This is a genomic window from Streptomyces sp. NPDC008001 (genome assembly GCF_042958085.1).
Lineage (GTDB): Bacteria > Actinomycetota > Actinomycetes > Streptomycetales > Streptomycetaceae > Streptomyces.
Map to the genome: position 1 here is coordinate 115344 of NZ_JBIBIZ010000007.1, position 55754 is coordinate 171097.

The following is a 55754-nucleotide window of genomic DNA, read 5'->3' on the forward strand; positions in this document are numbered from 1 at the left end:
CGCCGGCCGACCGCATCCTGTGGGACACCGGCCACCAGTCGTACGTCCACAAGCTGCTCACCGGCCGCCAGGACTTCTCCAAGCTGCGCGGCAAGGGCGGCCTGTCCGGCTACCCCTCGCGCGAGGAGTCCGAGCACGACGTCATCGAGAACAGCCACGCCTCCACCGTCCTCGGCTGGGCCGACGGCCTCGCCAAGGCCAACCAGGTCCTCGGCCGCTGGAACCGGCACGTCGTCGCCGTCATCGGCGACGGAGCCCTCACCGGCGGCATGGCCTGGGAGGCGCTCAACAACATAGCCGCCGCCAAGGACCGGCAGCTGATCATCGTCGTCAACGACAACGAGCGCAGCTACGCCCCCACCATCGGCGGCCTCGCCGACCACCTCGCCACGCTCCGCACGACCGACGGCTACGAACGCGCCCTGTCCTGGGGCAAGGACGCCGTCCAGGGCCTGCCCCTGATCGGCAAGCCGCTGTACGAGTCCCTGCACGGCGCCAAGAAGGGGTTCAAGGACGCCTTCGCCCCGCAGGGCATGTTCGAGGACCTGGGCCTGAAGTACCTCGGCCCGATAGACGGCCACGACGTCGCCGCCGTCGAGTCCGCGCTGCGCCGGGCCAAACGCTTCCACGGCCCCGTCCTCGTGCACTGCCGTACGGAGAAGGGCCGCGGCTACCAGCCCGCCCTGGAGGACGAGGCGGACCGCTTCCACACCGTCGGCGTGATCGACCCGCTCACGTCCCGGCCGCTGGCCCCCTCGGCCGGCCGGTCCTGGACGTCGGTCTTCGGCGACGAGATGCTGCGCATCGGCGCCGAGCGGCCCGACGTGGTCGCCATCACGGCCGCCATGCTGCACCCGGTGGGCCTGACGAAGTTCGCCGAGGCCTTCCCCGGTCGCGTCTGGGACGTCGGCATCGCCGAGCAGCACGCGGCCACGTCCGCGGCCGGGCTCGCCACCGGCGGCCTGCACCCGGTCTTCGCCGTCTACGCCACGTTCCTCAACCGCGCCTTCGACCAGGTGCTGATGGACGTCGCCCTGCACAAGTGCGGCGTGACCTTCGTCCTCGACCGGGCCGGCGTCACCGGCACCGACGGACCCAGCCACAACGGCATGTGGGACATGTCGATCCTGCAGGTCGTGCCCGGCCTGCGGATCGCCGCACCGCGCGACGCCGACCAGCTGCGCGCCCAGCTCCGTGAGGCCGTCGACGTCAAGGACGCCCCGACGGTGATCCGCTTCCCGAAGGAGAACGCCGGCGAGCCCCTCCCGGCCCTGGACCGCATCGGCGGCATGGACGTGATCGGCCGCCCGGAGCCGGCGGACGGCGAGGCGCAGGTCCTGCTCGTCGCCGTCGGCGCCATGGCCGGGGTGTGCCTGGAGACCGCCGCGCTCCTTGCCGCCCGCGGCACCCCCTGCACCGTCGTCGACCCGCGCTGGGTCAAGCCCGTCGACCCGGCGCTGCCGCCGCTCGCCGCGCGCCACCGCCTCGTCGCGGTCGTCGAGGACAACAGCCGCACCGGCGGCGTCGGCTGGGCCGTCGGGCAAGCGCTGCGCGACGCCGGCACGGACGTGCCGCTGCGCACCTTCGGCATCCCCGAGCAGTTCCTGCCGCACGCCAAGCGCAGCGAGGTGCTGGCGGACCTCGGGCTCACCCCCGTCGAGATCGCCGGCCGGATCAGTGCCGCTCTGGCCCGCAAGGAAGCCGCGGGCGCCCCCGCGGCCGGCAAGGAGAACGACGCATGACAGCCGACACGACCGGCACGGCCGCCAAGGCCTTCGACCTGACCCGGCTCCTCGCGGAGCGCGGCGCCGAGCGGTACGACCTGCACGCCCGCCACCTCAACCACCAGCTGCCGCGCATGCTGCACACCATCGGCTTCGACAAGGTCTACGAGCGGGCCGAGGGCGCCTACTTCTGGGACGCCGACGGGCAGGACTACCTCGACATGCTCGCGGGCTTCGGGGTGATGGGCGTCGGCCGGCACCACCCCGTCGTCCGCAAGGCGCTGCACGACGTCCTCGACGCCTCGCTCGCCGACCTCACCCGCTTCGACTGCCAGCCCCTGCCCGGTCTCCTCGCCGAGAAGCTGCTGTCGTACGCGCCGCACCTGGACCGGGTGTTCTTCGGCAACAGCGGCACGGAGGCGGTGGAGACCGCGCTGAAGTTCGCCCGCTACGCGACGGGCAGACCGAGGGTCCTCTACTGCTCCCACGCCTTCCACGGGCTGACCACCGGCTCGCTCTCCGTCAACGGCGAGTCCGGCTTCCGGGACGGCTTCGCGCCGCTGCTGCCCGACACCGCCGTCCCGCTCGGCGACCTCGCGGCCCTGGAGCGGGAGCTGGCCCGCGGCGACGTCGCGGCGTTCGTCGTCGAGCCCATCCAGGGCAAGGGCGTCCACGAGGCGCCCCCGGGCTACCTGCGCGCCGCCCAGGAGCTGCTGCACCGCCACAAGGCGCTGCTCATCGCGGACGAGGTGCAGACCGGCATCGGGCGCACCGGCGACTTCTTCGCCTACCAGCACGAGGGGGGCGTCGAGCCGGACCTGGTGTGCGTGGCCAAGGCCCTCTCGGGCGGCTACGTGCCCGTGGGCGCCACCCTCGGCAAGGACTGGATCTTCAAGAAGGTCTACTCCTCCATGGACCGCGTCCTCGTGCACTCGGCGAGCTTCGGCTCCAACGCGCAGGCGATGGCGGCCGGCCTCGCGGTGCTCTCGGTGCTGGAGGACGAGCAGGTCGTCGCGAACGCCCGGCGCACGGGCGACCTGCTGCGCACCCGGCTCGCGGCGCTCGTGGGGAAGTACGAGCTGCTGCACGACGTCCGCGGCCGGGGCCTGATGATCGGCATCGAGTTCGGCAAGCCGTCCTCGCTGGGCCTGCGCAGCCGCTGGGCGATGCTCCAGGCGGCGCGCAAGGGCCTCTTCGCGCAGATGGTCGTGGTGCCGCTGCTGCAGAAGCACCGCATCCTCACCCAGGTCTCCGGCGACCACCTGGAGGTGATCAAGCTGATCCCGCCGCTGATCATCGGCGAGCGCGAGGTGGACCGCTTCGTGGACGCCTTCACGGCCGTCATGGACGACGCCCACGGCGGGGGCGGGCTGCTCTGGGACTTCGGGCGGACGCTGGTGAAGCAGGCGGTGGCGAACCGCTGATCACAGGGGGCGGTCCGTGAGCAGTCGCTCCCGCAACCGCTCGCGGGCCGCCGGGGCGAACCCCAGCCCGTCGGTCAGATAGCGGTCGGCCGAGCCCCACGTGGCGTCGATCTCGTCGAAGGCCGCCCGGAGGTACTCCGCGCGCGCCTCGAACATCGGCGAGAGCAGCTGCGCGATCTCCCGGTCCTCGGGGCCGGTCGTCTCCGGCGCGCGCCGCATGCGGTAACGCCGGTGCAGGGCGTTCGACTCCAGGTAGTCGGCCTCGATGACGTCGCGCTCGGTGCCGAGGGCGAGCAGGGTGACCGCCACGGACAGCCCGGCGCGGTCCTTCCCGGCCGCACAGTGCATGAGCGCCGGCACGCTGTCCTCGGCGAGGGCGTGCAGGACGTGGCCGAGCTCGGCCTTCCGGCCCCTGACGACCTCCCGGTACGTCTCGGCCATCCGGTCCGCCGCCTTGCCGTCGGCCAGCACGGTCCGCAGCTGCGTGAGGTTGCGGGCGCGCACCATGTCCCAGAACTCCGCGCCGTGGGCGGGGTCGTTGAGCGGCAGGTTCACGTTGCGCACGCCGGTGAGCACCACGTCCGGGCCGTCGAGCGCGATGTCGGCGTCGTTGCGGAAGTCGAAGACCGTGTGCAGGCCGAGCGAGCCGAGGAAGCGGGCGTCCTCCTCGGTGGCGTGGGCCAGGTGCCCGCTGCGGAAGAGGACGCCGTGCCGCACCCGCCGCCCGTCCGCCGCGGGCAGGCCGCCCAGATCACGGAAGTTGCGCACTCCCGCCAGCTCGGGCTCGGTGGACGGCACATGGGGCGTCTGCGTCACGGGCACTCCCTGGGTCTCGGCCGCCGGTACGGGGCGCCGGCGAGGCGGCTGAACGACGTGCGGTTGAACGACTTTACGACACCGGTTGTACGGGCAATCCGCCCCGTGCGGTAGCCGCGCCGCCGTATTCCGCTTGCGGGGACTTCGTCGGGGTGGGATACATCACGGCTCGTCAACCCCTGGTTACGGTGGCGTAGGTCACTCCCGGGGAGGAAAGATGTGCTGACGTGGCAGACGATTCGAATTCATTCAGCAAGAGCGCGATCGGGTCGTACGCAGCCGTCGGGGACAGCTTCACCGAAGGCGTCGGCGACCCAGGGCCGGACGACACCTTCATCGGCTGGGCCGACCGACTGGCCGTACTCCTCTCCGACCAGCGCGCCGAGCACGACTTCCGCTACGCCAACCTCGCCGTGCGCGGCCGGCTCCTGGACCAGATCGTCGCGGAGCAGGTGCCCCGGGCGATGGAGCTCGGCCCCGACCTCGTGACGTTCTGCGCGGGCGGCAACGACATCCTGCGCCCGGGCAGCGACCCGGACGACGTGGCCGAGCGCTACGAGAGGGCCGTCGCCGAGCTGGCCTCCTCCGTCGGCACCGTCCTGCTGTGCACCGGCTTCGACACGCGCGGCATGCCCGTCCTGCGGCATCTGCGCGGGAAGATCGCGACGTACACCGCCCATGTCCGCGCCATCGCGGACCGTCACGGATGCCCGGTCCTGGACCTGTGGTCGCTGCGCTCGGTGCAGGACCGCAGGGCCTGGAGCGACGACCGGCTCCACCTCTCGCCGGACGGGCACACCCGGGTCGCCCTGCGGGCCGCCCAGGTGCTCGGCCTGGAGGTGCCGGCCGACCCGGACCAGGCCTGGCCGGACGAGGGCCTCCGCTCGCCCGCCGAGGTGCGGCGCGACAACATCCACTGGGCGCGCGAGCACCTCGTGCCGTGGATCGGCCGCCGGCTGCGCGGCGAGTCCTCCGGCGACCACGTCGAACCCAAGCGGCCGGACCTGCTGCCGCTGTAGCCCCAGCTCCAGCCCCGGCCCCAGCCGTAACCGCGTCCCCCGGGCACCCGGCGGACGCGGTTACGGCTGCGGACGGACGTCCGGCGGACGCGGCCGGACGCCCCGTCAGACGCAGGGAAGTCCCGGCCCGGCGGCGGTGCCGGACCTCGGGAGGTCGGCCCAGACGACACGGCCCCGGCCGCTGTCGTCGGGCCGGACCCCCCAGGCCTGGGACAGCGCGCCCACGAGCAGCAGCCCGCGGCCGCTCTCCTCGTCCGCCCCGCTGCACCGCGCCCGCGGCTCCGTCGACGTCCGGCCGTGGTCGGCCACCTCTATGCGCAGATGCGCGCCGAGCACCCTCAGCTGACAGCTGACGTTCGCGCTGTCCGTGTGCCGGACGGCGTTGGTGAAGAGCTCGGACACCACCAACTGGGCGTCGTCGCACGCCACTTCGTCGATGCCCCACTCCCGCAGCTGTGCGAGAACCCGTTTTCGCGCGGCGGCCACGGAGGTGCCGCTGGCCGGAAAGTGGAAGGCGTCCTGGAGACGCGCGGCCATGGAACTGCCGAAGCGCCCGAGCGAAGGTGCGTCATGGGAGGGGACCACGCCGTAACTATGTGCGATACGGCTGACGTGTGGCAAGGTTCAATCTGTAAATTACAGAATCATCAGAACAGTCTGTCGGCTCCGGGGGCGTGCGTGACAGACTGCGGGCATATGACAACCGGCGGGCACGGAGGGGGAGAACAGTGGCGGAAGCGCGTCCGGCCGGCGCACCGACCGTTCTGCGGGTCGTCCTCGGCAAGCGGCTGCACGACCTCCGGGAGAAGGCCGGCCTCAGCTACGAGGAGGCGGGCCGCGCCCTCGACGTCACCCACGCCACCATCCGCAGGATGGAGAAGGCCGAAGTCGGCCTGAAGCTCCCCTACGTGGAGAAGCTGCTGCGCGTCTACGGCGTCACCGGGGCCGCCGAGGTCGAGGGCTTCCTCAACCTCGCCCGCGAGGCGAACCGCCCCGGCTGGTGGCACCGCTTCCGGGACGTCCTGCCCGAGTGGTTCAGCGCGTTCGTCAGCCTGGAGGGCGAAGCCAACCTCATCCGGGCCTACGAACCGCACTACGTCCCCGGCCTGCTGCAGACCGAGCGCTACGCGCGCGCCGTGCTCCGCGCCGGCATGCCGCACGCCCCGGAGGCCGACATCGAGCGCGCGGTCGCCGTCCGCCGGGAGCGCCAGACGCTGCTCACCCGCGAGGGCGCGCCGCTGCTGTGGGTGGTGATGGACGAGACCGTCCTGCGCCGCCCCATCGGCGGCCCGGACATCATGCGCGAGCAGATCGCCCGGCTCGCCGAGGCCACCGCCATGCCCAACGTCCGGCTGCAGGTCATGCCGTTCGCCGCCGGACCGCACCCGGCGATGTACGGACCGTTCCACATCTTCCGGTTCCCGCTGCCGGAGCTCCCGGACATCGCGTACGCCGAAAACCTCGTCGGCGCCTCGTACTTCGACCAGCGCGACGACGTCTCGGCCTTCCTGGAGGCGCTGGACCGGATGTGCGCGCAGGCCGCGCCGGCCCAGACCACCGAGGCCGTCCTGGGTGGGATTCGTAAGGAGATCTGAACCATGGACCGCATCTACAACGGCATGCCCGCCACCGACCTCGGCACCGAGGGGTGGAGCAAGCCGTGGAGCGGCGGCAACGGAGGCTCCTGCGTCGAGGCCCTGCGGCTGGGAGACGGCCGGATCGCCCTGCGCCAGTCCACCGACCCCGAGGGCCCCGCCCTGATCTACACGCGTCACGAGATGGAGAGCTTCATCAACGGCGCCAAGGCGGGAGCGGCGGACTTCCTGCTCGCCGGCTCCTGCGCCACCTGCGACTGAGGCGGCGGGGGCGGCCCCGGGGCCGCCCCCGGGCCTTCCCCTACCGCGCAACCAACGGATCGGAGCACGGCATGAGCCAGCAGGGCTTCGCCGCAGAGGACATCGACACCAGCCGGCCGCACCCGGCCCGGATGTACGACTACTACCTCGGCGGCTGGGACAACTACGAGGTCGACCGGCAGGCCGCCGAGCACGTCATACGCGCCCACCCGCAGGTCCGGCTCTCCGCCCGGGCCAACCGGGCCTTCCTGCGGCGGGCGGTGCGCGAGGTCGTCCGCGGCGGCATCCGGCAGCTCATCGACATCGGCACGGGCATCCCCACCTCGCCCAACACCCACGAGGTGGCGCGGGAGATCGCCCCGGACGTCCGGGTGGCCTACGTCGACAACGACCCCATCGTCGCCACCCACGCGGGCGCGAAGCTCACCGGCACCGGGCAGGAGGGCTTCGTCCTCGGCGACGTCCGCGACCCGGAGGCGATCCTGGCCCGGCCCGAGGTGCGCGAGCTGATCGACTTCGACGAACCGGTGGCCCTGCTCCTCGTCGCCGTCCTCCACTTCGTCACCGACGAGGAGGACCCGGCGGGCATCGTCGCGGCCTTCGCCGACGCCCTCCCCGCCGGCAGCCACCTCGTGCTCTCCCACGCCACGGCCGAGCCCTACGAGGGCTACGCGGACGGCCGCACCGACGCCGAGGCCCGCGACAGCGTCGTCGGCACGTACAAGAACGCCACCGCGGGCCTCAACCTGCGCGACCGCGCCGCCGTCGAGCCGCTCTTCGGCGACTTCCGGCTCCTGGACCCGGGCCTGGTCCGGGTGCCGCTCTGGCGGCCGGACGGCCCCGTCCCGGGCCCCGAGGAGCTCAACGACACGGTCTTCTACGGGGGAGTGGGGCGCAAGGACTAGCGGCGCCGCGCGGGCCGGCGGCTCAGCCGGCCGCAGGCCGGGCCTCCTGCGGGCGGCCCGGGCCCCGGGCCGGGATGTCGCAGCTGTCCTTGAAGCCCTGGCTGTGCAGCCCGAGCGCCGCGTTGGTGCGCGAGCGGAGGTTCTCCACCGCGATCATCGACGTCAGCTCGACGAACGCGGCGTCGCCCAGGCGCTGCCGCAGCCGCTCCGCCAGCTCGTCCTCCACGGCCGGCGGGGTGGCCGTCATCGCCTCCGCGTACGCCATCACGTCCCGCTCCAGCGGGGCGTAGACCCGGCTCTCGCGCCACACCGGGACGTCCTGCAGCTTCTCGTGCGACAGCCCGTGCCCGCGGCTCAGCCAGTAGCCGAAGTCCATGCACCACGAGCAGCCGATGGCCGACGCCGACGCCATCTCGGCCAGCGCCTTGAGCTGCGGGTCGAGCTTGTTCCACCGGGCCAGCGACATCTCGAAGCGGGAGGTGGTGAACAGCACCCGCCGGTTGTGGGCGACGGCCATCAGCGGCTCCAGCACCTTGCCGTAGGCGCGCTTGCTGTACCACTGCACCAGACGGATCAAGGGGGTGCGGTCCGGGGTGAGTGAGATCCTGGCCATGGCTTGTTCCTCCATCGGAGTGACTGTCGGAGCGACTGTCGAGGTGGCTGTCACCGGCTGTCACCGGCTTCTGCCTGCTTCTGCCCGTACGACGGACCGGGCCGGTGGATCTGTGACATCCGTGCGAAAGAATCCGGCCCATGGACGACGAGCTCTTCCCCCGGCCCCGGGCCGAGATCGCCCCCGGAGCCGTCCACGTCCCCGGCTGGCTGGACCTCCCGGCCCAGCAGCGCCTGCTCGCCGCCTGCCGCACCTGGGCACGGCCGCCCGCCGGCCTGCGGACGGTGCGCATGCCGAGCGGCGGGCAGATGTCCGTCCGCACCGTCTGCCTCGGCTGGCACTGGTACCCCTACGGCTACGCCCGCACGGTCGTCGACGGCGACGGCGCGCCGGTCAAACCCTTCCCGGAGTGGCTGGGGCGGCTGGCCGCGGAGGCCGTCGCCGACGCCTACGGCACGGATCCCGGGTGCGGTACGGATCCCGGGCCGTCCGCGTACGACATCGCCCTGGTCAACTTCTACGACCGCGGCGCGACGATGGGCATGCACCGCGACAGCGACGAGAAGTCCCCGGCTCCCGTCGTCTCCCTCAGCCTCGGCGACGCCTGCGTCTTCCGCTTCGGCAACACCGGCAGCCGCAACCGCCCTTGGACCGACGTCGAGCTGCGCAGCGGCGACCTGTTCGTCTTCGGCGGGCCCTCGCGCCTCGTCTTCCACGGCGTGCCCCGCACCCGCCCCGGCACCGGGCCCGCCGGACTCGGGCTCACCGGCCGGCTGAACGTCACCCTCCGCGTGAGCGGGCTGTGAGCGGATCTCCCCGGATCCGCAGCAAGGGAAAATGCACGTGAAAATTCACGTGCATCCGGCGCCGGAACCCTGCAGAGTGGATCCCCGGCAGTGTGCCGGCCGCGCGTCCGGGCTCATATCACGGGGGTGAGCCCGGACGGTGCAGCCGCGTGCTGCACCGGCGCACCCCCGACCAGCCGCGGAGCCGGCCGGCAGAGCCGCCCGCGGGCCCGCGCGCAAGGGGCGGAGAGCAGGGGCGGATAATGGCACGACCTCGCCGAACCGCACTGGAGGTGCCGTGACCGGCTTCCGCCCGACCAGCTCACCGCTCGACGCCCTGCGCCCCTCCGCGTTCGGCGCGGATCCGACGGGCGAGCGGATGGCGCGCATCCGGAGGTCGCCGCACTACGCCGACGGCGTGTTCACCAACCCCGCCGGCACCGTACGCACGCCGTCCGCCGCGATGCTGAAGTTCCTGCCCACGTACTTCCGCGCCGAGGAGCGCGCCCGCCGGGCGCCCCGCGGCACCGTCCCCGTCCACCCCACCACCGTCGCCGACCTCGCCGTCCCCGCGGCGTCGGGGCTGCGGCTGACCTGGATGGGCCACTCCAGCGTGCTCGCCGAGATCGACGGCGGCCGGGTGCTCTTCGACCCGGTCTGGTCGCAGCGCTGCTCGCCCTTCGCCTTCGCGGGCCCCAAGCGGCTGCACCCCGTGCCCGTGCCGCTGCGCGAGACAGGGCCCCTCGACGCCGTGGTCATCTCCCACGACCACTACGACCACCTGGACATGCCGACCGTCCGCGCCGTCGCCCGCGGCACCGGCGCGCGCTTCGTCGTACCGCTCGGCGTCGGCGCCCACCTCGAACACTGGGGCGTGGCCCCGGACCGGATCACCGAGCTCGACTGGCACGAGTCGGCCCGCGTCGCCGGCCTCACCTTCACCGCGACCCCCGCCCGCCACTTCTGCGGACGGGCGCTGCGCAACACCCAGCACACGCTCTGGGCCTCCTGGGTGGTGGCCGGCCCCGAGCACCGCATCTTCCACAGCGGCGACACCGGCTACTTCCCCGGTTTCCGGGACATCGGCGCCCGGTACGGGCCCTTCGACGCCACGATGATGCAGGTCGGTGCGTACTCCGAGTTCTGGCCCGACATCCACATGACGCCCGAGGAGGGGCTGCGGGCCCACGCCGACCTGCAGGGCGGCGGCGTGCACGGCGTGCTGCTGCCCATCCACTGGGGCACGTTCAACCTCGCCCCGCACCCCTGGGAGGAGCCCGCGGAGGGCTCCCTCGCCGCGGCCGTCCGGTACGGGGCGCGGGTCGTGACCCCGCGGCCCGGGCAGCCCTTCGAGCCGGCGGAGGGCCTCCCGGCCGACCCGTGGTGGCGAGCGGTCGCCGTACGACCCGCGCAGGAAGCACCCGAACCGGCCACGGAGCCCACGGCGGCACCGGAGGTGGCCTTGCGGGTGTGAGCGCCGGTGGCGTCGCTGCCGGGCGGTGCCGTACCGGGGCCGAGCCCGGGGCACCGAGGGCCGTCCGGGCCCTCGGTCAGCCGTGTCTGGACCCCCGGTCAGAGGTGGAGCTCCATGTCGCAGCAGGAGTCCCGGCGGAGCTGCCGGCTCACGGCGAGCCACGCGTCGGCCCCCCGCACCCCGGGCGGCGCGGACGTGCCCGTACCCGTGCCGCCGCCGTACGCCCCGACCAGCCCCGCCTGCTCGAACGGCACCCCGCCGCGCAGCACCGACACCGTCCGCACCAGCGCGTCGAAGTCCGTGAACGGATCGCCGTCCACCACCGTCACGTCCGCGAACTTGCCGGGCTCCAGCGTGCCCAGGTCGCGGTCCGCGCCGAAGACCCGCGCGGGCAGTACCGTCGCGGTCCGCAGGGCCTGGGCGGCGGACAGCCCGTAGCGGTGCAGGGCGCGCAGCCCCATGTGCAGGGAGAGGCCCACGGGCACCAGGGGCGCGTCGGTCCCCAGGGCGACCTTGCCGCCGCCCGCCAGCACCCGGCGGTAGACCCCGATCTCGCGCTCCAGGGCCGTCAGCTGGGCGTCGGTCGGCCGGGCGGCCGCGGTCCGGCGGACCAGCTCCACGTCCCACGGCGGCATCATCCGCGTCACCCTCGGGTCCTGCGCCAGCGCAGGTGCCTCGCCGAGCAGCGGCACGGAGGTGAAGATCGTGGCGACGAGGTGGAAGTCCCCGCGGGTGTAGATCTCCTCCACGTCCTGGTAGGAGCGCCCCGTCGCGGTCGTCGCATGGCCGAACTCCAGCCGCTGCGTGGCCTGCAGATGCGTCGTCAGGTCCTGGCCGAGCTGCACGCCGGGCGAGAGCAGATGGCTGCCGGAGCGGACCCCGAGCCGGTCGTGCGCGAAGCGGGCCGCCTCCTCCATCAGCCAGCCGGGCGCGCGGACGTACGTCTTGACGAAGTCCCAGTCGAGGGCCTGGGCACGGGACAGCGAACGGCGCAGCCCCTCGCGGGTGCGGTGCGCCCGGCCCATGCTGTACGCGACGCGCGAGCCGTCGAGCAGCTCCCCGGTGGTCAGCAGCCGCGGCCCGGCGAGCTCGCCCGCGGCCACCGCCTCGCGGATGCGGGCCTGCTCGTGGGCGCCGCCGCCGAACGAGACCGCGGTGGTGATCCCGTAGGCCAGCTGCAGCGCCGTCTGCCGGCCGCCGTAGGTGTTCTGGTACGGGTGGGTGTGGGCGTCCCAGAGCCCCGGGATGACCGTGCCGGAGGAGGCGTCGACGGTGCGGACGGCCGCGCGCCGGGCCCGGTGCGGCTCGACGGCGGCGATCCGGCCGTCGCGGACCACCAGGTCGACGTCCTCGCGCACCCGGTCGCCGGTGGCGTCCGAGCCGTCCCAGAACCGGCCGGCGTGCACGACCGTGTCGGCGGGCACCGGGCGCCGGTAGTCGAGGGACACGCGGACCGTACGGGCCGGGCCGCCGTGGACGTCCAGCAGCCGCAGGCGGCCCGCGGAGAGGTAGAGGAGCGTGCGGGAGTCCGCCGCCCAGGACGGGTCCTCGGCCGCCTCGTCCGTCAGCCGACGGGGCTCGCCGTCCGGGGTGCCGTCGGGCCGCACGGGCAGCAGCCACAGGGCTGACTCGGCGATCACCGCCATGTGCCGGCCGTCGGGCGACCAGACGGGCCCGGAGCCGTAGCGGTCGGAGAGCGACACGTGCGGCGCGAGCGCGTACAGCCGGGAGCTGCCGTCCGCCGCGCCGACCACGCGGATGAGGTTGTAGCCCTCGCGGAACCGCTGGTTCAGCCGGTTGCGGTCGCAGAGGGCGACGTAACGGCCGTCCGGCGACCAGCTCGGCCGGCCCGGCAGCCCCCCGCCGCCCAGGGGCGCCGCCAGGACCCGGTCCGTACCGGCGGCCAGGTCGCGCACCACGAGATTGCCGGCCAGGTCCAGGGCGGCCAGCTTGCTGCCGTCGGGCGACAGGACGGGGTAGGCGCGCCCGCCCCCGGCCAGCACGGTGTCCGCGCCGGAGGCGAGGTCGTGCCGGCGCGCGGCGAGCAGGCCGTCACCGCCCTCACCGCCGGCGTCGCCCGCGTAGATCAGGGAGCGCCCGTCGGCGCTCCAGACGGGCCCGTACGGGTAGCGGGCGGGGTCGGCTTTGACGACCCGGCGCGGCGGGCGGCGGCCTGTGACGTCGGTCACCCAGAGCGCGTTGAGCGCGGCGAAGGCGATCCGCCGGCCGTCGGGCGACAGGGCGGGGAAGTGCAGGGAGCGGACGGTATGCACGCCGCCGCTGTCGATGTCGTACCGCTTGGTGCGGTAGCGGGGCCGGGAGACGGGCAGCCGGCCGGCGAAGGGGACCACCTCGGCGTCGCGCGGTGCCTTCGGGCGGACGACCTGGAACTTCCCTCCGACGGTGAGCAGCAGCTCCCCGGACCCGGTCCAGCGCGGCGGCACCGGCTCGACGTCGCCCTCGACCGCCACGGGCTCGCCGTCCACGACGAGCGTGCACGTGGCCTCGGGGGCGGGGGTGGTGCGCAGGTAGGCCAGCCGGCCGTCCGGGGCGACCGCGGGCGCCATGACCTGCGCGGCCGCCGCCTCGGTGTGCTCGGCCCGCACCGGCCCGCGCCCGCCGGCCGGGACCGAGGCGATCGTACGGGCCTCCAGCGCGGCCCCGGCCACACGCGCGCGGACGAACAGCAGCCGGGCCCCGTCCGGCGACCAGACCGGGTCGAAGTCCTCCCAGGCCCCGTCCTGCAGCGGCCCGTCCTGGTCCTTCACCCCGGTGACCTGCGTGAGCGCCCCCGTCCGCACGTCCACCACCCACACCCGGTACGGGCTGCCCGCCACCGGGTCACCGCCGCGCTCGGAGGCGAAGGCGATCCGCGTGCCGTCGGGCGACCAGGCCGGCCCGCGGTCGTCCCACGGCCCGTCCGTGACCTGCCGCAGCCCGCTGCCGTCGGGCCGCAGCGTCCAGATGTGGAAGCCGCCGCCCCGGTAGGCGCAGACGGCGAGCAGCCGGCCGTCGGGCGAGTGCACCGGCCGGGTCGGCTCAAGATCCGCCGGGGTGATCGGCACAGCCTCCCCGCCCTTGCGGGGCATGGACCACAGCACGTTCTGCACCTCGGCGACCAGCCGGTCCCCGCCGGGCGCCAGGCTGGCGGCCCCGTTGGTGGCCGCCGTGAACGACAGCACCCCACCACCCGCCGGCGCCGCCACGGCCACCCCGGCGGGCAGCAGCCCGGCGACCCCGGCGACTCCCGCCGCAGCCGCGGTACCGGCCGCGGCCGCGGCCGTGGAGGCCTGCAGGAATCTGCGCCGGGAGAGGGGGAAACGCGAGGGCGGGGTGTCCGAGGCAGTCAACTTTCCTCCTGCGGCGGGAGAGTTGCACGCGTCGCGAGCGACGTCCGGGAGCCCGATGCTCCCATGGGGAGCAGGAGGGCGGTCAACACCGCGTGGGGCAGGAAAGGGGCTCCCGGAAGGCGTGCGCGATCACCCGCTGAAGTGCGGTATTGTTCTCGTGCGCGGTCGGCAAGGGCGAGAGCCCGCGCCGGACAAGCACCGGGACGTGGCGCAGTTTGGTAGCGCACTTGACTGGGGGTCAAGGGGTCGTGGGTTCAAATCCCGCCGTCCCGACACGGTGAAAGAAGCCTCTGATTTGCGGGAAACCGCAGGTCAGAGGCTCTTTTCGTATCGATCAACGGACGAGTCGCAGGTGCCGCACGGGCGCGGTCTCTGGGACCAGTTTGGGACCAACGGGCTCTTGGCGGCCTTCGGTGAGGTAGCGGCTGAGGGCGGCGCCGGCCAGGTGGATCGAGCGGCGGTCGGGGTGGAGGTACCGCTGGGTGGTGGTGATCGAGCCGTGTCCGGCGATCATGCGGAGGACGTGGACGGGGATGCCGGCGTCCGCCATCCATGTCAGTCCGGTGTGGCGGAGGTCGTGGCGGCGCAGGTGTTCGTAGCCGAGGCGGACGACGACTTCGTCCCAGTGGGTGGCGTCGCGCAGGATGGCTGTGGTGATCCGCCCGCCGCGTGGCCCGGTGAAGAGCCGGGCCATGGGGTCGTGTCCCACGGCGTCGAGGCGGGCGCCGACCATGGGCCGGATTTCGGGGATGAGGGGGACCGAGCGGCGCCGCTTGCCCTTGGTGCCCTTGTCGATGAGGCCGCCCGGGCCGGGGGTGGTCTGGCGGCAGCACTCCCAGGTCCAGGTGCGGCGGTCGATGTCCTGGGCGCGGACACCGGAGACCTCGCCGATGCGGGCGGCGGTGCAGGCGGAGAACCGGACGACATCACCCCAGCCCAGGTACTGGTCGTGGGAACGCTCGACGAGGGCGTTGGCCAGGTCGTCGAGGGCGTCCCAGTCGCGCAGGGCCAGGGAGCGGGGGTCGTCGAGTTCGTCCTCGACCTGCTGGTACGTCCTCTGCCAGCCGGTGATCTTGGCGGGATTGACGTCAATTATGCCGTCGCGGACGGCCTGCTCCATGACCCGGTTCAGCGGGGCGATGGAGTTCTTGACCGTCGAGCGACCGTGACCGTCGGCGATCCAGCCGTAGACGGTGCGATCGACAACACCGTTGGTGATGACAGGGACTTCAAGGTGCCCAATAGCCGGTACGACTCGCAGCCGCCAGCCTGCCCCGTAGGGGTCCATGGTCTTGGGCTCCAGGCCGCGCATGGCCAGGTCCCATTCCAACTCGCCGTATTCGGCAAGCGACATCGTCGCCACGGCGGGGCTCACGCCGCGCTGCGCGATGCGCTCCATCCGGTCAACCCAGGACTGGGCTTCGTCGTCTGTGGGCAGCATCCGCGAGCGGGAGAGGCGCTGGCCGGATTCGGGGTCGAACCATCTGACGCGGGCGCGATGGGGATTGGGGAATCCCTCACGGTATTCCACGTCCACCGACAGCTTGACGCCGATCGGCGGCATCTGCTTCTGCATCAGGCGGCCTGCGCCGGGTCAATTCGGCGGCTGTCGAGCCACTGCTGAAGGTCGAGCGCGCTGTACATCACAGCGCGCCGCGACAGCTGTACGAAAGGCGGCCCCTGCGGCGGGCGCGCGGTGCGCCACCGGCGGAGAGTGGAGGGATCGCGCTTGAGGAGCTGGGCAACTTCTTCCGTGGTGTACCAACTGGTGGTCAGGGAGTCGACCGAAGCCTCTGTGCTGGAGGCAGCGGATATGTGCGGTGTAGCGCGGTCGGGCATGGTCTTCCTGCGCTTGAACGAGGATCTGTGCAAGGCGAATTCCGCGAGAGCTTCCGATCGCTGATCGGCTGGTTCCGGCGAGACACAACACTGGGTCGACCTCGCGGAAGAGTCCACTCAAGCGGGGGCGCATTCTCTGACGGAGAACACACGCACAGGACCAGTTTCTTGACCGCAGTCGGTTGGGATAACCGGCGAATATCTGCTATAAAGCGCGCCCTGCTCCTTGGGGTGGTGACGGGTCAGCAGCAGGAGGCTTGACTGCTCTGCGCCGCTGGCTGGCGGCCTGCAGGGTGCGTGCATGGTGAGCTCGTCTGGCCACCGCCACGGCAATCAGATTGCAGGGTCGGCGTGTGCCGGGAAACAATCTTGCCTCCATCGGCCGTTAAGGCAGGCGGAGGCAAGAAGGGGTGGACGTGTCAGGTCTGAAGTTGTTCAACGTCGGGGCGGGCGGCGCGCAGGAGATTCCTGCGCGACAGGTAGAGCGCGAGCGATGCCTGCAGGAGCTGGTCGAGCAGCACATGAAGACCTTCCTCTGCGTGCGCTTCCTGGCCAGCGAGTACAGCACGGGCCCGCGACACGGCGGCCGGATCGATTCCCTCGGGCTCGACGAGAATGGCGCGCCCGTGATCATCGAGTACAAGCGCGGCCAGGACGCAGGTGTGATCAATCAGGGGCTCTTCTACCTGTCGTGGTTGATTGACCACAAGGCCGAGTTTCAGCACCTGGTCCGCGAACGCCTCGGCGCGGCCGCTGCGGCCCAGGTGCTGTGGAACGATCCCAGGCTGATTTGCATTGCCGAGGACTTCACCCGCTACGACGCCCATGCCATCGGGGAGATTCCGCGCACGGTCGACCTGGTCCGCTACCGGTACTTCGGCAAGGACCTGCTCGCGCTCGAGCCGGTCGCCTCCGTCACCGGACGGAACCGCCGGGCGCGTCCGCGCCGGGCTGTTGGTCGTTCGGGTCGGCACTCCAACGGCATGGCAGAAGAACTGAGGTCGGCCGTCGACGAGGTCTTGGCCTCTCTCGGTGATGACGTGACCCAGGTGGACCGCAAGCAATATCGGGCCTACCGGAGACTGCGGAATTTCGCTTGTGTCAGCCGTATGCACAAGCAGCACGTTCTGATCTACTTGAATACTGATCCGGGAAAGGTTGACCTTATCCCTGGATTCACTCGTGATGTGACGAATATCGGGCATCACGGTACGGGCCCCTTGAAGGTGCGTCTTCGCGCGGAGAAGGATCTCGAACGGGCTATCCCTCTTTTCCAGCTGGGATATGCTCACGCCTGATTTCTGCTAGTACCTGCGCTGGGCAGGTCGGCCAACCGTGATCAACAGCACGACCAAGCTTCCGGTAAATAGTGTGCACTACGTATGGGCGCGTAGGTGCTTCCGCAAGCTGCCCAGGTCAAGGAGGGTTCCGAAAACATCGGCTCCCTAAGGCTGTTCGGGATTGATTGGGTACGTGCCCGAAGCCCGAGCCGCGTCCCTGCTAGAGGATGTCTGGCCCTCCTGGACCCTTGAGTGCTTCGTGAACCACAGCTGATACGGACTTGCTAGTGGCGGGATCTTGCTGTGCCCACTCTATGAGTGCCCTTTTGACGTTTGGTTGACGTTCCGCCAAGATCTTGAGGATTATCTGTACAGTCCCGACGTCTTGTTCATGATCTGCCAAAATCAGTATTTTGCGTAGTTCTTCGGTTGAAAGGGATTCGTAGTCGTCGCCGGTCATCGGTGGATCACTTCCAGCATTCCATTTAATGAATGGCGGTAGGCGCCCCGCTTAGAGAAGGAAAATGGCTTCCCCGAACGCGGCACGGGCAGTTTCGCTGGCGCGCTTCTCGTATGCTTCTGCTTTCTCCGCCCAGCCCTCGCTCCCGGTTCCGGCGAGGTAGTGCGCATACGAGGCTGCTGAGTCTGCGGCTTTGGTGGCCTCGACGTACGGAGCGGGGTTCCCCTTGGCTTCGGCGATGATTCGCGTGGCTTCTTCGGCTGCTGTGGCTGCGGCGGCCGCCTCTTCAGCAATGTGGACCCATGGTCCGCCGCCGGGTAGCGTGCCGGCGCGTACAAGAGCATTAGCTGCATCCGTGGCCATTGCCGCCTCGGTTGCAGCTTGGGCGGCTCGCCTGGCCGCGTCGGCCACCGGACCGCCAGGGGGTCGCTCGATTGCGGCCGCTGCGCGGGCGCGTTGCGCCGCGCTTCGGGAACGCCTGGTCAGGGCCTCCACATTTTTGGGGTGGACCATATTGATCACCTGGCCATGGAGGAGGAGCCCGTTACCTTCATTTCGAGCGTACCGCTGAAGCAATTGACGCACCCCCGCCAGGTTTTGTGACGCTTCAACTACAACCGCAGGTAGAGCAGGAGATGCCAGCGCTTTGGTCAATTCTATTTGTGAAAACCTTTCTGCTGGCGTCAGCGTATATGCGCTGTCGGGGCGGAAACCGGGGCCGGAAGGTGTGGAGATGAGGGGCTGGGGCCTGATGGGGTGTGGTGTCGGGAGGCCCCCGGCGTGGGGTGAGTTGAAGAGTGCCGTGCGGAGGGCCGGGAAGGGCGTGCAGGTGGAGTCGGTGGTCCGTGGTGTGCCTGATGTCGACGCAGCCGTATGGCCGTGATGTCGCCGAGGGCACGGCGGGAGATCGTGATGAGCCGGTGGGGTGTGATGGTCGAGTCGGCGGCGGCGTGTTCGATGTGCTGTGCCGAGGTCGCTGCTGTGCTGATGAGTGCGTGGTCCAGGAGCTGCGCGGCCCAGTAGGCGGGGTCGTTGCCGGAGCGGGCGCATGTGGTCAGGACGGTTTCGGGCGTGGCATCGGCGAGGACTCCGCGGTGCTGGGCTTCCCAAACCACGGTGACAGGATCGATGGGCTCGCCGCGGTGATGCAGGGCGCTCAGGCAGCGGTAGAGCTGTTGGTGGAGAGGGCTGGCAAAGTCCTCCGGGGTGAGGTAGGCGCGGATGTCCCTCAGCTCGTGCGGTCGAGTCGTGACTGCGGAAAGGAAGGCTTGTTCATCGGCGTGCCGTTGGGCGTTCGGGGGAAGCTTGCGAAGCGGGGGAGGCGAGCCCCCGCGATTCGTGGCTCCTGGGTGGGCGTGCCAGTGCTCGGCCAGTTCGTCGAGGGCGCTGGCGAGAGTGTCTGCCTGCGCGCTGACCGTAGCTGCTTGGAGCCTTGAGCCTCTGGTCGAGCGCGTTGTGTCGGCGAGACGTTGGGCGTGTTCAGCGATGGACCGGCGGGTGTGGCCGGCCAGGACCATACGGCCGTAGGCGGCGGCGTGATCCGGTTGAGGGCAGATATTGACCAGAGTGTGTGCGTGTGACGGAGTGAGCCCCGGGGCTTGTTGCGTTGCGAGGGCGGTGGCCCGCTTCAGCCAGTCGAGGCCCTGATCGCTCGAGTGCCTGTCCGCCAGTGCGGGATGTCCATCGGCGGCGAGTTTGCGCATCGTCGAGTAGAGGGCGGCATGGTGGGGGAGGTAGAAGTGCCTGGCCTCCAGCCAGTTGACGGTCACGACGAGGTGGCGCGGTCGTAGGAGCAGGGCACCGAGGAGGGCCTGCTCTGCGAGCACCGTCGCTTCCATACCCGGCAGCCCTTCGAAGCCCGGGCTCATGCCGCCTTCCCGAAGTTACCCTGCTGCGGGGAGGACTTGGCGATGGCGCGGGTGGTGATGGCCTTGGAGGCGCGGGCCGAGGCCGCGGACAGATCGTCGGCGCCGGGCTCCTTGTACCAGGGACGCAGGGTGAGCATGGCGGCGCGCATGCCGGTGGCCAGGCAGATGGCGGTGCCCTTGGCGAGGGCGCGGATGGCGTCCGCGGGCAGGATCCGTTCCTGCCGCAGGGAGACCGACTTGGAGGTGCCGGAGTCGGAGGTGGAGGTGGAGACGGTTTCCACGTCGTGGTCACCGATCATTCGCGAGAGCTTGTCGGCGAAGTCCGGGTCGTCGATGCCGCTGCCGATGACCTTGATCGTGGAGGCGCTCCACATCGCGTCCATGCCCGCGTCGCCCCAGACCTTCTGGCCCTGGCGGTAGGACTGCAGGATCGTGATCGGGATGATGCCGCGCGAACCCAAGTGGCTGTACAGGTCGGGGAGATCGCTGATCTTGCAAACGTTGGCGGCCTCATCGAGGATCGCGAGGAGCGGCGGGTCGAGGCGACCGCCGGAGCGTTCGGCGTGCGCGGTGGCGGTGCGCATGACCGCGTCGGCGCAGGCGGCGATCAGTGCCGAGGCGCCGCCTCCGCCGTCCTTGGAGAGCAGGTACAGCGTGTCGCGGCCCTTGACGAAGTCGCCGGGCTGGAACTCGGGCACGTCCGGCTGGGGGGTGACCCAGGCGGCGATGTCGGCTGAGAGCAGGCAGGCGGCGTACTGGCGTGCGGTCTCGTAGATGCCGTCGCGCGTCTCGGGCGGGCCTTCGACGGTGCCCTTGAGCTGGGCGGCGACGGCGTCGAAGCGGTAGTCACGCAGCACGTCGAGCGGGGTGCGGTCGGCGGGGAAAGCCATGGCTCCCACGCGCTCAGGGCAAGCAGCTTGCGCACAAGGCGACCGACGAGTCGGCGCACCGGAACGTGCTGCACGTGCAGCCATGAGGCCCCACCCGGCGTCAAAGCCCGCTGGCCGCTGTGCGCCTCCAGCTCGGCCATCACGGCCTGGACGTGGGAGTCCAACTCCTTCCGATCGATGGGCACATCGTCGAGATCCGTCGTGGTGATCCACGCCGCCGTCCTCTGGTCCGGCAGGGCGTCTTCTGTGACGAGTGCCCACCAGCACGCCCCGTCCGCCCCCACCCGGGCGAGCGAGAGCGGGCCTACGCCGACCGGGTTCACAGCAGGCTCCCTTCGAGGAAGGGCCCGGAGTGCCGGCTCTCACCGAGGAAGTGGAGGAGGTCCTTCGGAGTGCGCGCGATCGGAGGGACCGGGGCACCGGGAGATCCATAGCCCCATTCCGCGTGGACGTAGGCGATTCCAGCCCGGCGCGCGGCTTCGTGGTCGACCGCCATGTCGCCGACGAAGGTGGCTTGCGCCGGATCAGCACAGAGATCGACGAGCGCGAGCAGCAGGGGATCGGGGGCCGGCTTGCCGCGGCCAGGGCCACCGGCTGCGCGAACCGAGCCGAACGGGCACCCGAGCTGCGCCAGCAGCGGGGCCGCACGATCCAGCGGCTTGGACGTGACGACACCGAGCAGCCACCCGCGGGCGACGAGGGCGTGGAGTACTTCCTCCACGCCGTCGAACGGCCGAGCCAGATGGGCGACGGCCTTCGACGCTTCCGAGTACGTCCGATGCACCGCCTCGGCGTCGGTCACGGCCAGGCGCCTCATGATGTCGTTGAACGGGCGGCCCAAGTGCTGCTCGTACTGTTCGAATGGCACATCGATGCGGTGGCGCTGCTGGACCGCGCGCCACGCCTTCTGCATCACCGGTCGTGTGTCGAGCAGGACTCCATCGAGGTCGAGGAGCAGCGAGCGCTGTCCGCTGCGGCGGGCCGGATCCGTGTGAGGACTCTCTATCGCGGGGCGGGGTGTCGAGGCCATGTTCTTCTCCCTGGAGACCGGGGTGGAAGTGCCGTGGTTCGAAAGGGCGTGGCGAGCCTTCGGATGTCGGCGAAGCGATGCGTGGGCGATCACTCCTCGTCCGGCAGGTCGGGCACGCTGGCCGGCCGTGGGCTCGGGAGGGCGCTGTGGTGGTGTTCGAGCCGGACGAGCTGCCCGAGCAGCCCCAGCGTGGCGACGACGCCGACCCCGTACGTCCACTTGCACACGGTGCCGACGGGGTCGTACCAGACGAGGCGGCGTCGAGGCTGTGCGCGGCCCCTCATGACGCGGTCGCCGGGTAGGGCCGCTCGAAGCCTGGCTCGGCGAGCGCGAGAGCCAGGAGGCCGCGACAGATATGGGCGAGCTCTTGGGCGTACACGCAGCGCACGACCGCGGGCCCGGTCTTCGGTTCGTTGTTCAGCCTGTCTCGCACGGCCGCGGTCATGAAGCGGATCTGGTCCTCCTGGCCGTACCGGGCCCAGCCCTTCGCCTCGATCTCGGGCAGGAGCAGCTGGATGTGGCCGCGCAGGCGCAGCAGCAGGTGGTCGACGGTGGCGGCCAGCGGCAGCCTGCCGAGGGTGGCGCGGGACCGTGCTCATGATGTCGTCGACATCGATGGGGCAATCCGCCACCTTCCTGGCCGGGGGAGCGCCCCGGCGGGTAGCGCGCAGTCGGCGACCGGCGGCTGTCTTGAGGGTTCTCATGACACGACCACCCGGCCGGACGCGGTCGGCCTCGCGGCGGATCGCGAGGCGGGCGCGAAGCCGCGGAGGAGGCGGAAACGGGGTTCGCCTAGGGCGCGCCAGCACAGGCGGCTGCCGGTGAAGGATTCGCGAGCGTGGAGCCAGCGTTGGTTGTCGATCAGGTAGCCCTGGCCGGCGTCCAGCGGGAGCCGGACCTGGTAGGTGGTGAGCGCGCTTCGGAGATCCGGCAGGTAGCTCTGCACGGTGGGGCTGAAGCGGGCGAGGCCGTCGAGCCTGAGCCGCACGGACACACGGCCATCGGGATGCTCGGTGAACACCTGCGTCGCGTGGCCGTCTCCGCCGCCGAAGAACGCCGTGCGCTCCTTGCTCAGCGCGACGATGGCTTCCCGGCGGCGTGCCGCGATGTCCGTGTAGACCGCGCGGCCGTCGGTGAGCAGACAGTCGCCGCCGTAGTGGGCGGGCGTGCCGCAGACCAGCAGCATGAGCCGGGGCGGCTTGGGGACGCCGGAGCGCTCGGTGTGCGGGGTGAGTTCGCCGTTGCTGAAACCCCCGTATCCGGCAAGGTGCGTGTGGCGGCGGGTGTCGCGGAGGGTGGTGAGCCCGTCGGGATCGCTGTCGCGGTGAGGGGTGATGTCCATGATCCGGGAGGCGAACTCGCGGACAATGGTGCGGGAGGTGAAGCCGCTGACTGTGATCATCCCGATGTCGCGTAACCGCTCGCGGACCATCTCTTCGGCCCGCGACGACTGAATGTCGACGTAGTGGGCCGTGTACGGCTTCGCCTCGCGCATCAGTGCGCTCCTCTCCTCGGGGACGGTGCGGCCAGGGTCGACTCGGACCGGCGGCGTGGTACAGCGACGGATTGTCGACTCGGACAATTCGCTTATAGCGGTGGCCTGTTGCTTGACCCGTGCTATGTTCCGCACGCCCCGAGGAACGGCGACGCACGAAGGACAGCGATGACCTATACGCCCCCGGCCTGGCCCGTCTCTGTCAAGGCCGTTGCCCTCGACATCCACCAGCGCGTGCTGCTGCTCAAGAACGAACGCGCGGAGTGGGAACTGCCCGGTGGTCGCCTCGAGCACGACGACGACAGCCCGGAGACGACGGTCGAGCGGGAGCTGCTGGAAGAGACCGGCTGGGAGGTGAAGACCGGGCCGATCATCGACGGCGGCGTGTGGATCTACGAGCCGATCCCCGGCCGACGTGTGCTGATCGTGACGTACGGCTGCACGGTGCTCACCCCGGATCGCGCGCCGGTTATCAGCCATGAGCACAAGAGCATCGGGCTCTTCACTGCCGACGAGGTTCCAGGGCTGAACATGCCCGATGGCTACAAGCGCGCCATCGCCACCTGGTACGGGCAGCGGCAGCGCTGACCGGCCGCCGGGAGGTGCGACGTGATGCCGCCGGCGCCCCGCCCCGCCGCCCGCCATGTGCTCTGGCACTGGGCGACCCCGCAGGCCGAGGCCGTCCTCGCCAGCCGCGACCTGGGGACGATCCTGCGGTTCCACCGGGCCGTGCACCGACTCACCCAGACCGAGCTCGGCGAGGCCCTGGGCTACGACAAGACGTACGTCTCGGCCCTGGAGCTCGGCAAACGCCCGCTGGAAGACGTCGGCTCCCGCCGCCGTATCGCGGAACGGCTCGGCCTGCCGCCGCACGTCCTCGGCGTGACCGACGTCGCCGACACCGACCACCGGGCCATGGTGCAGTTCGGTGAGTCGACCGTCCGGCTCGCCGAGATCGCCCGCCAGTCCGGCCACGCCTCCGAAGCCGTCGCCGAACTCTGGCCGCTCGTCGCACGCCTGGAAGCCCGCGTCGAAGACGGGCACAGCGAACGTGACGTCGTACGGCTCCTCGCCCGCGCCCGCGTCGGCCTCGGAGTCGCCCTCGGCAACGTGCTCCCCGAAGAGCGCCTGGCCACTGCGGCGCGCTGGACCGCCCGCAGCCTGGAAGCGGCCCGCCACCTCGGCGACGACCCGGCGCTGCTCTCCGGCATCCTGCGCATGCATGGCAACGAACTGCGCAAGGCCCGTCTCACCGGCGCCGCTGTCGAACGCCTGCGCCACGCAGCCGCCATCGCGCCCACTTCCGACGACCGCGCTGCCGTCCTGCCGCTCCTGGCCCGTGCCGCCGGCGCTCTCGGCGACCAGGAGCTGTTCGACACGGTGATGCGCGAGACCGACAGCCTTCTCGACGGGGCTGCGCACACCTCGTTGTTCAATCCCTACTCGCTCCACGAGATCCGCCTGCGCGGGCTCCTGGCCACGGGCCGTGCACCGGCAGCGATACGGCTTGTCGAGGAACGGCCGGCGCTCACGACCAGGGTGGCGCCGCAGTGGCGGGTGATCGAGCTGGTCACCGTCGCCCAGGTCCGTCTCATCGGCGGGGACCGGGCGGGGGCGGCCGAGGCCCTGGACGTGGCGCTGGGCGAAGCGGTGGTCCAGCGGCTGCCGCACCAGTTGCAGCGCATGATGCGCGCCGCCGGTCAGCGGCTGCCGGACATCCGGGCCGCCGCGGGTGAGGCGCTGGACCGGATGCGACAGGAGATGGCCGCGTAGGACCGCGGCCGCGAGCCCGCTCACTGGGTCTGCCCGGGGCCGAGATCGGGGAACGGGACCGCGCGGGCGAGGTCGTAGTAGACCTCGAAGTCGTGGGCGGGCCAGGTCGTCGCATCGCCGTGCGCTTTCCGGTAACGGGCCCCGACGGGGGATTCGGCGGGGATCTCGAGCTTCTGGTCCGGGTGGGCGGCGGGTCCGGACATGGCCGTGCCAGGAAAAACGGGCATGGGGAGGCTCCAGCCTGAGCGGTCTGCGCGTTGTGTACGGGGGATGGAAAGCGTTGCCCAAAACCGGGGAGAATCATGGTCGTTGGGCCATGTGCCTGGGCACGGATACTGCACTTCGCCGCCTCGTCGGTGAAAGCAGCGGATGCGTACGGTCCCCGGGTGTACGCATCAACGGCGTGGACGATTGAGGAGACGCGATGCCGCAGCCGCCGAAGCCACTGAACCCGACCGGTTCGGTCAGAGAACGGTTCGGTGCCCACCTCCGCCACTGGCGCATGGTCCGGGACCTGTCACAGACCCAGCTCGGCGCCCTGGTTCACGTCAGCGGCAATCAGATCGGCAAGATCGAAAAGGGTGAGCGGATATGCCGGGTACAGCTGGCGCGTCTTCTCGACGCCGCGCTCGACACAGGCGGAATCCTGGAGTGGATGTGTCCCTACGTCGAAGCCGAAGCGGACAACGGCCGGCGCGATGCGTACAAGACCAAGGACGGGACAGACTCCGGCCGTATGGGTGTTCCCGAGGCGGTCATGCTGTCACTCGACGATGACACGCTGAGTGACAACTGGAGTGACGTGCGACGCCGTTCCTTCCTCACCGCTGGGGGTGCGACCGCGATAGCGGCCTCTCCCTTCTCCCACCTGCTCGCCCCCACCGAGCCCGCGCAGCTCCCGGCCGTCGTACGCCTCCAGGACATCGAGCAGATCCAGGACGCCGCGAACGTGGTCTCCGGCTGGGACAACGCCTACGGCGGGGGCGGCATCGTCCGCCAAGTGGCCACGGCACAGCTGAAATGGGCCTCTGCCCTCCTCGAGTGCCGCTGCCCGGAGGAGATCCGGCCTCAGCTGTTCGCCGCCGCCGCGCGGCTGGGCATGGTCGTCGGCGCCACCGACTTCGATGCGTACGCCCACGACGACGCCCGCCGCGTGTTCGCCTTCGCCGCCGCCTGCGCCGAGGAAGCCGGGGAATGGCACCTGCGTGCGAAGATCTACAGCTTCCGGGCCCGGCAGGCCATCTGGCTCGGCGACGGAGACACCGGCTTGACCCATGCCGAGCTCGGCCTCGCCCGCTCCGACCGGCTGACCGCCACCGAGCACGCCATGCTCCACACCGCCCGGGCCCGCGCCTACGCCAAGCTCGGCGAGACCGAGGCCGCGCTCAAGGCGATCGGTCAAGCCGACGACGCCTTCGCCTGCCGCGACCCCGCCGTCGACCCTGCGTGGATGGCCTACTACGACGAAGCCCAGCACCAGGGCGACACCGGCCACGCCCTGTACGACCTGGCCCTCGCAGGCCACCACCATCCGGCGGCCGTGGAACGCTTCAACGCCGCCGTGAAGCTCCACACGGATGCCTATGTACGGTCACGGGCCATGTCCCGGACGAAGCTCGCCGCCCTGCACATGGCCGTCGGGGATCCGCGTGAGGCCGTCGCCATGGGAGTGCTGGCCCTTGAGGATGTCGGGCAGATGCGTTCCCGTCGGGCGGCGGACGGGCTGCGCGAACTCGCGACCCTCGGATACCGACACCGCGCCATCCCGGAGGTCACGGAGCTTCGTGAGCGCATCAAGAAAACGATCAACGCGTGAGCACCGTGGCCGCACAGTCCCGCGGTGTCCTCAGAGCCGCCTGCCGCCAGGTCGGACTCCCTGATGAAGGGGCCCAGCCGATACGAATCGCCGGTAATGCGATCTGGCGGCTCCCAGGTGGGATCGTCGCCCGCATCGGTCGCCCCGATGGCCGGGAGATCGCGGAACGAGAACTGGCCGTGGCGCGCTGGCTCACCGACAACGGCGTCCGCACCGTCCGTCCGGCGATCGCCGACCGCCCCGTCCTCGTCGACGGTCGGCCGGTGACGTTCTGGGACGAGCTCCCACCTCATCGGCCGGGGACCGCCGCTGACGTCGCCCGGCTGCTGAAGCAGATACATCAGCTCACCCCGCCGGCCTCCCTCACCCTGCCGCCGCTCGAACCCCTCACCAAGCCCATGCGCCGTATCGCCGAGGCCGGCCTCCTCACCACCGATGACCGCCGCTGGCTCCAGGACCACGCCGGCCAGCTCGCCGCTGACTTCGCCGGCCTCCCGGCCGGCCTGCCGCTGTGCGCTCTGCACGGCGACGCCTGGGACGGCAACGTCGCCGTCGATGCCGACGGCGCCGCCTACCTCCTCGACCTGGAGAACACCTGCTACGGACCACCGGAATGGGACCTCGTCTCCACTGCGGTGAAGCACCTCACGACCGCCACCGTCACGGCAGCCGCATACGAGGACTTCTGCTCGACTTACGGCATGGACGTCACCTCATGGCCCGGGTATCCGGTCCTGGCGGGCATCCGGGAACTGCGCATGGTCACCTTCGCCCTCCAGATCGCCGACGAACACCCACATGCCCGCGCCGAGGCACAACACCGGGTCGACTGCCTGCGCGGCCGAAAGGGCCCACGCCCGTGGACCTGGACGGCAGTACCGTGATCCGGCAGGGCCGATGTGAGCCGGGGCAGGCGGGGGGGGGGCTCTGCCGTTGAGGGCAGACGCCCGTGGGGGTGGGCGCCTTGCTGGAGACCTAACGACATCGGTCACTCGGGTGCCAAGGCCACCTGGCACAACCTCGAAAGCCCGGGCCGCGCCCGGTAAGGACAGGTGCCTGGCGGCAGTGCCGCTTCGCCCGCAGAGACCGGCGTCCGGGAACAGGGCTGACCGGCCCATGCCGTGACCGTCCTGAGGAGGGAGGATGGGAAGAGAGTCGGCGTCGCTGCCGGAAACTCGCCGGAAGGGAGATTTCCATGACCGCAGCTCCCATCCTGGACAGCGCCCGAGTGGCGGAGCTCGTCGGTGAGGCGGTGACCGCGCCCTCGATGCACAACGCGCAGCCATGGCGTTTTCGCTATTCGCGAGGAGATGGAACATTCCGCCTGTATGCGGACCCCGAGCGGAACATGCCGCACTCCGACCCCGACGGCAGGGCCCTGCATATCGGCTGCGGAGCCGCCTTGTTCAACCTGCGCGTCGCACTCGCGGCGGCCGGCCTCCACGCAGATGCCGTGCTTTTGCCCGATGCGGAGGACGCCACTTTGCTGGCCTCGGTACGCACGACGGCTTCGGACGGCGGTGACGATACGGGGCTGAGATTGTTGGAGCCAGCGGTCCGGCAACGGCATACCAGCCGGTACCCGTTTGCCGAGGAGGCGATTCCCGAGAATGTGCGTACTGCCTTGATCGACGCAGCTCAACAGGAGGGCGCCGTTCTGTCCTTTCCCGAATCCTGGCAGGCGCGGTGGATGGAGGAGCTCGCCGAGGAAGCCGAGGCGCGCAATCTCACCGACCGTGGCAGTGAGCAGGACCTCGCCCGGTGGACGCGGATCGGCGCTGACGGGGCCGACACGGCGACCGACGGCGTTCCGGAGTACGCCTTCGGGCCCCGCAAGCATGGTGGGCGCGCGCCGATGCGGGACTTCTCCGGCGGGCAACCGGTGGCCGACCGGGGTACGACACCCTTCGAGGGCACCCCGCACCTCGCCGTCGTGAGTACTGATGATGATCAGCCGGTGCAATGGCTGCGTGCGGGTCAGGCCATGGAGCGTGTGCTGCTTCTCGCCACTCTCCAGGGCCTGGCCACCTCGTTCTCCACCCAGGCCCTGGAGTGGCCGGACCTGCGCTGGCCGCTGCGTGATCCTGTGACCGGGACGGGGTGTGTGCAGATGATCCTGCGCCTCGGATACGGACCGCAAGGCCCCGCTACTCCGCGTCGCCCTGTGCGTGAGGTCCTGGCCATCGAGGACTAAGCCCCGCGGCCGCGCTGGGCCCGACAGCTCCGGTGGCCGCCCCGTCCGGGTGGATCCAGGCTGGAGATGGCGAGTCGCACACCGGGCCCGCTGACGCGAAAGGGCAAGTGACGGAGGTGGCCGTCATGGATCAGGCGCCGATCACGGTGGGGCTCGACGGTTCCCCCGAGAGCCTGGCTGCCGCTTTGTGGGCGTCGGACGAGGCCGAGCGCCGAGGACTCGGGCTGCGCCTTCTGCATGCGTGGATACTGCTGGCGGGCGAGCCCTCGACGGGGCTGCCGCCGGGCGAGGACCAGAATTACTGGGCGAAGCGCATCGTGCGTGCTGCTGCGACAGCCGTGTACGAGCGGCACCACGACCTCTCCGTGACCGAGGACCTGGTGGCGGAAGAGCCCGAGACCGCCCTGCTGCGGGCGGCCGAGGAATCGACGATGGTGGTGCTGGGCTCCCGCGGGCTGGACCGCCTGGCGAGCTTCTTCCTGGGCGACATCAGCCTCCAGGTCGCGGGGAGGGCCGAGCGGCCGGTGGTCCTGGTCCGGGCGACCGGAACCGGTGGACAGCCGGCACCTACCGCCGGCGGTGCCGACGTGGTCGCCGGCGTCAGCCTGCACGGTCCGTGCGACAGCGTGCTGGAATTCGCCTTCGAGACCGCTGCGGCACGTGACGCGTCGCTCCGGGTCCTCCACGGGTGTCCGTTGCCGGTGCAGGCGTACGCACCGTGGGGAGTCGATCCCGACGTGGCGGGCGAGATCAGCAAGGAGGCCGAGGAGAGGCTCTCAGCTGCCGTACGGCCGTGGCGCGATCGCTATCCCCGAGTTGCGGTGGCCAGCACGGTGAGGCTGGGCAGTGCCGCCCGCGCTGCTCTGGAGGCCGCGGACGGCGCCGCTCTGCTGGTGGTCGGCAGGCGTCGGCATCACCCGCCGGTGGCGCCACGCCTCGGGAACGTGGCCCAGGCGTGCGTGCACCATGCGGCCTGCCCGGTCGCCGTGGTGCCGCACGACTGAGGCCGTGCTGATGACGAGGCCCCCGGTCACGGGGGAGGCAGGCCACCGCGCCGGCGGCCGCGTTGACGGCGGGCCGCCGCGGCGCCCGGCTCCTTGAGCAGAGCGGAAGCGAGGCCGTTGATGGGGGAGTGGACCTGGGGGTACGAGGGGTACGACCCGGCGACGGAGCCGTTGCGGGAGGCGCTCCACACGCTCGGCAACGGCTACTTCGCCACCCGGGGCGCCGCCCCCGAGAGCCGGGGCGGGCTGGTCCACTGCCCGGGAACGTACGTCGCCGGATGCTACGACCGGCTCGTCTCGTCGGTCGCGGGCCGGCAGGTCGAGAACGAGGACATCGTCAACCTGCCGAACTGGCTGCTCCTGCGCTTCCGGCTGCTGTCCGACGACGGCTCGGCGGGCCCGTGGTTCACACCCGACACCTGCGAGGTCGCGGACTACCGGCAGGTGCTCGACATCCGTCAGGGAACGCTGACCCGGACCTTCCGATATCGGGCCGGCGGCGGCCGGATGGTGCGGGTGGAGCAGTGCCGGCTGGTCCACATGGGGGAGCCACACCTCGCGGCATTGCGGACGGTCTTCACGGCCGAGGGCCGGACCGGACGGATCGAGGTGGAAGCCGGACTGGACGGGAACGTGGTCAACGCCAACGTGCACCGCTACAAGGCCCTCGAACGCCGCCACCTGACCGGCGTTCAGGTCGGCGTAGTGGAGCCGGGGACCGTATGGCTGCGCTGCCGTACGAGGACGTCCGACATCGGTGTCGGTATGGCCCAGCGTGTGGACGTCGACGGTCTGGCACCGGCGCCGGTCTCGCTCACGGCGGCGGGCCACCAGGCAGCGCACCGCTTCGCGTTCGTCCTGCCGGAGGACGAGCCCGTGACGGTGACCAAGACCGTCGCGCTGCACACGTCCCGGGACACCGCCATCGGTGATCCCGTCGGTGCCGCCGTGGAACGCGTCGCCGACGCACCGGACTTCACCGAGCTGCTGCGCTCGCATGCTGTCGTGTGGGAACAGCTGTGGGGGCAGGCGGAGCTCGACGTCCCCGGTGAGGCGGGCCGGGTGCTGCGCCTGCACCTCTTCCATGTCCTGCAGACCCTCTCCCCGCACACCGCCGACCTGGACGTGGGCGTGCCGGCACGCGGGCTGCACGGGGAGGCGTACCGGGGACACGTCTTCTGGGACGAGCTGTTCGTCCTGCCCTACCTCGACCTGCACTTCCCCGAGGTCTCCCGGGCCCTGCTGAACTACCGCCACCGCCGTCTGCCGCAGGCCGTGCGGGCGGCCCGGCAGGCGGGCCGGGCCGGCGCCATGTACCCGTGGCAGAGCGGCAGTAACGGCCGCGAGGAGAGCCAGCTGCTGCACCTCAACCCGCGCTCCGGCCGCTGGCTGCCCGACCACAGCCGGCTCCAGCGGCATGTGGGCTCGGCGGTCGCGTACAACGTGTGGCAGTACTGTCAGGCCACCTGCGATACGGAGTATCTGTACGGCAGGGGCGCGGACATGCTGCTGGAGATCGCCCGGTTCTGGGCGAGCAGCGCCGTCCTCGACCCCGCGAGTGGCCAGTACCACATCCGGGGAGTCGTCGGCCCGGACGAGTACCACGATGCCTACCCCGGCGCCGTCCGGCCCGGCATCGACGACAACGCGTACACCAACATCACCGCCGCCTGGGTCCTCACCCGTGCCCTCGACCTGACACGCAGCCTGCCGGCCCGGCGTCGGCAGCAGCTCCTCGAACGCGGCCGTCTCGACCTCGGTCAACTTCCGCTGTGGGAGGACGTCTCCCGGCGCCTGGTCGTGCCGTTCCACCAGGACGTCATCAGCCAGTTCGACGGCTACGGCGACCTGGCTGAACTGGACTGGAAGCGCTACCGGGAACGCTACGGCGACATCCGCAGGCTGGACCGCATCCTCGAAGCGGAAGGCGACACGGTCAACCGGTACCAGGTCTCCAAGCAGGCAGACGTGCTGATGCTCGGCTACCTCTTCTCACCGAAGGAGCTCGCATCACTGTTCGAGCGCCTTGGCTACGGGCTCACGGACGAGCTGTGGCAGCGCACCGTCGACCACTACCTGCGGCGCACCAGCCACGGCTCCACCCTCAGCGAGGTCGTCCACAGCTGGGTGCTGGCCCGCGCCCGCCGCGGCGACGCCTGGCGGTACTTCCACAAGGCACTCGAAAGCGACGTTGCCGACCTCCAGGGCGGCACCACGCCCGAGGGCATCCACCTCGGTGCCATGGCCGGCACCCTCGATCTCGTTCAGCGCGGCCTGACGGGATTGGAAACCCGCGAGGACGCCTTGTGGCTGGACCCGGTGGAGCTGCCGGAACTTTCGGAGTTCGGCTTCACCCTGCGCTACCGCGGGCACTGGGGCATCGGCGTACGCGTGCGGAGCGACGAGCTGACGGTCAGCGTGCCGGACTCGGAGGAGTCGGCGGTCAGGATCGTCCTGCCGGGCCGCTCGCTCACCGTCTCTCCGGGTGACTGCACATCACTGAAACTGGCCGGAACGAAGAGCGGTTGACCGTCTCACCCGGTATGGATGGTGCGCCCCGTCACCTGCCCGGGCCGGATACGGACCCACAAGTCTCGCTTCCCACCGGCCCAGGGCTGGGCGCCCGGCTGGGTGGCGAGGTCCTCGGCCGTGCCGGCGTCGGTGATGCGCTCGGCTGTTCCCGTGATGAGGACGCTCCAGCCGCGGCTGAGCTGTTCGTCGATGTGATCGACCTCGAAGGCGAGCTGATCCCCGTCGCCCGGAGCCGCGGAGCCTTCCGGATCCGTCCGGTAGACGACGCTGTGACCGTCGACCAGGAAGTTCACGGGCAGCACGACCGGGGCCTCCCCGGTCGACAGGCCGACCCTGCCAATGCCGTGGGTGCCGAGCCGTCGCCAGCACTCGTCCTCGGGCAGCCGGGCCAGCAGGGGATGGGGGACGGCCCCTCGCCGACCGGGCGCGGCTTCCCGTGGGCCCCCGACGAGCTCGTCGTAGGGCATCTCCAGGGCGGCGGCGAGCCGCATGAGCGCAGCGGGGTCGAAATCGCCGCTGAACGTCTCCAGCTGGTTCAGGTAGGCCGACGACATGCCGGCGCGGTGTGCCAGCTCCTCGCGGGTCAGCCCGAGCTGCCGGCGCCGGACGGTGCAGCGCGCGGCCACCGTGTCCTCGTGCTCCTCTGGCGGTGGTCCCCCGGGGCCGCCCGGAGCCGGCCCGTCGGTGTGCATCTTTTGACCTCCTGGGGCTCCTGAGCCGTCCCCGCCTCCCAGGGGATCAGAGGCCGGGCAGTCATGCCAGCTCTGCACCGCCGATCGGGAGGGTAGGGGCAGGGAGCCTCGTGTGGAGGTCAGCCAGTGGAGGTATCAAGGTGGAGGTCGACATCGACGACGCCTTCCACGGCCCTCACCAGGCGGGCTACAAGTGGGGCAATCGTCGCGTCGGGCAGCCGGCCCGAGAGAGCGACGACACCTTCCTCCACCCGGACTTCGACGCTGGGGCGCCGGTGTGGGAAGAGGTGGGCCACGATCTCGTCGCGGACCTCTTCGGCAATGTCCTCGTCGCTGCGGAGGTAGATCTTGAGGATGTCGGCCCGGCTGACGATGCCGACCAGCTTGCCTTCGGCGTCGACTACGGGCAGGCGCTTTACGCCCTTGAGGGCCATCGTGCGGGCGGCTTCGGCGATGGTGGCGTCGGCGTGCACAGTGATGGCCGGGGTGCTCATCAGGTCCTCCGCCGTCCTCGCCCCGGCTTTCGCCAGTTCCGCGAGTTCCTCGGGACGGGCGGCGTCCGGCGGTTCGCGGCCCTTGTACTCCTCCTTTGCCAGGAGGTCCGCCTCGGAGACGACGCCGATGACCCGGCCTTCGCCCGCCAGGACGGGCATGGCGCTGACCTTCCACTCCGCGAGCGTTTTGGCGATTTCCTTGTAGGACGCCGTTTGGCTGACGGCCACGACGGTGTGGCTCATCACGTCGTCTACGGTGCGCCGCGTGTCACGCACGGCTGTCACCTTCCGGGAAGCCACCTCCGGTGTCGTCGCCCGTATAGGTCAGGCGCTGGTGGACCGAGACAACACCGTCGACGGAGCGGCACAGACGTTCGATGAGCGGGATCGTGCTGCGGGCCTCGACGTTGCCGGTCAGGGTGACCTGTCCTTCGGACACCTCGACTCTCACGGCCGAGGGCGCCAGGCCCACGGTGTGTTCCAGCAGGTCGCGCTCGATCTCGGAGCGGATGGCAGAGTCGTCACGCAGGAAGACCCGCAGGACGTCCGCGCGGCTGACGATGCCGACGAGCTTGTCGGTTTCGTCGACCACAGGCAGACGCTTGACGTTCTGCGTGGCCATCAGCCGGGCGGTCTCCACCACGTTCCACTCCGGCCGGGCGCACACCGCGGGGGCGGACATCAGCTCCTCGGCTCGGGCGCCCTCGGCCTTGGCCCGTTCCCAGGCCTCGAGGTTCGGTACGGGGACGTGGCCGAAGGGGTCGGGCTGATCGGCCGCCTTGCGCATGAGATCGGCCTCGGAGACGACCCCCACCACCCGGCCGTTCGGGTCGACGACCGGCACGGCGGTCACGTCGTTCTCGGCGAGCTCCTTGACGATCTCCTTGAACGGCGTGTCCGGACGCACCCGCACCACGTTGCGGGTCATGAGCTCGTCGACCGTGCGGTGCTGCAACATGATCCTCGGGTCCCTTCCGGAACGTGCAAGATGCCCCTGTCTATGTGTTTATGTCAGCTGTGCGGTACCACCGCCACCGGACAGCCGGTGTGGTGGACCGCGGCGTGTGTCACCGGGCCAATATGGGCACCGAAGGCCGGCCGGTGCATACGGCGGCCGACAACCAGCAGCTGAGCGTCCTTGCCTGCCTCGACCACACGCTGGGCGGCCGGCCCGGCCGTCAGCCACTCCTCCACCTCGACGTCAGGCCACCGCTCCCGCCACGAGGTCAGCAAGCCGGTGAGAAAGCTCCCATCAGATTCGCCCTCGTTTTCGTCACCGATCGCCGCCTCCGGCCGCCGGACGTGGACCACACGCAGCACGGCGCCGCCGGCCGCCGCGGCCGGGAAGACGAACTCCAGCAGCGGATCGTACGAACCGTCCCGCCCGACCCCGACGACGATGGGGCCGTCGGCCCCGGCCGCGGGCGGCTCCCATCCGGCACGGACCAGCACCACTGGTACGGCCGCATGGGCGATCACCGCCAGGCTCACCGAACCCAGCAGCCAGCCCTCGAATCCGCCCAGCCCGCGCGACCCCAGCACCAGCAGCTCGGCCTCCCGGGCCGCATCGAGCAGGGCCTTCGCCGGCAGCTCGTCGACCTCCTCGGCATCGACCCGCAGGCCCGGACGAGCCGAGGTCAGCCCTTGCAGGGCCCCCTCAATCCGGCTCCGCGCCCACTCCTGCTGGGCGGAAACACCGGCGGAGAACTGCTGGTTGCTCGTCCTCCACTCCAGCGCGTGCAGGATGCGAAGGGCAGTGCCCCGCGTCACTGCCTCACGCGCGGCCCACGTCACGGCGCTCAGGCTCTCGTCCGAACCGTCAACGCCCACGACAACCGGTCGTACCACGGCGACCACCTCTCATGCCTGCTCGGCTTCCGCCACGTGCCGCTTCACCGGAACGAAGCTGTCGGGGGCCACCGAGATGGAGTCGATCCCCGCCCTGACCAGGAACGCGGCGAAATCCGGGTCGTCGCTCGGCCGCTGGCCGCACAATCCGACGGGGCGGCCTGCGGCGTGGGCGGCCGAGATCAGGGTCTCGATGCTTCGCGTCACGGCGCGATCCGTCTCGTCGAAGACGCCGGCCAGCTCGGCCGAGTCACGGTCGACACCCAAGGTGAGCTGGGTGAGGTCGTTGCTGCCGATGGAGAAGCCGTCGAAGCGCTCGGCGAAGTCGCGAGCCAGGAGGATGTTGGAGGGGATCTCCGCCATGACGTACACCTGAAGCCCGTGTTCCCTGCGCCGCAGCCCTTCCTGCCCCATGACCTCCAGGACGCGGTCCGCCTCGGCCAAGGTGCGGCAGAAAGGAATCATCACCACGACGTTCGTCAGGCCGAACTCCTCGCGCACCCGCCGGATCGCCCGGCACTCGAGTGCGAAGCCGTCGCGGTAGCCCTCGCTGTAGTAGCGGCTCGCACCCCGCCACCCGATCATCGGGTTCGCCTCGGCCGGCTCGAAGGGACGACCGCCGACCAGCTTCGCGTACTCGTTGGTCTTGAAGTCGCTGGTGCGCAGGATCACCGGGGCCGGCCAGCGCGAGGCGGCGATGGTGGCCACTCCCCGCGCGAGGCGGTCGACGAAGTACTCGGTGCGGTCGGCGTACCCGCCGGTCAGCTCGTCGACGGCTCGCCGCTCCTTGGCGGAGAGCCGGTCGGGCCGGAGCAGTGCCATGGGGTGGACCTTGACCTGGTGGGCCACCATGAACTCCATACGGGCCAGCCCGACGCCGTCCGCCGGCAGCTGCCACCAGCGGAAGGCCGCGGCCGGGTCGGCGAGGTTCAGCATCACCCGCGTACGCGTCGGGGGTAGTCCGGTCAGGCCGACGTCTTCCTCCTCGTAGCCGACCAGGCCCGTGTAGATGTGGCCCTCCGAGCCCTCGGCGCAGGAGACGGTGACGGGGTGGCCATCGGCCAGGACGGCCGTGGCGTTGCCGGTGCCGACGACCGCTGGGACGCCGAGTTCACGGCTGACGATGGCGGCGTGCGAGGTGCGCCCGCCGTGGTCGGTGACGATGGCCGCCGCCCGCTTCATCAGGGGCTCCCAGTCGGGGTCGGTCACGGAGGTCACCAGCACGGAGCCGGTGGGGAAGCGATCCAGCCCCACGGGGGACGCGAGCGCGCACACCGGGCCGGCGCCCACCGCCTCGCCCACGGCCACGCCGGTGGCCAGGCACTCGCCGGTGCCGGTGAGCCGGTAGCGACGCAGCACAGCCGAAGTGCGCCGGGACCGTACCGTCTCGGGGCGGGCCTGGACGACGAACATCTCGCCGGTGCGGCCGTCCTTCGCCCACTCCAGGTCCATGGGGGTGCCGTAGTGCCGCCCCACCGCCAACGCCCACTCGGCGAGGCGCCGCGCCTCGCCGTCGTCGAGCACGCGCGCCGTACGTTCCGCGGGGGCGGTGTCCACCGTGCGGGTGAGTCCGCCCTCGGCATAGACGACCTTGGCGTGCTTGCCGCCGGTCGCCACCCGGATGACCGGGTTCAGGGCCGGGTCCTTGAGCAGCGGCTTGAAGACCACGTACTCGTCGGGGTCGACCTGCCCGCTCACCACGCTCTCGCCGAGCCCCCACGCCGCGTTGATCACTACGGCCTCGGGGAATCCGGTCTCGGTGTCGAGGGTGAACATCACCCCCGCGCCGCCGAGGTCGGAGCGGACCATCAGCTGCACGCCCACCGACAGGGCCACGGACAGCTGGTCGAACCCCATGCGCTCCCGGTAGTCGATCGCCCGGTCCGTGAACAGGGAGGCGTAGCAGCGGTGACAGGCGTCCAGCAGCGCCTCCGGGCCACGGACGTTGAGGAAGGTCTCCTGCTGCCCGGCGAAGCTCGCCTCGGGCAGGTCCTCGGCGGTCGCGCTGCTGCGCACGGCGACATCGGGATCGGTACGCCCGGCCTCGTGAGCGAGCCGGGCGTACGCCTGAGTGATCTCTTCTTGCAGGGCCGCCGGCAGGGGCGTGGCCAGGATGCCGGCGCGGATCGCAGCTCCTACGTCCGAGAGCGCGTCCCCTGCCGCCAAGCGGGCCAGGTGCCCGGCGATCCGGTCGCCCACGGCATCGGCCCGCAGGAACTCGCGGTAGGCGTCGGCGGTGGTGGCGAAGCCGTCGGGCACGTTCACCTCGGCGGGAGAGAGGTGCCGGATGAGCTCGCCCAGTGAGGCGTTCTTGCCGCCCACCACGGACACGTCCGAGCGACCGAGCTCGGAGAAGGGGATGACGCGTCCGCCGATGGACATCGCGCTCCTAGTCAGGTGCGGGCGCCGCCCAGTTCTTGGGCGGCGACGCTGACGGGAGGGCCCATCCGCTTCTCGCGGATCCGGATTGCGCGGTGCACGGCCGCGAGCCGCTTCCCCGCGTCCCCTGCGAGGTCCTCCCGCCACTTCCATCACACCACGCCCAGAGGTGCCCCGCCATAGCGGTGACCTGCGTGTTTGTCAGCGTGTCGTGCGGCCCGGGGCTTTTTGGAGGAGTCGGCTCGGACGCCGCCTTCACGCTTTCGGACGGCCCGGCCGACGGCCGGGGCCGAAGGCCGGGATCATGGGATCGACGAGGCCGGCCAGGGGAGCGCGAGCATGGTGGGAGTCATCGCCTACGGCGTGACCGCCGACGAGCGACCGCTGCTGGAACGGGCACTGGGCCTGGAATACGACCTGCGGTGTCTCGACCTGATCCTCAACTGGGACACGGTCGCGACGGCCGCGGGGCGGGACGTGGTGTGCAGCAGTGTCAACGACGTCCTGGACGGCGAGGTCCTACGGGTACTCGCGGCCGGTGGGACCCGGTTGATCACGCAGCGGGCCACCGGTTACAACAACATCGACCTGGCGGCGGCGCGGGCGCTGGGGCTGACAGTGGCGCGGGTGTCGTGGTACTCGCCGTACGCCGTGGCGGAGTTCGCCTGGGCGCTGGCTCTGGCGGTCAACCGCAGGATCCCGCGGGCGGTTTCCCGCACGCGGGACTTCGACTTCCGGCTTGACGGGCTCATGGGTCGCGACTTCCATGGCCGGACCGCCGGCATCCTGGGCACGGGCAAGATCGGCACGGCCTTCGCCCGCATCGCCTCCGGCTTCGGCATGCGACTGCTCGGATACGACGTTGCACCCAGTGACGAATGCCGCGCACTGGGCGTGGAGTACGTGGAACGCGACCGGCTCTTCGCGGAATCGGACCTGCTCAGCCTGCACGCACCGCTCGTGCCCGGCACCTACCACGTGGTCGACGCAGCGGCGCTGGCCCTGATGAAGGACGACGCCATCCTGATCAACACCAGCAGGGGCGGGCTCGTCGACGCCCATGCGCTGGTCGAGACCCTGCTCGCGGGAAGGCTGCTCGGCGTGGGTCTGGACGTGTACGAGGAGGAGGCCGGCGTCTTCTTCTTCGACAAGTCGCTGGAGGTGATGGCGGACGATACCCTCGCCCGGCTGATGACCTTCGGCAACGTCCTGGTCACCTCCCACCAGGGCTACTTCAGCCGCGACGCCGTGCAGCAGATCGTCGAGGCGACCGCCGCGAACATCGCTGATCACCTGGCTGGGCGGCTCGGCGAGAACACCCTCGTCGGGCCGGGCACGGGCGAAGCGGGCTGATCAGTGCCCTAGGTGGTGCGTCGGCTGGCCGACACAACCCCGTCACGTGTCACTGTCCGGCATTACCCGGTGGCGAGCCGCGCAGAGTGGCCAGGCGCCGCGCGTACTCCTCCTCGTCGATCTCGCCGCGGGCGTAGCGCTCGGCGAGGATCTGCTCGGCGTTCGTGGGAGCCTGACCCCTCCGCCAGTCGGGGTACGGACCGCCTCGGGACGGACGGGCGAGCGCTCGGAAGAGCAGGACGGCCGCCGCGATGATCAGCACCCAGAACAAGATCATGCTCATGGTCATCGCGAACAGGCCCCAGCCGCCGACGCCGTGGTCGTACCAGAACATGGCCGCTTCACTTCCCCAGGTCATCCGGGGTGCCGGGCGGTCGTGCCCGGCTGCCGTACTTCCATGGTCGCTCGGGCGGGGGGTTCCGGGAGGAGCGATCAGCCGGGTTCGACGGTCAGGTCGAGGAAGTGCGCGGAGCAGGAGATGCAGGGGTCGTGGTTGCGGATGGCGCGTTCGCACAGGTGGGTGAGTTCGGCGTCGGTGGGCTCGCCGTGCTGCAGCCGGTCCTCGACGAGGCGGCGGAGGTCGTCCTCGATGGCTCCCTGGTTCTGGGAGGTGGGCGGGATGAGGCAGGCGTCGGTGACGAGCCCCGCGGTGTCGAGGGTGTAGCGGTGGTAGAGGGTTCCGCGTGGTGCCTCGGTGGCGCCGTGGCCGGTTCCCGGCCGCGGGGGGACGTCCACGGCGGGGTGCGGTGGGGGTTCGTAGGCGTCGATCAGGCGCAGGGCTTCTTCCACGGCGTAGAGGACCTCGACGGCGCGGACGACGATGCTGCGGAAGGGGTTGCGGCAGACGGCGCCGGTGGCCGGGTCGGGCAGTCCGGCCGAGTACGCGGCTTCGCGGACGGTGGGTGGGAGCAGATGGCCGCTGACGGCGTACCGGGCGAGTGCGCCGGTCAGGTGGCGCCGGCCGTCGAGTCGGGCCTGGAGGGCGGTGGAATAGGGCACCTGCTCCTCGGCCACGTGCGCGGTGAAGTCGGCGAGAGGGAAGGTACGCACGTCCTGCCCGGCGTCGTACGGCAGCACGGTGGGGGTGCCGGTCTCGATGGCGTAGGTGTCCGGGGTGGCGAGGGCGAAGAAGTCGGCGTCGCACTCGGCGTCGGGGAAGCCGAGGCCGGCCACCCAGGCGACGGTGGCGAACGCGTCGTCCCGGGCTTGGCGCAGGCGCTCGGAGAGCGGTCGCAGCTCTGTCCGTTTGGGGACACGGTGGAAGCCGCCCACGCGCATGTTGACGGGGTGGATGGCACGGCCGCCGAGGATCTCGACGATGGTGTTGCCGGCCTGCTTGAGCCGTAGTCCGCGTTCGACGTCGGCGCGGTGGGTGCGGGCGAGCTCGATGGCGTCGTCGCAGCCGAGGAAGTCGGGGGCGTGGAGCAGGTAGATGTGCAGGGTGTGGCTTTCGATCCACTCGCCGCAGTAGATCAGGCGCCGCAGTGCGGCGATGCGGTCGTCGACGGTGACGCCGCATGCGTCCTCGATCGCGTGGCAGGCGCTGGTCTGGTAGGCGATCGGGCAGATGCCGCACACGCGGGAGGTGAGGTCGGGTGGTTCTGTGTGGCGTCGGCCGCGCAGGAACGCTTCGAAGAAGCGCGGGGGTTCGTAGATGCGCAGCTGGGTCTCGGTGACGGTGCCGGCGTCCCCGATGCGCAGCCGCAGCGCCGTCTCGCCCTCGACACGTGCCACTTCGCCGAGCCGGAGTTCACGCAGTTCGTCGCGGGTCATCGTGGCTCTCCCGGCCGTTTGGTGCCGGGCTCGACCTCGTGCCCCCGCTCCGGTTCGACGGCGGCGAAATCATTGACGTTGAACGTGTGCAGGAGGCGGAGGACGTCCTCGTCGCTCATGCCGTCGCTCCGCAGGAGCGGGATCATCGCGGGCATGTTGGCCGAGCCGGACGGGCCGAAGCAGCCGTAGCAGCCCCGCCCGTAGGCCGGGCACAGCGCCCCGCACCCGGCATGGGTCGCCGGACCCAGGCAGGGGATGCCGCGGGAGACGGGAAGGCAGGGAGTGCCGCGTCGTTTGCAGGCGAAGCACACGCTGTGGTTGGGGATGTCGGGTCGGCGGCCGGCGAGGAAGGCGGTGATCACCTCCACCAGCTGCCCGCGGTCGATGGGGCAGCCGCGCAGCTCCAGGTCGACCGGGACGTGGGCCTCGATGGGGGTGGAGGTGGCGAGGGTGGCGATGTACTCGGGCCTGGCGTAGACGGCGGCGCGGAACTCCTCGGCGTCGGCGTAGTTGCGCAGGGCCTGCACGCCGCCGGCGGTCGCGCAGGCGCCGATGGTCACCAGGTACCGGGACTCGGCACGGATGCGCCGGATGCGTTCCAGGTGCTCCGGGGTGGAGACGGACCCCTCGACCAGGGACAGGTCGTACGGACCCGGCTGGATGTCGCTCGATGCCTCCACGAAATGGGCGATCTCCACTTCCGCGGACAGCGGCAGCAGCTCGTCCTCGCAGTCCAGCAGCGTCAGCTGGCAGCCGTCGCAGGACGCGAACTTGAAGACGCCGAGCCGGGGGCGGGCGGGTGCGGCAGACGAAGCCATGTCACAACTCCCTTACGGCCAGGAGATGTTCTGCCCGGTCGTAGCCGACGACGGGGCCGTCCCGGCAGAGCAGGAGCGGTCCGAGCTGGCAGTGGCCGCAGTGTCCGGTGGCGCAGTGCATGTTGCGTTCGAGGGAGATGCGGATGTGCTGTGCCGGTACACCGCGGTGCAGCAGTTCACGCGCGGTGGCGCGGATCATGACCTCGGGGCCGCAGACGAAGGCTGTGGTCTCGGGCGGGGCGAACACCGCCTGATCGAGCAGGGCCGTCACCACTCCGACGTTGCCGGTCCAATCCGGGCCGGCCCGGTCCACCGTCACGCCGCAGTACGGGCGGCCCAAGCCGTCCAGCTCCGACCGGTAGAGGAGGTCCGCGGGTGTACGGGCGCCGACCAGAACGTTCAGGCGGCCATAGTCCTTCTGTCCGGACAGCGCCGCCCGTACGAGTGGCCGCAGCGGGGCGAGCCCGATGCCGCCGGCCACCACGAGCACGTCCCGCCCGGCGGCGGACGGCAGGTCCCAGCCGGTGCCGAACGGACCGCGCACGCCCACCTGCGTCCCCGGCCGCACCGCGCACAGAGCCCGGGACGTCGCGCCCACGCCCCGGATCGTGTGGGTGAGCACGTCGCCGTCGAGCCCGGCCACGGAAACCGGGATGTCCCCCACGCCGAAGGCGTAGAGCATGGCGAACTGCCCGGGCACGAAGAACGGCAGCGCCTCGCCGACCGGCTCCAGCTCGATCGTACGGGTGTCGGCGGACTCGGGCCGGTTGGCCGTCACCCGGTAGGGGAGAGGGACGGCGGTCACCCCTGCGCCCCGCTTCCCGCTGGACCGTAGAGGTCCAGCAGCCGAGTGCGGGCGGCGCGCAGACGGCGGCCGATGACCTCGACCACGTACATGAGGAGGGCGTGGTCCAGCTCGTGGTCGCGGTCGCAGAGCTCCAGGACTTCCGCCGCGTGGAACTCCCAGGCGCGTACGGGGCTCGTGGCCTCGGCGCCCAGGTGCCACTGGTGGGGCGGGCACAGCCAGGACCAGCCCAGCATCCGCCCGGGCCCCAGCGTCTCGACGACCGCCGCCCGCCGCCCCGGTACATGGATGTCCAGGGCGACGTTGCCAGTGCGGATGATCCAGAACCGGTCGGCCTTGCCGCCCTCCTCGAAAACGCGGGTGCCCGCCTCGAACGTCACCTCGCTGCTGAGCGCCAGCAACCGCTCCCGCGGCTCCTCGGGGATGGCCGCCAGTACACCGCTGCGCTTCACGACGACGTCCCGTCCTTTCCATCGGCGTGCCCTTCGAGGGCTTCACGGTGCAGGGCGTGGGCCTCCTCCGTGATGTCGATGCCGACCGGGCACCAGACGATGCAGCGGCCGCATCCGACGCAGCCGGAGCTGTCGAATTGGTCCCACCAGGTGCCGAGTTTGTGGGTGAGCCACTGGCGGTAGCGGCTGCGCCCGCTGCTGCGGACGGAGCCGCTGGGCAGATGGGTGAAGTCGAGGTCGTAGCAGGACTCCCAGCGCCGCCAGCGTTCGGCGTGGTCGCCGGTGAGGTCGGTGACGTCCTCGGTGGTGGTGCAGAAGCAGGTGGGGCAGGCCATGGTGCAGTTGCCGCAGGTCAGGCAGCGGGCGGCGACGTCGTTCCAGCGTTCGGCGTCCAATGTGCCGGCGAGCATCGCGCGCAGGTCGACCTCTGGCATGGTGCGGCCCATCCGCCCGGCGGCGGCCTCGACGTCCTCGCGGGCGCGCGTACGGGTGAGGTCGTCCGCGGGCCGCCGTGGCAGGGCGGCCAGGACCTGTGCGCCCTCCTCGCTCCCGGCACGGGCCAGGAACCGGTGACCCGCCTCGTCCACCACCTCGGTCAGGGCGAGGTCGTAGCCGGGCCGGGCCGCCGGTCCGGTGTCCATGGAGACGCAGAAGCACGTGGCGCCGGGCTCGGTGCACTCCACCACGATCAGGAAGGCGCTGCTGCGGCGGGCGCCGTAGGTGGCGTCGCGGTGCGGGCCGCCGATCATGACGCGGTCCTGGATCTGGATGGCCCGCAGGTCGCAGGGCCGTACGCCCAGGAAGGCGAACGACGGCGGCTCGGGGTTCTCGGGGCGTACCGTCATCTCGCCATCCGGGCCGCGGTCGGCGGTCCACTGCCGGACGCGTTCGGGGTGGAGGAAGTACTTCCAGGACTGCGGCCCGGCGCTGTGCGCGAAGGCCGCCTCGTCGGTGCGGCGCTTGACGCGGTAGTAGCCGGCTTCGTGCTCCACGCCCCAGCCGTACGGCAGCCCATCCGCCGACTCCAGCTCCGCCAGCACGATGGCCTCGTCCCGCACGGTCGGACCGATCACCGTGCGGCCCCGGGCGCGCAGCTCCCGCACGAGCGCACCGATGCCCTCCCGGTCCAGCACGCAGGCCGTGTCGCCGTCGGCCGGCGATGCCGTCGCGGAAGCCATGACATCTCCTGCCCGTGTCGCGGAGGTGATCCTCTCCAGCCTGACCACACGTCCGGTGCCCCGCACGCTGAGCGTGCCGGGAGAGGGGCCTCTGGATTCTTCGTCAAGCACGTGGGCAGCTCGGTCCCGGGTTCGATCTTCTTCGTGGGGCGTGAGACCGTCTGGTCGTGCCAGAGACGATGAGTGGGTTGGAGGCGGCCTTGGCTGAGGCGTCGTCTCCTACATGGACGCAACGGATTCGTGCCGGGCGTGACCTTGCTTCCTTCGCCGAAGTTCCCGAAGCTGGGGAGGCGCTGGTGGGGTTGCTGTTGGACGTCGAGGACACGGCAGTGACCCGGCAGACAGCAGAGGCCCTGGCCCGGGTGGGGACGGTAGCCGCCATGAGGCTCATCGCTCTCGCGGTTGCCGATGCTGACGACAATCAGGCCGACTGGCTGCAGACCGGGGTATGCGACGCGTTCGTGGGACCGGACGGCGTGCCAGACCTCGCAGTGGTCTGCGGTGAACTCGCCCGCGACCCGGAAGAGGCTGTCCGTCAGGGTGCCACAGCCGTCTCGGCGTGGGCAGACGACACAAGGCGATGATTCGAATCGACCATCCTGTGGGCTTGTTCATGCAGCCGTCGTCCGGAGTGCGAACCGGCCGCTGATGCGTCACTCCCAGCTCGTATGTTCGACAGGGGTGAGAGTCATGCCGGGTCCGGAGGCCGGCGGTCTTCTTGCAGGACCGCGAGAAACACAGCGGGGTTAGCGCAGGCGCCGCAGATACGGGTCGTACGCCTGCCGGAGCTACAGGCGGATGCGGGCGTCCAGCGCCATGACGCCGTCCGGGCAGGGCACCACGGGGTTCAGGTCGGCCTCGGCCAGCTGGGGCAGGTCGCAGGCCATCCGGGACAGGCGCAGCAGCAGCTGTTCGAGGGCGGCGAGGTCGACGGGGGTGCCGCCGGGGCGGCCCGCCAGGAGTGCGGAGCAGCGGGGCGTGGTGATCAGCGCGTCCACGTCGTAGGCGGTGAGCGGGGCGAGCCGCGCGGCGTGGTCGGCCAGTACGTCGGTGGCGGTGCCGCCCTGTCCGAAGAGCACGAGTGGGCCGAAGACCTGGTCCTGGACGACACCGGCGACCAGTTCCAGTACGTGGGGCGCCTGTGGCTGCACGACGACGCCGGCGAGCCGGTCACCGAAGCGCGTCGCCAGGTCCCGGTAGGAGGCCCGTACCTGGTCCTCGCCCTGGAGGTCGAGGCGGACGGCGCCCTCGCGGGTCTTGTGCACCAGCCCGGGCCAGTGGGCCTTGAGCACCACTCGCCCGCCGGGCCCGGCCAGCCGCGTGGCCGCCGCCGCGGCGGTGTCCTCGTTGCACACCCACTCCCAGGCGACCTGCGGGATGCCGTAGTGGTCCAGGAGGCGCGCGCATCGCACGGGGTCCAGCCAGCTGCCCTCCGGCCGCTCGGCCAGCCACTCGGCCACGTCCGCCCGGGCGCCTTCCGTGTTGATGCCGGACGGTTCCGGGGGTGCGGTCTGCGGCCTGTTGCGCCACCGGGCGTGGGCGGCCGCGTAGGACAGTGCGCGGGCGGCATCCTGCGGGTCCGCGTAGACGGGGACGGCGCCGCCGCGCTCGCCCGGCAGCAGCTCGACGCGCGTCGGTCGGTCGACCAGGACGAGCGCCGTCGCGCACCGTGGCCTCTCCCCGGCACCAGTGAAGGCCCGTACCGGATCGTCACCCGTGGCGGCGGCCAGAGCCGTGGGCACCAGCACCCCCAGCACGGTGTCGACATCGCGGTGGGCCGCCAGCAGCTCCAGGCACGCGCGCAGTTGGTCCTCCGAGACGGCGGCCGTGGTGTCGACCGGGTTGCCGACGGCCGCGCCCGGCGGCAGCACCGCCGCGAGGTTCGCCGCGAGTGAGGGTTCCAGCGGACGGACGTCCAACCCGGCTTCGCTGCAGGCGTCGGCGGCGAGTACGCCCACGCCGCCCGCGTTGCCGACCACCACGACCCGGTCGCCCGTCGGCAGCGGCTGGCTGTGCAGCAGCGCGATCGCATCCAGCAGTTCGCCGATCGAGCGGGTGGCGATGACACCGGCCTGGTGGAACAGCGCCTGGCGAGTCACCGTCGGCGTGGCGGCAGCGGCGGTGTGCGAGGCCGCGGCCCGCCGCCCGGCCTGCGACCGTCCGGCGTCCACTGTCAGGACCGGCATGCGCTTGCTCACGCGGCGAGCGGTGCGGGAGAAGGCGCGCGGGTTGCCGAACGACTCCAGGTGCAGCACCGCCAGGTCGGTGCGCCCGTCCTCCTCCCACCACTGCAGCAGGTCGTTGCTGCTGACGTCGTACTTGTCGCCGAGCGAGACGAACGTCGACACGCCGATCCCCAGCCGGGACAGTCCATCCAGGAGGGCGATGCCCACGCCGCCGGACTGCGTCGCGACACCGGCCGTGCCCGGCAGCGGGAATCCGGCTGCGAACGTCGCGTCCAGCCGGACGTCCTTCTCCGTGTTGGCCAGGCCGAGGCAGTTGGGTCCGGCCAGACGCATACCGTACGTGCGGCAGGCCGCCCGCAAGGCGGCGGCCTGGGCCTGGTCGAGTCCGGAGGCCACCACCAGCAGCGCCCGTACCCCGCGCACGCCGCACTCCTCGGCGACCGGTGGCACCGCCCGGGCCGGAACGGCCAGGACCGCCAGCTCCGGGACCTCCGGAAGTTCGGCTACAGAGGGGTGGCAGGGCAGGTCGTCGAGTGCGGGCCCGTGCGGGTTGACGACGTACAGCGGGCCCGCGAAGCCGGCGGCCCGCAGGTTCCGCAGGATCGCCCGGCCCACCGATCCGGGGCGGTGGCCGGCGCCCACGACAGCGACCGACCGGGGCCGCAGCAGCGGCCGCAGGCTGGCGATGTCGGCCGTCAAGGTGTTCCAGCAGGAGCGTCCCGACGCCGCGGTGGTGCCACTCGTCCGCCACTGCGAGGGCGACCTCGGCGGACACTGGCCCGCTGCCCGGCGCCGCGTGGTACTCGGCCAGCCCGACCACCTCACCGTTCGCCTCGGCCACCACGGCCCGGTCGCCCGGTCCGGCGTCCCGGCACAGCGCGTCCGCCGCCTGCTGGGCGACGAGGTTCCCGGCGGAGAAGAACCGCAACCGCAGATTCGCCGGGGACATGTGCTCATAGAACCGGAAGACCGCCGCATGATCCTGCGGCACGACGGGTCTGACGTGCACGGTCGTCCCATCGGCGAGCAGCGCGTACGCCGCGACGGCGGGTGGCTGCGAGGTACGGGTCATGGCACGGACGCCTCCTCACCTTCCAGGGGGACGCGTGGGCCGGTATGGCAAAGGTGCCGGACGGCCTCTTTTACGACCCGCTCGGCGACGGAACCGACGGCCGCGGCAACAGCCGGGGTCAGCCCCGGGCCCAAGGAACTGTCGGCTCCCTCGACCGCGTACACGACCAGGCGCTCCGGCATCCGGTCGAGCGCACGGGCCAGCGCGACCGCGTCGGCCGGCCCCAGTCCGTGACCGCTCGTCGCACCCGCCGGCCCCCCGGGGCACGTGGCCGGCTCCAGGCGGTGCACCCGCCCAGGACGGCTGGGACGGGCGCGGGCGGCGTCCACCACGACGGCCAGCTCCGCCCCCTCCCACAGCCCGATCAGCCGCCCAGGCTCCCCGTCGCAGGACACCAGCCGGATCCCGGCTGGCAGGCCGCCGCGGCGGGCCCGTTTCCGTAGTCTGGCGACGACCGCGGGTCCTGCCCCGTCGTCCCGCCGGAACTCGTTGCCGACACCGATGACCGTGACGCGGTGGACCACCACCATGGTGTTCGCTCCCTGTGCTGGCTTCCGTGGGCCGGGCGTTCGTGGTCTGCTGGAGAGGCGGAGACCGGTATTCCGGCGATGTGACCACGCAAGCGGTGACGGCATGCATGCGCAACTCGGTGACCACTTGATCGTCGAGAGCCCGGCCACGGGCGCGACCAAGCGCGATGGGGAGATCGTCGGCCTCCGTCACGCCGACGGCGCACCGCCCTATGACGTTCGCTGGTCGGACACGGACAAAGTGACCCTGGTCTACCCCGGACCGGACTCCCACGTGCACCACCCCGAGCACCATCCGCAGACGGGACAATCGGGCTAGGAGGAGGCGCGGGCGATCTCGGACGCCACCATGGCGGACCTGTACGAGCTCACCATGGCCCTGTCGTACTTGCGCGAGGGGCCGACTGGGCTGGCGACGTCCAGCAGGTCCGCCGGGCGGACGGGTGGCCAACCCTGCGTGCGCCCCATCTGGCCGAGCTGCCACTCGCGCTGGCGTGCCCCCGCCGGGTACGGCGGGGGGCACTTCAGATCACCGGCGGCGGGCCTTGAGCAGCCAGGCGACGGTCGGTACGGCGAGCTGGACAATCAGGCTCTTGGTGTCGTTGCCGTTGAAAGCCGCCGTGTAGCCCGCGACGTAGCCAGTGGCCATGGCCACGATGAGGACGTTTGGTAGGCGCGGACCGTCGCCCGCGTGGGTGACGGACGGCATACTGGTCATGGTTGCCTCCTGTTGGGTTCGGGTGTGTGACCGTCTGCCGCCCCCGCAGAAGCTGTCCAGGCGTGGCGGGGGCGGCAGAAATCTTCGCTAGTCGGCCTTCGCTGTGGTGCGGCCCTTCTTGAGGAGCTCGTCCACCAAAATCTCGAGGCGGGCGAGGCGTTCCTCGATTGTGCCCTCGGCGGTGGAGGTGCCTGATTCAGAGTCCCTGATGGCCGCGGCTGGCTCCGTCTGGCCGAGAAGGCGTGCCGCCACCTGCTCCACAGCCTTCGGGCAAGTGCCACGGAGTGCGGCCAAGGAGATGAGCAACGCCCGCTCGGAGGCTCCGCGGGCAACCTCGGCGTCAGCCCCTTGCAGGGATCCTGCGGTATCGGGAGCGGGATCAGACAGGACGCGATCTGCCACTCGTTTAAGGTCGCGGTAGAGCTCGGCTGCCATCGCCTCGGTAAGGACTGAGGGGATACTCCTGGGCTCTTCCGGCGCAGTTTGGCGCTTTAGCCACCACACAAGCGAGGGTTCTGAGGAGCCGGAGAACGTCTCGTGAATTCTCGTGTGCGGTGGCAGTTGGATCTCCCCGTCGTTGGCCGTGGCCGTGCTGACGGAGCTGCTCAGGTTCTGCAGGCCTTCGAGTGCCTCGTAGTCCTGCACGAGGCGTTTCGCTTTGAGCCATGCCGTTTCGAGACGGACACGGGACGCGGCCCGCCCGTAGTCCTTCGTGCCCCGCCCGAATCGCTGCTGCGCTGCCGACCTCGACACGCCGAGCTCCTGGCCGATCTGTTCCCAGGAGGTACCGCGGGCACGCTCGTGCTCCACTGCTCTCTTGAGCAATTCGTCGGCCTGGTCGCGCAGGGCGATGGCTTGGTGAACGAACTGGCCGAGTCGAGGCTGCAGGCCGGCCTCAGAGGTTGAGGCGCCGGACGCTTCGGTGGTGACGTCCTGCGAAGTCATGTGTCAATGCTCAGACGTGAGACTCCGTCATGTCAAGCCAGCCGAGACAAATTGTCAAGCTGACCCATCACTTACGTATTGGGTTTCGTCGTCGCCGGCTGAGGCTGGCTGGGCGTGCGACGAGGTGAAACGAGAGAAGGCCGCTCTTGGACTCCGTCCCCCAGGCGGCTGTCTCGAGCACGACACGGGAACTCGCGACGCACGTGCGTCACCGGATCGAGAGGGAGATCCTGGCCGACGCACGGTGAGCGAGCGTTGCGGGCCCTACCGGTGAGGTACCACGGCCACCGGACAGCCCGCGCGGTGCAGGGCCGTGTGGGTGACCCGGCCGAGGTGCAGCCCGAAGCCGTCCTGCCGCCGAGTGGCCCCGAGGACGAGCAGATCGGCGTCCGCGGCCGGCCCGAGCAGGGCGCGGTGCGCCGGTCCCTCCACCACCGTGCGGGTCACGGGGACGTCCGGGTGTGCAGCCACGGCTTCCTCCAGCACTTCGTCCAGGACTGCCCCGGCCCATTGCTCGTGGGACCGGGCGGCGGACTCGAGCCCGGTCGTGGGGTCCGTGGGCTGCTGGGGAGTGCGCCAGGCCCGTACGGCCTGCAGCTCGCACCCGCGGGCCTCGGCTTCGCGGAACGCGAAGCGTACGGCGGTGGCGGCCTCGTCGGCCTCGCCCACGCCGACGACGACCCGGTGGCTCATGCCCTTGACGTTGCGTTCCTCACCACGCACGACGACGACCGGGCAGTTGGCGCGGCCCGCGACGGCGAGGCTGACCGAGCCCAGCAGGAGTTCCTTGACGGCTCCGCGTCCCGAGCTGCCGGTCACCACGACGGACGAGCTGTCGGACTCCTCCACGAGCGCCTCCACGGCGTCGTCCGGCGCGGTCACGGCGTGCACCGCCAGGCCGGGGGAGAGCTGCCGGGCACGCTGCTCCGACGAGGCGGCGATGTGCTGGGCCGCCACCTCCTCCGCGGGCCGTTCACCCGTGAAGGACGGCACCGCGCCTTCGTAGCGCTCCCACAGGGACGCGTACACCACGCGCAGTGGGAGGCCGAAGCGGGTGGCTTCCTCCGTGGCCCAGTCCAGGGCGGCGAGGCTGCCGTCCGACCCGTCGACGCCCACGACCACTGGGTGCTCCACTGTGCTCACCGCCTTGCCGGTGCATCGGACCGGAATGCCGGCCGATGCTGTTGCCCCCGCCTCCACCATCCCTCGCCCTCGTCGTCACGGCATGCGCGGGGCGCACCGGGTTTCCGGAGTGCGGACGGCGGCCGGGCTGTGGAAGATGGGGCGGAAGCTGCCGTTGCTATCAGGAAGCGGGACACGGCCATGGCCACGGAACCAGGAGACGGAGCCGGCTCTCCTCGGGTACGTCCTGGCAGCGATCTCGGTCGGCGTGTGGCGCAGCGACGGGAGGAACTGGGTCTGACCCGCGAGGAGACTGCTGCCCGGGCCGGGATGGACCCCGGTTACCTCGCATACGTGGAGTCGCAGACCGGCGTTCTCTCGCTGGAGGCCCTGTCCGGGCTGGCGGACGCGCTGGGGATCTCGGTCTCCGCCCTGCTGGGTGGGGACACCGAGCAGCCACCCGGCCGGGGCTCCCTGGCCCGTAGTCCGGTGCTGGAGGAGCTGCCACTCGAAGAGTGCTGGGAGAAGCTCGCGGCGGGGGGTGTCGGCCGGGTGGTCTTCTCCAGGTCGGAGGGGCCGGAGGCCGCACCCGTCAACTACCGGTTCGTCGGTGACGCCGTCGTCTTCCGCAGGGCCGCCAGGGGCGCGCTCGCGAGCGTGGTCGGCGGTGAGGTGGCCTTCGAGGTCGACAGGATCGACGAGGCGCGCAGTGAGGGGTGGAGCATTCTCGTTCGGCGGATGGCCGAACCGGTCACCGACCCACAGGAGCAGCAGCACCTGCGGGACATCGCCGACCCGCAGCCCTGGGCGGGCGGCGAACGGGAGACCTGGGTGCGCATCCCGCTCGGCACGATCAGCGGCCGCCGCATCCGCAGCGGCCTCTAGGCCCTCGGTGGGGCAGACGGAGACGGCCCGTCTATGACAATGCCACGGCAGGAGCTCCAGGGGCTGACCGAGGCGGAGGCCGCATGCCGCCTGGCGCGCCACGGACCCAATGTCATCGGTTCCGTCCGCCGGACGCCGGTGTGGCGGCGGGTGCTCGCCCAGCTGCGTGACCCGCTGATCCTGGTGCTGCTGGCCGCCATGGTGCTCACCGTCGCCACCGGCGACCTCGTCGATGCATCGATCATCGGGATCGTCGTCGTGGTCAACAGCGCGGTCGGTGTGGCCCAGGAAGCCCGTGCGGAGAAGGCTGTGGCGGCGCTTCGCGTGCTCAGCGCTCCGGTGGTCCGCGTGGTGCGGGACGGCGCCGAACGGGAGGTGAACTCTGCGGACATCGTGCCCGGCGACGTGGTCCTACTGGGTGAGGGCGACATCGTTCCCGCCGATGGCCGTGTCCTCGAGGCGGCGCGGCTGCTGGTGGACGAGTCCTCACTGACCGGTGAGTCCGTGCCGGTGGCCAAGGAGACGTCGTTGCATGACCCGTCGGCCGCTGCGGTGTCGGCGGGGACGGTGGTGCTGCGGGGCCGTGGCCGGGTCGAGGTGACGGCGACCGGCGCAGCCAGTGCCACCGGCCGGATCGCTGCCCTGATGGCGCCGCCGCCCGGACTCACTCCACTCCAGCACCGGTTGGCGCGCTTCGGCCGTGTCCTGGCCCTGGTCGCCGTCGTGCTGTCCGCCGTGGTGCTGCTCGTCGGGACCCTGCGCGGGCAACTGGTGGAGCTGATGGTGGTGGCGGCGATCAGCCTGGTCGTCGCCGCGGTCCCGGAGTCCCTGCCGGCTGTGGTGACGCTCGCCCTGGCCCTGGGCGCACACCGGATGGCCGAACGGCACGCCATCGTCCGCCGGTTGCCGGCCGTGGAGACCCTGGGCTCGATCACCGTGCTGGCCACGGACAAGACCGGCACTCTCACCGAGGGCCGCATGGCCGCCCGGCGGCTGTGGACCCCGGCGGGCGGCGAGGCCACCGTCTCCGGCACCGGCTACGCGCCGGAAGGGCGTGTGGAACGGGACGGGCACCTCCTATGGAGCGACCAGGCACCGGACCTGGCCGAACTGCTGGCCGCCGCGGTGCTGTGCAACGACGCCGCACTTCGTCCGCCCGAATCGGGCGACGGTGCCTGGACGGCGCTGGGCGATCCGACGGAAGCCGCCCTGTTGACTGCCGCCGCCCGATTCGACCTGGACGCGGCGGGGTTGCGCGAGAGCATGCCGCGCGTGGACGAGGTCCCGTTCAGCAGCGAACGCAAGTGCATGACCACGGTGCACCGCCACCCCGGCGGGCAGCTGCGTGTCGTGTGCAAGGGCGCGCCCGAAACGGTCCTGCGCGGGGACCATATCGCCGAAGACGATCCGCAGTCGTGCCGCCGAGCGCTGGCGCGGGCCGGGGAGTGGGCGCGCGACGGGTACCGGGTGCTGGCGGTGGCCACGGCCGACAGGGCGGACTCCGCGCCGGACGGCTGGGAGAGCGGCCTTCGTCTGCTCGGGCTGGTCGCGATCCTCGACCCGCCCCGGGAGGCCGCCGCCGATACGGTCGCGGCATGTCGGGCCGCGGGCATCACCCCCGTGCTCGTTACCGGGGACCACCCGCTGACCGCCGAAGCCGTCGCCCGGCGGCTGGGCATCGCCTCCGCCCATGAGGAGGCCGTCACCGGCCAGGAGATCCGGGGCGGGACGGCCGGAGCCCCCACTGCGGTGCGCGTGTTCGCCCGTACGACACCGGAGCAGAAGCTCGGCATCGTCGAATCCTGGCGGACCGCCGGGCACGTGGTGGCCATGACGGGCGACGGCGTCAACGACGGGCCCGCACTGCGCCGGGCCGACATCGGCGTGGCCATGGGTCGGCGGGGCACGGAAGTAGCCCGGCAGGCTGCCGACCTGGCCCTGGCCGACGACGACATCGGCACCGTGGTCGCGGCCGTCGAAGAGGGACGCCGGGTCTACGCCAACGTCCGGCGCTTCCTCCTGTACGCCCTCGCGGGCGGCAGCGCGGAGATCCTGGTCATGCTCGCCGGCCCTGCCCTGGGCATGCCCCTGCCGCTGCTGCCGGCACAGATCCTGTGGATCAACCTCCTCACCCACGGCCTGCCCGGCGTGGCCCTCGGCGCCGAACCGACGGCCGGCGACGCCATGCACCGGCCGCCCAGACCTCCGGAGGAAAGCGTGCTGGGGGAGGGGTTGTGGGCCCGCATCCTCGCGCTGGGCACTCTCATCGCGGTGGTCACCCTGACCGTCGGATGCTGGGCCCACGGCACGGGCCGCCCCTGGCAGACGCTGATCTTCCTGGTCCTCGGCGCCACCCAACTGGGCGTGGGCCTGGGCTCACGGGCCCGGCCCGGAAGCCTGGCCAACCCCTTTCTCCTCCTGGCCCTGGCGGCGGCGCTCGCCCTACAGATCGCGGGGGCGTACGTACCCCTCCTGCGCGAACTGCTGGGCACCCAGCCTCCTGCCCTGTCCGATGTAGGATTGGCGGGCGCCGCCTTCCTGCTCGGGTACGCGGCGATGCGCCTGCAGGCGTGGCTCGTGCCGGAAGGCGGCGCAGCCCGGTGGGCCCGCATCCGGTGACGCCTCAGCCCCGACGTGCACCGCGGAACAGGCTCCGGACGAAGGCCGAGGGGGCGTCCTGCCGAGGTAGCGACGGCATGTCCCGCGAGGCCGGGGACGACCCGGCGGCCTCCTCGGCCGCCAGCGTCGCTGCTGCGATGCCGCGGCGGTGCCGTGCGTCCGGCGGGGGAGTGACGGTGATACCGGCTCCGGTGAGGATGCGCAGGTCCAGGCCCCAGGTCAGGGCCGAGCGTTGCTCCCACAAGGCGAAGGCGGCGTCGACGTGCTGCCGAGCCTGCCCCGGGCTCATCCCCGTGACCTGCACCAGGTGGGCGAAGGCTTGGGCCTCCAGGCCGCGGACCTGGGCGTAGCCGAAGTGGGTGACGGTGTGGCAGTCGGTGCACAGGCAGATCAGGCGCTTGAGCGTCTGCACGCGGCGCGCCTCGTCGTACACCCATCGTTCGTGTGCTTCGAGCCACCGCTTGGACTGGCGGTCCTCTGTCGCCCCGCAGGCTTCGCAGCGCAGGCCGGCCCGGCGGGTAATCATGCGGCGCAGACGTTCCCAGTCGCGTTGGGCGACGCAGGAGCGGACGTTGGTGAACCAGCAGCTGCTGGGCACCAGGTCGACGAACAGCCCGCTGCCGAGCGTACGGTCCTCACCCGGCAGCAGGTCCGGGATGTCCGGGGCCGCCGCCCACGGGGCGAGTGCGGTCATTCGCTCACGGGGCGCGTACCAGCGTTTGGCGGAAGGGTCCCAGCGGGCTCCGGCTGCCTTCGCCTCGTCCTTCTGCGCGTACGGAACGTCCAGCCATATCCGCTCAACCACCCTGGTGACCCCTCCCTGTCGGCGACGCGGCAACGCTATCGGCATGGCTGGGCTCCTCGTCGGCGTTCACGAGACCTTCCCTTACTGGAAGGCGGCGTGAATCTCCCGTTCCGACGCCTCGTGCGAGACGAGCAGGACCTCGTCACCGGGCTGGAGCACCAACCCGGGAGCGGGAGCGGTCGGTTGGCCGTCCCGGACGACGGTCGCGACGACCGTACCGGCGGGGAGCGGGAGGTCGCACAGTGCCCGGCCCGCCGCCCGGGACTGCTCGGTGATGGCCGTCTCGATCACGTCGACCCCGGCTTTGCTCAGCCGCAGCAGGGCCACTGTGTCGGTGGCCGCCGTGGCCTCCTCGATCAGCGAGACCAGGGGCGCGGCGGCCGGGAGCGCGATGTCGACGCCCCAGTTCCGGTCGAACAGCCAGGCGTTGTCGTCGTCGTTGACGCGGGCCGCCACGCGAGGGACCGAGAAGTGCCGCTTGGCCAGCAGGGCGGTGACGAGGTTGGTGTCGTCCTGCCCCGTCGCGGCGACGACCAGGTCGGCTGTCCGCGCGCCGACGTGTTCCAGGACCGCTGGCTCGCAGGCGTCCCCGCCCATCAGGTCGGCAGCCACCTGACCTCGTAGCTCGGCGACACTGTCCTCGTCGACGTCGACGAGCGTCACCTGGTGGCCGGTGGCGAGCAGGACCTGGGCGATCTTCGTGCCGAGCCGGCCGGCTCCGGCGATCACGACCTTCATGTCCCCAGCTCCTTGTCGAGGAAGGCGCGCAGCCGGCCGAGGGACTTGGCGGCGACGGCGAAGGTCACGACGTCATGCGGCTCGGTGAGGGTGCCGTGGGCGGGGAGGAGGGAGTGCCCGGCGCGGGTGACCTCCACGACGCGGATCTCCCCGTCCACGTCGAAGTCGGCAACGGGCCGACCCGTCAGGTAGTGG

Annotated in this window: 52 protein-coding genes, 1 tRNA gene and 3 pseudogenes (2 of these 56 cut by a window edge); 22 read left to right on the top strand and 34 right to left on the bottom strand. The window is 71.3% G+C overall.

The annotated features are described in order from the left end of the window. Both dxs and ACFZCD_RS19610 read left to right on the top strand, forming a co-directional pair. Positions 1–1742: the 3' portion of a 1-deoxy-D-xylulose-5-phosphate synthase gene (dxs, locus tag ACFZCD_RS19605; RefSeq protein WP_391832454.1), read on the top strand. The gene continues 184 nt to the left of window position 1, outside the view; 1742 of the gene's 1926 nt are visible here — the last part of the coding sequence; the start codon falls outside the window, past its left edge; it ends in the stop codon at positions 1740–1742. Continuing rightward, positions 1739–3148, top strand: coding sequence for an aspartate aminotransferase family protein (locus ACFZCD_RS19610; RefSeq protein WP_391832456.1), 1410 nt, complete (start codon positions 1739–1741; stop codon positions 3146–3148). Before dxs ends, ACFZCD_RS19610 begins: the two co-directional genes overlap by 4 nt. Here the strand turns inward: ACFZCD_RS19610 and ACFZCD_RS19615 are convergent, their stop codons facing one another. Next, positions 3149–3964 (bottom strand): tyrosine-protein phosphatase, encoded by an 816-nt coding sequence (locus ACFZCD_RS19615; protein ID WP_391832458.1) that lies wholly within the window; start codon positions 3962–3964, stop codon positions 3149–3151. A 227-nt stretch (positions 3965–4191) separates the two neighbouring features. Between ACFZCD_RS19615 and ACFZCD_RS19620 the strand changes: the two genes are divergently transcribed. Further along, positions 4192–4983, top strand: coding sequence for an SGNH/GDSL hydrolase family protein (locus ACFZCD_RS19620; protein WP_391832460.1), 792 nt, complete (start codon positions 4192–4194; stop codon positions 4981–4983). A 105-nt stretch (positions 4984–5088) separates the two neighbouring features. On the opposite strand, the gene ACFZCD_RS19625 is transcribed toward ACFZCD_RS19620, so the two are convergent. Next, the gene (locus ACFZCD_RS19625) at positions 5089–5568 is read right to left on the bottom strand and encodes an ATP-binding protein (RefSeq protein WP_391832462.1); all 480 of its coding nucleotides are present in this window, start codon (positions 5566–5568) and stop codon (positions 5089–5091) included. Positions 5569–5711: 143 nt separating this feature from the next. Here ACFZCD_RS19625 and ACFZCD_RS19630 point away from each other — a divergent pair, with 143 nt between their 5' ends. The 3 genes from ACFZCD_RS19630 to ACFZCD_RS19640 all read left to right on the top strand — a co-directional run bounded on the left by ACFZCD_RS19630 (position 5712) and on the right by ACFZCD_RS19640 (position 7744). Beyond that, positions 5712–6578 carry a helix-turn-helix domain-containing protein gene (locus ACFZCD_RS19630; RefSeq protein WP_391832466.1) on the top strand — a complete coding sequence of 289 codons (867 nt, stop codon included), beginning with the start codon at positions 5712–5714 and terminating at the stop codon, positions 6576–6578. Positions 6579–6581: 3 nt separating this feature from the next. Next, on the top strand, positions 6582–6839 hold the full coding sequence (locus ACFZCD_RS19635; RefSeq protein WP_391832468.1) for a DUF397 domain-containing protein: 258 nt from the start codon (positions 6582–6584) through the stop codon (positions 6837–6839). A 71-nt stretch (positions 6840–6910) separates the two neighbouring features. Continuing rightward, positions 6911–7744 carry an SAM-dependent methyltransferase gene (locus tag ACFZCD_RS19640; protein ID WP_391832470.1) on the top strand — a complete coding sequence of 278 codons (834 nt, stop codon included), beginning with the start codon at positions 6911–6913 and terminating at the stop codon, positions 7742–7744. A gap of 22 nt (positions 7745–7766) precedes the next feature. Here the strand turns inward: ACFZCD_RS19640 and ACFZCD_RS19645 are convergent, their stop codons facing one another. Further along, entirely contained in the window at positions 7767–8357 is a 591-nt protein-coding gene (locus ACFZCD_RS19645; RefSeq protein WP_391832472.1) for a carboxymuconolactone decarboxylase family protein, read from the bottom strand. Between the two features lie 140 nt (positions 8358–8497). On the opposite strand from ACFZCD_RS19645, the gene ACFZCD_RS19650 reads away from it, so the two are divergent. Both ACFZCD_RS19650 and ACFZCD_RS19655 read left to right on the top strand, forming a co-directional pair. Then, the gene (locus tag ACFZCD_RS19650) at positions 8498–9163 is read left to right on the top strand and encodes an alpha-ketoglutarate-dependent dioxygenase AlkB family protein (protein WP_391832474.1); all 666 of its coding nucleotides are present in this window, start codon (positions 8498–8500) and stop codon (positions 9161–9163) included. Between the two features lie 277 nt (positions 9164–9440). Beyond that, positions 9441–10616 carry an MBL fold metallo-hydrolase gene (locus ACFZCD_RS19655; protein ID WP_391832476.1) on the top strand — a complete coding sequence of 392 codons (1176 nt, stop codon included), beginning with the start codon at positions 9441–9443 and terminating at the stop codon, positions 10614–10616. Between the two features lie 98 nt (positions 10617–10714). Here ACFZCD_RS19655 and ACFZCD_RS19660 read toward each other — a convergent pair whose 3' ends face one another. Beyond that, entirely contained in the window at positions 10715–13966 is a 3252-nt protein-coding gene (locus ACFZCD_RS19660) for an amidohydrolase family protein (RefSeq protein ID WP_391832478.1), read from the bottom strand. Positions 13967–14165: 199 nt separating this feature from the next. On the opposite strand from ACFZCD_RS19660, the gene ACFZCD_RS19665 reads away from it, so the two are divergent. Further along, a tRNA-Pro gene (locus tag ACFZCD_RS19665) sits at positions 14166–14239 on the top strand. 61 nt (positions 14240–14300) lie between these two features. Here ACFZCD_RS19665 and ACFZCD_RS19670 read toward each other — a convergent pair. Beyond that, positions 14301–15542 (bottom strand): tyrosine-type recombinase/integrase, encoded by a 1242-nt coding sequence (locus tag ACFZCD_RS19670; RefSeq protein ID WP_391832480.1) that lies wholly within the window; start codon positions 15540–15542, stop codon positions 14301–14303. Then, positions 15542–15805 carry a helix-turn-helix transcriptional regulator gene (locus ACFZCD_RS19675; RefSeq protein WP_391832482.1) on the bottom strand — a complete coding sequence of 88 codons (264 nt, stop codon included), beginning with the start codon at positions 15803–15805 and terminating at the stop codon, positions 15542–15544. Before ACFZCD_RS19675 ends, ACFZCD_RS19670 begins: the two co-directional genes overlap by 1 nt. Positions 15806–16221: 416 nt before the next feature. Between ACFZCD_RS19675 and ACFZCD_RS19680 the strand changes: the two genes are divergently transcribed. Beyond that, on the top strand, positions 16222–17103 hold the full coding sequence (locus tag ACFZCD_RS19680) for a transporter (protein ID WP_391832484.1): 882 nt from the start codon (positions 16222–16224) through the stop codon (positions 17101–17103). Positions 17104–17596: 493 nt separating this feature from the next. On the opposite strand, the gene ACFZCD_RS19685 is transcribed toward ACFZCD_RS19680, so the two are convergent. From ACFZCD_RS19685 to ACFZCD_RS19715, 7 genes and pseudogenes are all read right to left on the bottom strand, one after another. After that, a complete protein-coding gene (locus tag ACFZCD_RS19685; RefSeq protein ID WP_391832486.1) occupies positions 17597–17908 on the bottom strand; it encodes a hypothetical protein in 312 nt (103 codons plus the stop codon). 320 nt (positions 17909–18228) lie between these two features. Further along, positions 18229–19413, bottom strand: coding sequence for a DnaB-like helicase N-terminal domain-containing protein (locus ACFZCD_RS19690; RefSeq protein WP_391832488.1), 1185 nt, complete (start codon positions 19411–19413; stop codon positions 18229–18231). After that, positions 19410–20303, bottom strand: a pseudogene (locus ACFZCD_RS19695) (type IV secretory system conjugative DNA transfer family protein); the annotation flags it as partial. The pseudogene ACFZCD_RS19695 and the gene ACFZCD_RS19690, both read right to left, overlap by 4 nt. A 319-nt stretch (positions 20304–20622) precedes the next feature. Beyond that, positions 20623–21333, bottom strand: coding sequence for an HAD family hydrolase (locus ACFZCD_RS19700; protein ID WP_391832490.1), 711 nt, complete (start codon positions 21331–21333; stop codon positions 20623–20625). A gap of 89 nt (positions 21334–21422) precedes the next feature. Further along, complete coding sequence (locus ACFZCD_RS19705; RefSeq protein ID WP_391832492.1) at positions 21423–21617, bottom strand: hypothetical protein; 195 nt, start codon at positions 21615–21617, stop codon at positions 21423–21425. Then, positions 21614–21901 carry a DUF6415 family natural product biosynthesis protein gene (locus ACFZCD_RS19710; RefSeq protein ID WP_391833106.1) on the bottom strand — a complete coding sequence of 96 codons (288 nt, stop codon included), beginning with the start codon at positions 21899–21901 and terminating at the stop codon, positions 21614–21616. Before ACFZCD_RS19710 ends, ACFZCD_RS19705 begins: the two co-directional genes overlap by 4 nt. 132 nt (positions 21902–22033) lie before the next feature. After that, positions 22034–22828, bottom strand: coding sequence for a TauD/TfdA family dioxygenase (locus ACFZCD_RS19715; RefSeq protein WP_391832494.1), 795 nt, complete (start codon positions 22826–22828; stop codon positions 22034–22036). 168 nt (positions 22829–22996) lie between these two features. Here ACFZCD_RS19715 and ACFZCD_RS19720 point away from each other — a divergent pair, with 168 nt between their 5' ends. Further along, positions 22997–23416: an NUDIX domain-containing protein gene (locus tag ACFZCD_RS19720; RefSeq protein ID WP_391832495.1), complete on the top strand. Its 420-nt coding sequence runs from the start codon at positions 22997–22999 to the stop codon at positions 23414–23416. Positions 23417–23440: 24 nt separating this feature from the next. Next, on the top strand, positions 23441–24601 hold the full coding sequence (locus ACFZCD_RS19725) for a helix-turn-helix domain-containing protein (RefSeq protein WP_391832497.1): 1161 nt from the start codon (positions 23441–23443) through the stop codon (positions 24599–24601). Positions 24602–24621: 20 nt separating this feature from the next. Here the strand turns inward: ACFZCD_RS19725 and ACFZCD_RS19730 are convergent, their stop codons facing one another. Further along, complete coding sequence (locus ACFZCD_RS19730; RefSeq protein WP_391832499.1) at positions 24622–24828, bottom strand: hypothetical protein; 207 nt, start codon at positions 24826–24828, stop codon at positions 24622–24624. 197 nt (positions 24829–25025) lie between these two features. Here ACFZCD_RS19730 and ACFZCD_RS19735 point away from each other — a divergent pair, with 197 nt between their 5' ends. The 5 genes from ACFZCD_RS19735 (at position 25026) to ACFZCD_RS19755 (ending at position 32144) form a co-directional block, all read left to right on the top strand. Further along, positions 25026–26417, top strand: a complete 1392-nt coding sequence (locus ACFZCD_RS19735; RefSeq protein WP_391832501.1) for a helix-turn-helix transcriptional regulator — start codon at positions 25026–25028, stop codon at positions 26415–26417. After that, positions 26414–27301, top strand: a complete 888-nt coding sequence (locus ACFZCD_RS19740; protein WP_391832503.1) for a phosphotransferase enzyme family protein — start codon at positions 26414–26416, stop codon at positions 27299–27301. Before ACFZCD_RS19735 ends, ACFZCD_RS19740 begins: the two co-directional genes overlap by 4 nt. Positions 27302–27612: 311 nt before the next feature. Beyond that, positions 27613–28611 (top strand): Acg family FMN-binding oxidoreductase, encoded by a 999-nt coding sequence (locus ACFZCD_RS19745; RefSeq protein ID WP_391832505.1) that lies wholly within the window; start codon positions 27613–27615, stop codon positions 28609–28611. 125 nt (positions 28612–28736) lie between these two features. Continuing rightward, positions 28737–29615 carry a universal stress protein gene (locus ACFZCD_RS19750; RefSeq protein WP_391832507.1) on the top strand — a complete coding sequence of 293 codons (879 nt, stop codon included), beginning with the start codon at positions 28737–28739 and terminating at the stop codon, positions 29613–29615. Between the two features lie 120 nt (positions 29616–29735). Next, positions 29736–32144 carry a glycoside hydrolase family 65 protein gene (locus ACFZCD_RS19755; protein WP_391832509.1) on the top strand — a complete coding sequence of 803 codons (2409 nt, stop codon included), beginning with the start codon at positions 29736–29738 and terminating at the stop codon, positions 32142–32144. A 5-nt stretch (positions 32145–32149) separates the two neighbouring features. On the opposite strand, the gene ACFZCD_RS19760 is transcribed toward ACFZCD_RS19755, so the two are convergent. From ACFZCD_RS19760 to ppsA, 5 genes are all read right to left on the bottom strand, one after another. Further along, positions 32150–32839 (bottom strand): helix-turn-helix domain-containing protein, encoded by a 690-nt coding sequence (locus ACFZCD_RS19760; protein WP_391832511.1) that lies wholly within the window; start codon positions 32837–32839, stop codon positions 32150–32152. 119 nt (positions 32840–32958) lie between these two features. Next, positions 32959–33609 carry a CBS domain-containing protein gene (locus ACFZCD_RS19765; protein WP_391832513.1) on the bottom strand — a complete coding sequence of 217 codons (651 nt, stop codon included), beginning with the start codon at positions 33607–33609 and terminating at the stop codon, positions 32959–32961. After that, a complete protein-coding gene (locus tag ACFZCD_RS19770; RefSeq protein ID WP_391833108.1) occupies positions 33602–34288 on the bottom strand; it encodes a CBS domain-containing protein in 687 nt (228 codons plus the stop codon). Before ACFZCD_RS19770 ends, ACFZCD_RS19765 begins: the two co-directional genes overlap by 8 nt. 56 nt (positions 34289–34344) lie before the next feature. Further along, the gene (locus ACFZCD_RS19775) at positions 34345–35163 is read right to left on the bottom strand and encodes a universal stress protein (protein WP_391832515.1); all 819 of its coding nucleotides are present in this window, start codon (positions 35161–35163) and stop codon (positions 34345–34347) included. A 30-nt stretch (positions 35164–35193) separates the two neighbouring features. Beyond that, complete coding sequence (gene ppsA / locus ACFZCD_RS19780) at positions 35194–37563, bottom strand: phosphoenolpyruvate synthase (RefSeq protein WP_391832517.1); 2370 nt, start codon at positions 37561–37563, stop codon at positions 35194–35196. Between the two features lie 339 nt (positions 37564–37902). Between ppsA and ACFZCD_RS19785 the strand changes: the two genes are divergently transcribed. Further along, complete coding sequence (locus tag ACFZCD_RS19785; RefSeq protein WP_391833110.1) at positions 37903–38913, top strand: 2-hydroxyacid dehydrogenase; 1011 nt, start codon at positions 37903–37905, stop codon at positions 38911–38913. Between the two features lie 49 nt (positions 38914–38962). Here ACFZCD_RS19785 and ACFZCD_RS19790 read toward each other — a convergent pair whose 3' ends face one another. The 6 genes from ACFZCD_RS19790 to ACFZCD_RS19815 all read right to left on the bottom strand — a co-directional run bounded on the left by ACFZCD_RS19790 (position 38963) and on the right by ACFZCD_RS19815 (position 43939). Further along, the gene (locus ACFZCD_RS19790) at positions 38963–39247 is read right to left on the bottom strand and encodes an SHOCT domain-containing protein (RefSeq protein WP_391832519.1); all 285 of its coding nucleotides are present in this window, start codon (positions 39245–39247) and stop codon (positions 38963–38965) included. Between the two features lie 98 nt (positions 39248–39345). Continuing rightward, positions 39346–40686: a Ni/Fe hydrogenase subunit alpha gene (locus ACFZCD_RS19795; RefSeq protein ID WP_391832521.1), complete on the bottom strand. Its 1341-nt coding sequence runs from the start codon at positions 40684–40686 to the stop codon at positions 39346–39348. Next, positions 40683–41504 carry an oxidoreductase gene (locus ACFZCD_RS19800; protein WP_391832523.1) on the bottom strand — a complete coding sequence of 274 codons (822 nt, stop codon included), beginning with the start codon at positions 41502–41504 and terminating at the stop codon, positions 40683–40685. Before ACFZCD_RS19800 ends, ACFZCD_RS19795 begins: the two co-directional genes overlap by 4 nt. Before the next feature lies 1 nt (position 41505). Beyond that, positions 41506–42309, bottom strand: coding sequence for an FAD/NAD(P)-binding protein (locus ACFZCD_RS19805; RefSeq protein WP_391832525.1), 804 nt, complete (start codon positions 42307–42309; stop codon positions 41506–41508). Beyond that, a complete protein-coding gene (locus ACFZCD_RS19810) occupies positions 42306–42761 on the bottom strand; it encodes a Crp/Fnr family transcriptional regulator (RefSeq protein ID WP_391832527.1) in 456 nt (151 codons plus the stop codon). The genes ACFZCD_RS19805 and ACFZCD_RS19810 overlap by 4 nt, the downstream gene beginning before the upstream one ends. Continuing rightward, a complete protein-coding gene (locus tag ACFZCD_RS19815) occupies positions 42758–43939 on the bottom strand; it encodes a 4Fe-4S dicluster domain-containing protein (RefSeq protein ID WP_391832529.1) in 1182 nt (393 codons plus the stop codon). The genes ACFZCD_RS19810 and ACFZCD_RS19815 overlap by 4 nt, the downstream gene beginning before the upstream one ends. A gap of 167 nt (positions 43940–44106) precedes the next feature. Between ACFZCD_RS19815 and ACFZCD_RS19820 the strand changes: the two genes are divergently transcribed. Continuing rightward, positions 44107–44523, top strand: a complete 417-nt coding sequence (locus tag ACFZCD_RS19820; RefSeq protein ID WP_391832531.1) for a hypothetical protein — start codon at positions 44107–44109, stop codon at positions 44521–44523. A 204-nt stretch (positions 44524–44727) separates the two neighbouring features. On the opposite strand, the pseudogene ACFZCD_RS19825 reads toward ACFZCD_RS19820, so the two are convergent. Both ACFZCD_RS19825 and ACFZCD_RS19830 read right to left on the bottom strand, forming a co-directional pair. Next, a pseudogene (locus ACFZCD_RS19825) lies at positions 44728–47197 on the bottom strand (GNAT family N-acetyltransferase). Beyond that, positions 47194–47727 carry a hydrogenase maturation protease gene (locus tag ACFZCD_RS19830; protein WP_391832532.1) on the bottom strand — a complete coding sequence of 178 codons (534 nt, stop codon included), beginning with the start codon at positions 47725–47727 and terminating at the stop codon, positions 47194–47196. The pseudogene ACFZCD_RS19825 and the gene ACFZCD_RS19830 overlap by 4 nt, the downstream one beginning before the upstream one ends. 103 nt (positions 47728–47830) lie before the next feature. Here ACFZCD_RS19830 and ACFZCD_RS19835 point away from each other — a divergent pair. Then, a pseudogene (locus tag ACFZCD_RS19835) lies at positions 47831–48020 on the top strand (DUF1918 domain-containing protein); the annotation flags it as partial. Between the two features lie 22 nt (positions 48021–48042). Here ACFZCD_RS19835 and ACFZCD_RS19840 read toward each other — a convergent pair. From ACFZCD_RS19840 to ACFZCD_RS19855, 4 genes are all read right to left on the bottom strand, one after another. Continuing rightward, positions 48043–48195 carry a hypothetical protein gene (locus tag ACFZCD_RS19840; protein WP_391832534.1) on the bottom strand — a complete coding sequence of 51 codons (153 nt, stop codon included), beginning with the start codon at positions 48193–48195 and terminating at the stop codon, positions 48043–48045. A 61-nt stretch (positions 48196–48256) separates the two neighbouring features. Further along, complete coding sequence (locus ACFZCD_RS19845; protein WP_391832536.1) at positions 48257–48382, bottom strand: hypothetical protein; 126 nt, start codon at positions 48380–48382, stop codon at positions 48257–48259. 150 nt (positions 48383–48532) lie between these two features. Beyond that, the gene (locus ACFZCD_RS19850) at positions 48533–49390 is read right to left on the bottom strand and encodes a hypothetical protein (RefSeq protein ID WP_391832538.1); all 858 of its coding nucleotides are present in this window, start codon (positions 49388–49390) and stop codon (positions 48533–48535) included. A 264-nt stretch (positions 49391–49654) separates the two neighbouring features. After that, positions 49655–50524 (bottom strand): universal stress protein, encoded by an 870-nt coding sequence (locus ACFZCD_RS19855; protein ID WP_391832540.1) that lies wholly within the window; start codon positions 50522–50524, stop codon positions 49655–49657. Between the two features lie 189 nt (positions 50525–50713). Between ACFZCD_RS19855 and ACFZCD_RS19860 the strand changes: the two genes are divergently transcribed. Both ACFZCD_RS19860 and ACFZCD_RS19865 read left to right on the top strand, forming a co-directional pair. Further along, entirely contained in the window at positions 50714–51397 is a 684-nt protein-coding gene (locus ACFZCD_RS19860) for a helix-turn-helix domain-containing protein (protein WP_391832541.1), read from the top strand. Positions 51398–51430: 33 nt separating this feature from the next. Further along, positions 51431–54016: a cation-translocating P-type ATPase gene (locus ACFZCD_RS19865; RefSeq protein ID WP_391832542.1), complete on the top strand. Its 2586-nt coding sequence runs from the start codon at positions 51431–51433 to the stop codon at positions 54014–54016. Positions 54017–54020: 4 nt separating this feature from the next. Here ACFZCD_RS19865 and ACFZCD_RS19870 read toward each other — a convergent pair whose 3' ends face one another. The 3 genes from ACFZCD_RS19870 to ACFZCD_RS19880 form a co-directional block, all read right to left on the bottom strand. Further along, a complete protein-coding gene (locus ACFZCD_RS19870; RefSeq protein ID WP_391832544.1) occupies positions 54021–54821 on the bottom strand; it encodes a DUF5710 domain-containing protein in 801 nt (266 codons plus the stop codon). An 81-nt stretch (positions 54822–54902) separates the two neighbouring features. After that, on the bottom strand, positions 54903–55559 hold the full coding sequence (locus tag ACFZCD_RS19875; protein ID WP_391832546.1) for a potassium channel family protein: 657 nt from the start codon (positions 55557–55559) through the stop codon (positions 54903–54905). Then, a protein-coding gene (locus tag ACFZCD_RS19880; protein WP_391832548.1) for a potassium channel family protein crosses the window boundary here: on the bottom strand, positions 55556–55754 show its end. Its footprint extends 461 nt past the window's final position; only the last 199 of its 660 coding nucleotides appear in the window; its start codon lies off the right edge, out of view; it ends in the stop codon at positions 55556–55558. The genes ACFZCD_RS19875 and ACFZCD_RS19880 overlap by 4 nt, the downstream gene beginning before the upstream one ends.

What these genes read in the sequence shown, in the direction of transcription:
- ACFZCD_RS19610 (WP_391832456.1), top strand. Translation starts at nt 1,739, where the DNA reads ATGACAGCCGACACGACCGGCACGGCCGCCAAGGCCTTCGACCTGACC.
- ACFZCD_RS19635 (WP_391832468.1), top strand. Translation starts at nt 6,582, where the DNA reads ATGGACCGCATCTACAACGGCATGCCCGCCACCGACCTCGGCACCGAG.
- ACFZCD_RS19640 (WP_391832470.1), top strand. Translation starts at nt 6,911, where the DNA reads ATGAGCCAGCAGGGCTTCGCCGCAGAGGACATCGACACCAGCCGGCCG.
- ACFZCD_RS19645 (WP_391832472.1), bottom strand. Translation starts at nt 8,357, where the DNA reads ATGGCCAGGATCTCACTCACCCCGGACCGCACCCCCTTGATCCGTCTG.
- ACFZCD_RS19650 (WP_391832474.1), top strand. Translation starts at nt 8,498, where the DNA reads ATGGACGACGAGCTCTTCCCCCGGCCCCGGGCCGAGATCGCCCCCGGA.
- ACFZCD_RS19670 (WP_391832480.1), bottom strand. Translation starts at nt 15,542, where the DNA reads ATGCAGAAGCAGATGCCGCCGATCGGCGTCAAGCTGTCGGTGGACGTG.
- ACFZCD_RS19675 (WP_391832482.1), bottom strand. Translation starts at nt 15,805, where the DNA reads ATGCCCGACCGCGCTACACCGCACATATCCGCTGCCTCCAGCACAGAG.
- ACFZCD_RS19685 (WP_391832486.1), bottom strand. Translation starts at nt 17,908, where the DNA reads ATGGCCACGGATGCAGCTAATGCTCTTGTACGCGCCGGCACGCTACCC.
- ACFZCD_RS19690 (WP_391832488.1), bottom strand. Translation starts at nt 19,413, where the DNA reads ATGAGCCCGGGCTTCGAAGGGCTGCCGGGTATGGAAGCGACGGTGCTC.
- ACFZCD_RS19700 (WP_391832490.1), bottom strand. Translation starts at nt 21,333, where the DNA reads ATGGCCTCGACACCCCGCCCCGCGATAGAGAGTCCTCACACGGATCCG.
- ACFZCD_RS19705 (WP_391832492.1), bottom strand. Translation starts at nt 21,617, where the DNA reads ATGAGGGGCCGCGCACAGCCTCGACGCCGCCTCGTCTGGTACGACCCC.
- ACFZCD_RS19715 (WP_391832494.1), bottom strand. Translation starts at nt 22,828, where the DNA reads ATGCGCGAGGCGAAGCCGTACACGGCCCACTACGTCGACATTCAGTCG.
- ACFZCD_RS19720 (WP_391832495.1), top strand. Translation starts at nt 22,997, where the DNA reads ATGACCTATACGCCCCCGGCCTGGCCCGTCTCTGTCAAGGCCGTTGCC.
- ACFZCD_RS19725 (WP_391832497.1), top strand. Translation starts at nt 23,441, where the DNA reads ATGCCGCCGGCGCCCCGCCCCGCCGCCCGCCATGTGCTCTGGCACTGG.
- ACFZCD_RS19730 (WP_391832499.1), bottom strand. Translation starts at nt 24,828, where the DNA reads ATGCCCGTTTTTCCTGGCACGGCCATGTCCGGACCCGCCGCCCACCCG.
- ACFZCD_RS19735 (WP_391832501.1), top strand. Translation starts at nt 25,026, where the DNA reads ATGCCGCAGCCGCCGAAGCCACTGAACCCGACCGGTTCGGTCAGAGAA.
- ACFZCD_RS19745 (WP_391832505.1), top strand. Translation starts at nt 27,613, where the DNA reads ATGACCGCAGCTCCCATCCTGGACAGCGCCCGAGTGGCGGAGCTCGTC.
- ACFZCD_RS19750 (WP_391832507.1), top strand. Translation starts at nt 28,737, where the DNA reads ATGGATCAGGCGCCGATCACGGTGGGGCTCGACGGTTCCCCCGAGAGC.
- ACFZCD_RS19755 (WP_391832509.1), top strand. Translation starts at nt 29,736, where the DNA reads ATGGGGGAGTGGACCTGGGGGTACGAGGGGTACGACCCGGCGACGGAG.
- ACFZCD_RS19760 (WP_391832511.1), bottom strand. Translation starts at nt 32,839, where the DNA reads ATGCACACCGACGGGCCGGCTCCGGGCGGCCCCGGGGGACCACCGCCA.
- ppsA (WP_391832517.1), bottom strand. Translation starts at nt 37,563, where the DNA reads ATGTCCATCGGCGGACGCGTCATCCCCTTCTCCGAGCTCGGTCGCTCG.
- ACFZCD_RS19790 (WP_391832519.1), bottom strand. Translation starts at nt 39,247, where the DNA reads ATGTTCTGGTACGACCACGGCGTCGGCGGCTGGGGCCTGTTCGCGATG.
- ACFZCD_RS19795 (WP_391832521.1), bottom strand. Translation starts at nt 40,686, where the DNA reads ATGACCCGCGACGAACTGCGTGAACTCCGGCTCGGCGAAGTGGCACGT.
- ACFZCD_RS19800 (WP_391832523.1), bottom strand. Translation starts at nt 41,504, where the DNA reads ATGGCTTCGTCTGCCGCACCCGCCCGCCCCCGGCTCGGCGTCTTCAAG.
- ACFZCD_RS19815 (WP_391832529.1), bottom strand. Translation starts at nt 43,939, where the DNA reads ATGGCTTCCGCGACGGCATCGCCGGCCGACGGCGACACGGCCTGCGTG.
- ACFZCD_RS19830 (WP_391832532.1), bottom strand. Translation starts at nt 47,727, where the DNA reads ATGGTGGTGGTCCACCGCGTCACGGTCATCGGTGTCGGCAACGAGTTC.
- ACFZCD_RS19840 (WP_391832534.1), bottom strand. Translation starts at nt 48,195, where the DNA reads ATGGGGCGCACGCAGGGTTGGCCACCCGTCCGCCCGGCGGACCTGCTG.
- ACFZCD_RS19850 (WP_391832538.1), bottom strand. Translation starts at nt 49,390, where the DNA reads ATGACTTCGCAGGACGTCACCACCGAAGCGTCCGGCGCCTCAACCTCT.
- ACFZCD_RS19860 (WP_391832541.1), top strand. Translation starts at nt 50,714, where the DNA reads ATGGCCACGGAACCAGGAGACGGAGCCGGCTCTCCTCGGGTACGTCCT.
- ACFZCD_RS19865 (WP_391832542.1), top strand. Translation starts at nt 51,431, where the DNA reads ATGACAATGCCACGGCAGGAGCTCCAGGGGCTGACCGAGGCGGAGGCC.
- ACFZCD_RS19875 (WP_391832546.1), bottom strand. Translation starts at nt 55,559, where the DNA reads ATGAAGGTCGTGATCGCCGGAGCCGGCCGGCTCGGCACGAAGATCGCC.